Consider the following 55,317-nt stretch of genomic DNA (forward strand, 5'->3'; position numbering starts at 1 on the left):
TCGGGGTATCAACATATCTGGCGTTGACTTTTGGCACGCTGTTGAGTTCTCAAGGAACGGACGCTTCCTTCGTACTCACCCTCTCGGGCTTTCCTCCGGGCGCTTCCCTTCGGTCTTGCTGTCTTGCTTTTCCGACTCTATCAGATCTTTCCGATCCGATTCCCTGTCGGTGGGATTTGTCGTCGGCTTCGGGCCTTCGCCCCTCGGCCTTTCGACATTCACTACGTTAGCCGATTCTTCCTTGGACTCATAATCGCGTCCCGCGAGTCCGAATTCAGGCATGCGGACATGCCGAAATCGCTCCCGCTGAGGGAAGTCGTAGGTAGTGGGTTGGCCGCTTCCGGCTGCAGGCGATTGCCGTACCCGGGTCAAGCGGCTCGGGCTACCTTACGCGTCTCCCAAAGGTGAGTCAACTTCGGCGCTTCCTCGGGACATGCGCCCGATACGGGCTGACCGTCGGGTCGTCGGCGACCCAGTAGCGCCAGGGGTGCACGCCGCCTTCGCCGGCCACGCCGGTCCGGGGTCCGTTGCGTACCTGGTCACCGGGTACGGGGGCACCCGTCAGGATGCGCAGCGGGGTCTCCTCGGAGGCGCACGCGTCCGTGCCGTTCAGCGCGCGGTCCACGCCCAGGGCGGTGGCGAGGCGGGCCGGGCCTTTGGCCAGTTCCTTGTCGTTGCGGGCGGAGAGTCGACGGGTCCGGGCCAGTTCGGCGCCCTCGATGATCTCGCCGGCCCGGAGCAGGACCGCGCTCGCCCTGCCCTCGGGGCCGCACACCAGGTTCATGCAGAACCACATGCCGTAGGTGAAGTAGACGTACACGTGCCCGGGGGGACCGAACATCACGTCGTTGCGGGGGGTGCGACCGCGGTAGGCGTGGGAGCCGGGGTCGTTCTGACCGTCGTAGGCCTCCACCTCCGTCAGACGGAGGGCGATCGGACCGTCGGGGGTGCTGCGCACCAGGATCCGGCCCAGGAGGTCGGGGGCCACCTCGAGAATGGGGCGGTCGAAGAAATGCCTGGGCAGGGGCGTACGGTCGGGGCTCGCGATCATGCCGTCCGAGCGTAACGCAGCCGGGGCCGTGCGCGGGGCGGCCAGGGAGCGGCCGCCTTGCCGGGTGTGGGCGCGGAACCGGTCACGACCGGATCGCGTTTGTATGGATCGAGGATCCACACGTAAGCCTGGAGAGGGAGAGACATGGCGTTCAAGAAGCTGCTCGCGAGCCTGGGGGCCGGCGGGGCCTCGGTCGAGACCGAGCTGCATGAGGTCAACGTCGTACCGGGGGGTGTCGTCCAGGGCGAGGTGCGGATCCAGGGAGGGTCCGTCGACCAGGAGATCGAGGGGCTGTCGGTCGGACTCCAGGCCAAGGTCGAGGTGGAGAGCGGCGACCAGGAGTACAAGCAGGACATCGAGTTCACCAAGGTTCGGCTCGGCGGTGCCTTCCAGCTGAAGGCCGGTGCGGTGCACGCGGTGCCGTTCGGGCTCGAGATTCCGTGGGAGACGCCGATCACCACGATCGACGGGCAGTCGCTGCGCGGGATGCACATCGGTGTCACCACGGAGCTGGAGATCGCGCGCGCCGTGGACTCCGGCGACCTGGACCCGATCAACGTGCACCCGCTGCCGGCGCAGAAGGCGATCCTGGACGCGTTCATCCAGCTGGGCTTCCGCTTCAAGAGCGCGGACATGGAGCGCGGCCACATCCGGGGCACGCGGCAGCAGCTCCCCTTCTACCAGGAGATCGAGTTCTTCCCGCCTCAGCAGTACCGCGGGCTGAACCAGGTCGAGCTGAGCTTCGTGGCCGACGCGCAGGCGATGGACGTCGTGCTGGAGATGGACAAGAAGCCCGGGCTGTTCAGCGAGGGCAGCGACACGTTCCGTTCCTTCAAGGTGGGGCTGAACGACTACCAGGGCACCGACTGGACGGCGTACCTCAACCAGTGGCTGTCGGAGGTCGGCAGCAAGCGCAACTGGTTCTGACGGATCCGGCGGTGAAGCCCGTAGGCTCGGTCGCCTCTGCACCAGAACATCAGGAGGTACCGAGGTGACCGAGCTGAAGCGGCGTCCGCTCCCCCATGACTTCCACCCGCCCGTGCCGTCGTTCACCGTGACGAGTGAGGACGTGCGGGAAGGCGGGACGCTCAAGGACGCTCAGGTCTACGCGGCCGGGAACACCTCTCCGCATCTGCGGTGGGAGGGCTTCCCCGCCGACACCAAGAGCTTCGCCGTGACCTGCTACGACCCGGACGCCCCGACGGGCAGCGGGTTCTGGCACTGGGTGGTGTTCGACATCCCGGCCTCGGTGACCGAGCTGCCGGCGGGTGCGGGCAGCGGCGCGTTCGAGGGGCTGCCCGCGGGCGCCGTACAGGCGCGCAACGACTACGGCGGCAAGGAGTTCGGCGGTGCCGCGCCGCCGGCCGGGGACGGCCCGCACCGGTATGTGTTCACGGTGTACGCAGTGGACCAGGAGAAGCTCGGTCCGGACGCGGACGGCACCCCCGCCTTCGTCGGCTTCAACCTGCGCTTCCACACGATCGCGCGCGCCCAGCTGATCGGCGAGTACGAGGTGCCCGCGGACAGCTGACCCAGCCGAGCGTTCATGGAACGTTTGCCCGCCCCTGGTCTTGGAATGGATCAGGGGCGGGCATCTTTATATTGCGTTGTCCATCTCGGCGTGCCCGGCCAGAGTTGATCCCAGCCCGCCAGGGGGTGGGCCGGTGCGCACGGGAGGTGGGCTGGTATGCGGGACACGCTGGTGCTGAACGCTAGCTTCGAGCCGTTGTCGACGGTGACGTTGAATCGAGCCGTCGTTCTGGTGCTCCAGGACAAGGCCGTCGTCGAACGGGCCCACCCCTCGCTGCGGATGCGCGGAGCCGCGCTCGACATACCCGCGCCGCGGGTGATCAGGCTGTGCCAGTACGTACGGGTGCCGTTCCGAAGACGTGCGCCGTGGTCGAGGCGGGGGGTGCTGGTCAGGGACCGGCACCGGTGCGCGTACTGCGGGCGGCGGGCGACGACCGTCGACCACGTGGTGCCGCGGTCGCACGGCGGTCAGGACACGTGGCTGAACACGGTGGCCTCGTGTGCGCAGGACAATCACCGCAAGGCGAACCGGACGCCGGAGCAGGCGGGGATGCCGTTGCTTCGGGAGCCGTTCGAGCCGACTCCGGCCGATGCGATGTTGCTGGCGCTGGCCCGGGACGACTTCGCTGCGCTGCCGGAGTGGTTGGTGTTGGACGCGGCGTGACGGCTGCGCCGTCGGGGCTGGGGTTCTGACGCCGGGCGCGGGCTGTCCGTGGCTGGTCGCGCAGTTCCCCGCGCCCCTGGGGGCGTGACACCGCCCGGCGTTCACAAGAACCGTCAGTCGATCGACGGCTTCTCCCGGCGTTCCTGGGCGGGGACGCTTGCGCCGCCGTTGCCGCTGCCCGAACCGCCGCCCAGGCCGCCGATGTTGCCCATGGCGCCCGAGAGGCCCTTGAGGGCGTCGCCGATTTCGCTGGGGACGATCCAGAGCTTGTTGGCGTCGCCCTCGGCGATCTTCGGGAGCATCTGGAGGTACTGGTAGGAGAGCAGCTTCTGGTCCGGGTCGCCGGCGTGGATGGCCTCGAAGACGGTGCGGACGGCCTGGGCCTCGCCCTCGGCGCGCAGGGCCGCGGCCTTGGCCTCACCTTCGGCGCGCAGGATCTGGGACTGCTTCTCACCTTCGGCGCGCAGGATCTCGGACTGGCGGACACCTTCGGCCTGGAGGATCGCGGCGCGCTTGTCCCGGTCGGCGCGCATCTGCTTCTCCATCGAGTCCTGGATGGAGGTGGGCGGTTCGATGGCCTTGAGCTCGACGCGGTTGACGCGGATGCCCCACTTGCCGGTGGCCTCGTCGAGGACGCCGCGCAGGGCCGCGTTGATCTCCTCGCGGGAGGTCAGGGTCCGCTCCAGGTCCATGCCGCCGATGATGTTGCGGAGCGTCGTGACCGTGAGTTGCTCGATGGCCTGGATGTAGCTGGCGACCTCGTAGGTCGCGGCGCGGGCGTCGGTCACCTGGTAGTAGATGACGGTGTCGATGTTGACGACCAGGTTGTCCTGGGTGATGACCGGCTGCGGCGGGAAGGGGACGACCTGTTCGCGCAGGTCGATGCGGTTGCGGATGGTGTCGATGAACGGGACCACGATGTTGAGGCCCGCGTTGAGGGTCCGCGTGTAGCGGCCGAAGCGCTCGACGATGGCGGCACTGGCCTGTGGAATGACCTGGATGGTCTTGATCAGGGCGATGAAGACCAACACCACCAGGATGATCAGGACGATGATGACCGGTTCCATCGTGGGTGTCCGTCCCCTTCTCCGCCTCGGCGCTCCGGCAGATCCTATTGACGACCAGATCTCGTTGAGCAGGTCTTGTTGCGCAGATCCTGTTGACGCAGAACCTGTTGAACTGTCTGGCCCTGACTACTGCTGATCCTACGGCTGTTGAGGATCTTGCTGGTCGAGTCTGACAGACGGTCGCACGACTCGGGGGTCGTTCGGGCCACTTGCGGCAGGGCGGGTCACATGATGACGGCCGTGGCTCCGTCGATCTCCACGACGTCCACTTCCTCACCGGGCTCGAAGGCGCGTCCGGTGTCCAGGGCGCGTGCCGACCAGATCTCCCCCGCGAGTTTGATCCGGCCGCCGGAGCCGTCGACCCGCTCCGTGACGACGGCCTGTCTGCCTTTCAGCGCGTCCACACCTGAGGCCATTTGGGGCTGTTGGGCACGGTGTCGGGCGGCGACGGGCCGTACGACCGCGATGAGGGCGACCGAGACGATGACGAAGACGATGACCTGGACGACCAGGTCCGCGCCCAGCCCGGAGGCGACGGCGGCGGCTACGGCGCCGACGGCGAACATCCCGAACTCCGGCATCGCGGTCACGACGAGCGGGATTCCGAGCGCTGCCGCGGCGACGAGCCACCACACCCATGCGTCGATGTCGTTCACGCTGTCATGGTAGGTCCGTTGGGGATGTCAGGGACAGGGCGCACGCGGGGCGGGTCAGGACAGCGGGAGCCCCTTCGCGGTCCAGCGGTCCCCGGCCTGCTCGACGACGAGCGGGAGCCCGAAGCAGAGGGACAGGTTGCGGGAGGTGAGTTCGAGCTCCAGCGGCCCGGCGGCCAGCACCTTGCCCTGACGGATCATCAGGACGTGGGTGAAGCCTGGGGCGATCTCCTCGACGTGGTGGGTGACCATGATCATGGAGGGGGCGATGGGGTCGCGGGCCAGTCGACCGAGGCGGCGGACGAGGTCCTCGCGGCCGCCGAGGTCGAGGCCGGCGGCCGGCTCGTCGAGCAGGAGCAGTTCGGGGTCGGTCATCAGGGCGCGGGCGATCAGGGTGCGCTTGCGCTCTCCCTCGGAGAGGGTGCCGAACCTGCGCTCCAGGTACTCGGTCATGCCGAGGCGGTCGAGGAAGGCGCGGGCGCGCTGCTCGTCGATGTCCTCGTACTCCTCCTGCCAGCCGGCGGTCATGCCGTACGCGGCGGTCAGGACGGTCTGCAGGACGGTCTGGCGCTTGGGAAGCTTGTCGGCCATGGCGATGCCGGCCACGCCGATGCGCGGGCGCAGCTCGAAGACGTCGGTGCCGGGCTTGCCGAGCGTCTCGCCGAGGATGGTGGCGGTGCCGCTGCTGGGGTAGAGGTAGCTGGACGCGACATTGAGGAGGGTGGTCTTGCCGGCGCCGTTGGGGCCGAGGATGACCCAGCGCTCGCCCTCCTTGACCGACCAGGAGACCTGGTCCACCAGAGCCCGGCCCTCGCGGACCACGGATACGTCCTGAAGCTCCAGAACATCGCTCATGAGCGCGTTGTCTCCCCTTGCATTGTGGCCGGTCTCGGCTGTCGCGTACACCTGTGACTCGGGCCGCGGCGCCGGTGGGCGCAGGCCCCTCCAGGAAATCTACGCCACCGGTCGGGCTCACCGTTCCATCGGTCCGGTCCTTAGGGTGGGGGCATGCTCTCGGAACCACGCGCAGGGCGCCTTGCCGCCTGGGGAAATGCCCTGATTGCCCACATGGTCTCGCCGGACGACGCCGCGGTCGCGATCGTGGGCGAGGACGCGGTCCACCGGGTGGAGGGCCTGCCGGGTGAGGACGCCCCGGTCGGTCTCACGCTGGCGCTGGGGCGGCTGCGGGCGCTCGGGGCGAGTGGGCTGCGGGTCGCGCTGCCCGCGCCGGGGCATCCGCTGGGGCTCAGCGGGCCGCCGGAGTTCAACGCGCGGGCGTTGGACGCCGAGGAGGCGGTGATCTGTGAGGGGGCGGCGCTGGGGCTGGTGCCGGAGGTGTACGAGGCGGGGCCCGAGGGCGACGTGCACGTCGAGGTGGTGTGGCACTGTCTGCCGGTGCGGGAGGCGCCGCCTGCGGACGTGCCCTCGCTCGGGGAGGCGGAGCGGGAGCTGGCGGAGGCGCTGCGGGACGCGACGGAGGTGCTGACGCGGCTGGACGTCGCCGGGTCGGGGCCGGTGGCGGAGGCGGCGGTCTCGGCGTACCGGGCCCGGGCGGAGCGGTCCTCCGGGCGGGAGGTGCTGGCGCCGGGGTATCCGCCGCGGGCGGTGCGGGTGCTGGAGTTGGCGCAGCGGGTGGGGATGCTGGTGTCGCTGGCGTCCGAGAACGGGCACGGGGGTGCGGTGAGCGCGTCGGAGATGGCGGCGCGGGGGGAGGCGCTCAGGCCGGTGGAGCGGGTGGCTCGGCGGGCGCAGGTCGCGGCGTACAACTCCGTTGTGGTGGAGCCGGGGCGGTGACGGCGCCGTGTCTCGGCGGGCGCCCGGCGTGAGTGCGGGCGTGGGGCCGGAGTGCGCTGCTCGGCGCTGACGAGGTGCCGCAGCGCCCACCCGTGCCGCCCCAGCGGCACGACTGCCCGCTGCTGGGGGCGCATACGACTGCCTGTCGCTGGGACGGCATGGGAGGCGGCCTGTGTCAGTGGTTGATGCCCAGGTTGCCGAAGGCCGGGTTCAGGACGCCGATGACGTTGACGCTGTTGCCGACGGCGTTGACCGGGATGTGGACCGGCGCCTGGACCAGGTTGCCGGAGGCGACGCCCGGGGAGCCGACGGCCTTGCCGTGGGCGTGGGAGCCCCCGTCGGTGGCGGAGGCCATGCCCGCACCGGCGGCGATCAGCCCGCCGGCCACCATCGTCACGGCCGCTGCCTTCTTCAGGTTCTTCACTTACAAGCCCTCCTTGCGATCACCGGGGCAGTCGCCGCGGTGCGCACTGGAGAACGGCCGGGCCCCTCGAAGGATGCGCCATATGGGGGACATTCCCACGACGGTATGAATCTCCGACCGGAGGGGAACCCTCCGCCGCGGTGCCGCGTACCGGGTCAGCCCGTCACACCATGGCGTACGGCCCACAGGGCGGCCTGGGTGCGGTCCGCGAGGTCGAGTTTCATCAGGATGTTCGAGACGTGGGTCTTCACGGTCTTCTCGGAGAGCACCAGCGCGCGGGCGATCTCCCGGTTGGAGCGGCCGTCCGCGATCAGCCCGAGCACCTCGCGCTCCCGGTCCGTGAGGGAACCCGCTCTGCCCGGCCCGGAGCTGCTCTCCTCCTGGCTCAGCAGGGCGCCCGCGACCTCGGGCTGGAGCAGGATGTGCCCGGCGTGGACGGAGCGGATGGCGCCGGCCAGCGCGTCCGGGTCGACGTCCTTGTAGACGTACCCGGCCGCGCCCGCGCGCAGGGCCGGGACCACGGTGCGCTGCTCGGTGAAGCTGGTGACGACGAGCACGCGCGCGTGGTTGTCCAGCTCGCGGAGCCTGCGCAGCGCGTCGACGCCGTCCATGCCCGGCATCTTGACGTCCATGAGGATCACGTCGGGCTTCAGCTCCTGGGCGCGGTCGACGCCCTCGGCGCCGTCCGCGGCCTCGCCGACCACCTCGATGTCGTCCTGCACCTCCAGGAAGGTGCGCAGTCCCCGGCGGACCACCTGGTGGTCGTCGACGAGCAGCACCTTGATTGCCTCAGCCACCGGGAACCTCCATCTCGATCGTGGTGCCCTCGCCGGGCGCGGACCGCACGGTCAGCCGGCCGCCTGTGCCGTTCGTCCGGTCGCGCATCGAGACCAGGCCGAGGTGGCGTCCGGCGCGGCGGACCGTGCGCGGGTCGAAGCCGCTTCCGTCGTCGGTGATCCGCAGGACGGTTCCGGTGCCCCGCCGGTGCAGGGTCACGTCGACGTGTTCCGCCCCGGAGTGGCGCAGGGCGTTGTGCAGTGCCTCCTGTGCCACGCGCAGCATCGCCTCCTCCTGGGCGGCCGGCAGGGCCTTGACTCCGTGGCCGGTGAAGGTGACGCGGGCGGCGTGAGCGCGGTCGAGGACCTGGATCTGGGTGCGCAGGGTGGCGACGAGGCCGTCCTCCTCCAGGGCGGCGGGGCGCAGCTCGACGACGGCGGCGCGCAGTTCGTCGGCGGCTTCGGCGGCCAGGGTGGCGACCTGGTGCAGCTCGCCCTTGGCGCGCGCGGGGTCGCGGTCGACCAGGGCGGTGGCGGCCTGGGCGGTCAGGCGCAGCGAGAACAGCTTCTGGCTGACCGCGTCGTGCAGTTCGTGGGCGAGGCGGGAGCGCTCCTCGGCGATGGTCAGCTCGCGGCTGCGCTCGTACAGGCGCGCGTTGGTGAGGGCGATCGCGGCGTGCTGGGCGAGGATGCCGAGCAGTTCCTCGTCGTCCTGCGTGAAGCCGCAGCCGCCCGCGGGCTTCGGGCAGTTCTTGTTGGCCAGGAACAGCGCCCCGAGCACCTCGTCGCCGTCGCGGATCGGCAGGCCCAGGAAGTCGACCAGGTCGGGGTGGGCGGAGGGCCAGCCGCCGAAGCGGGGGTCCGTGCGGACGTCGGCGAGTCGCTCGGGGGTGGCCTCGTGGAGCATCGCGGCGAGGATGCCGTGCTGGCGCGGCAGGGGGCCGATGGCCTTCCACTGCTCGTCGCTGACGCCGTCGACCACGAACTGGGCGAAGCCGCCGTGGTCGTCGGGGACGCCGAGGGCGGCGTACTGCGCGTCGAGCAGCTCGCGGGCCGAGGCGACGATCGTCTTGAGGACGTCGCGCACCTCGAGGTGCCTGCTCATGGCCAGCAGCGCGGAGCTCACCGCGGTGAGGCCGGACCGGGGGCCGTGACTCATGTCCTCACGGTACCCGCGGGGGGTGGGGGCGGGATCGGCCCGGTGACGGGCGTCGCCTAGGGCGGTGGGCCTAGGTCCGGGGTCCTGCCCGTCGGGCCTAGGGCGAAGGGCCCTCCCCGGTCGGGACCGGTGCCCGAGGTGACCGGTGGGGCCGGGTTCCTACGTTGAGATCACGCCGTCCGGACGGACGGCGGGGACGACGAAGGGGACGTGTGTCATGCCGGTTGCGATCATCACGGGAGCGTCCAAGGGACTGGGCCGGGCGCTCGCCGAGGCCCTTGCGGCACGGGGGTGGGACCTGGTGCTGGACGCCAGGAACCCCGAGCCGCTCAAGGAGACGGCGACGGCGCTGGAGGCGTACGGCACGCGCGTGACGGCGTTGCCCGGCGACGTCACCGACTCCTGGCACCGTACGGCGCTGGTCACGGAGGCCCGGCAGCTGGGCGGCGTGGATCTGCTGGTCAGCAACGCGAGCGCGCTGGGCGCGGAGCCGCTGGTGCGGTTGGAGGGGCTGCCTCTGGACGGGCTGCGGCGGGCCCTGGAGGTGAACGTCGTGGCCGCGCTCGGCCTGGTGCGGGAGGCACTGCCGGCACTGCGGGCGGCTCCCGCGGGCGCGATGGTGACGGTCAGCTCGGACGCGGCCGCCGAGGCGTACGAGACGTGGGGCGGCTACGGGGCGTCCAAGGCGGCCCTGGACCAGCTGGCGGCGGTGCTGGGCGCCGAGGAGCCGGGGCTGCGGGTGTGGGCGGTGGATCCGGGGGACATGGCCACGGACCTGTACGCCGCGGCGGTGCCGGACGACGACGGCCTGCGGCCGGACCCGGCGAGTGTCGTGCCGGCGCTGCTGCGGCTGCTGGACGAGCGGCCGGCGAGCGGGCGCTACGGTGCCCCGGCGTTGCTGGAGGCGCGGTGATGCCGGCGTCGGTCGTGCGGGTGCCGGAGGAGTTGTCGGCCCGGGTGCCGGTGGAGCAGCGGGGGCCGGGCCTGGACCGGGACGGTGTCCGGCTGCTGGTGTCGCGCGGCACCGAGGTGTCGCACCACGTGTTCGGGGAGCTGCCGGGGCTGCTGCGGGCCGGTGATCTGCTGGTGGTCAACACGTCTCCCACGCTGGCCGCAGCCGTGGACGGCCGGGTCGGGCACGCGCGCGTGGTGGTGCACTTCTCCACGCGCGGGGACGACGGCCGGTGGGCGGTGGAGCTGCGGGAACCGGACGGAAGGGGCACCACGCGCGCGCGTGCGGACGTGTCGGGCGCTACGCGCGCGCGTGCGGACGTAGTGGAGGGGCGCGGGTGCGGTGGTGCGGCGGGGACGAAGGTGCGGCTGCCGGGTGGTGCGCGGCTGGTGCTGGAGGAGCCGCTGAGCGCACGCGGGGAGCGCTTGTGGTGGGCGCGGGTGTCGCGGGCGGAGGTGCCCGCGCTGCTGCGCGAGCACGGGCGGCCCATTCGTTACTCCTACACGGAGCGGGACCAGCCGCTGTCCGTCTACCAGACGGTGTTCGCGCTGCCGTACGGGAACGGGACGGGCAGTGCGGAGATGCCGAGCGCGGCACGGCCCTTCACGGCGCGGCTGGTGGCGGAGCTGGTGAGCCGTGGGGTGCAGTTCGCGCCGGTGACGCTGCACACGGGGGTGGCGTCGGCGGAGTCGCACGAGCCGCCGTATCCGGAGCGCTTCGCGGTGCCGGAGGCGTCGGCGCGGCTGATCAACGCCGTGCGCGCCGGTGACGGGCGGGTGGTGGCGGTGGGGACGACGGCCGTACGGGCGGTGGAGTCGGCGGCCGGTGCCGACGGGGTCGTACGGGCGCGGGCCGGGTGGACCGATCTGGTGGTGACTCCGGAGCGCGGGGTGCGGGTGGTGGAGGGGCTGCTGACGGGGCTGCACGAGCCGGAGGCCTCGCATCTGCTGATGCTGGAGGCGGTGGCGGGGCGGGCGGCGATCAACCGCGGGTACGAGGCGGCGGTGCGGGGGCGCTACCTGTGGCACGAGTTCGGGGACGTCCATCTCCTCCTGCCGTAGGAGAGCGTCGCCGAACCACTCACACATCGCATTGCTTCAGCAACCAACAGTGAGAACGGCGGGGGGTCGATGTGAGCCCGCGCATAGGGCGCACGTCACGTACGAAGGGGAGTAGGAGAACGACTCGTCCGTTTTGAGCGGGGCAGATGGTCCAATCTGCCCCGCTTTGTCGTTCCCTGATCCACTATCCCGGATCGTACGTCACACCTTTGCCTCCGGATTTTGCGGTCGCTAAGAATTGCTCTCGTCGCTCAGCGCCGTGGGTTCTCCCCCGCGGCGTTTGTGCCGGAAGCACCAACTGTCCCCACCGGACGAGAGCGACCTCCGCGCTATTCGAAGAGGTCTATCCCGCCATGCTCAAGAACATCCTTTCCCGTGGTCGCAGTCGTTCCCTGAACCGCACGCAGAAGGCCGCCATCGCCGGTGTCGGCGCGCTCGGCGCCGCCGCCGTCGCCCTCACCGCCGTCCCGGCCAGCGGCCAGACGACGACCACGAGCGAGGCCGCTCCGACGGCCAAGGTGGCGTACAGCACCAAGCAGATCCAGGACGTGCACGCCGGTGTCACCGGCCAGCTCGCCGGCGCCAGCCAGAAGGTCGCCGCCATCGAGGCCAAGAAGGAGGCGGCCGCCAAGAAGTCGACCGCCGAGAAGAAGGCCGCCGCCGAGAAGGCCGCCGCCAAGCGTGAGGCGAAGGAGTCCACCAGCCGCTCCGCCAAGCGCACCGAGGTCAAGAAGGCCGCGCCGAAGTCCTACCCGAACAACCTCGACGGCTGGATCCGCGAGGCCCGGGCCATCATGAAGAAGCACAACATCCCCGGTACCTACGAGGGCATCCACCGCAACATCATGCGGGAGTCCTCCGGCAACCCGAAGGCCATCAACGACTGGGACATCAACGCCATCAACGGCATCCCGTCGAAGGGCCTGCTCCAGGTCATCCCGCCGACGTTCAAGGCCTACCACGTGGCCGGCACCTCGAAGAACATCTACGACCCGGTCGCCAACATCGTCGCCGCGTGCAACTACGCCGCGGACAAGTACGGCACCATGGACAACGTCGACAGCGCGTACTGAGGTCGGCGCGGACCTCTTCTCGACGTCGCCGACGCCGCACCGTACGCCGAAGGGCGGCACCCTCCTGACGGGGTGCCGCCCTTCGGGGCGTGCGGGCGGGTCTTCCCGCCCGCAGGGCCTCGGCCTACTTGCGCATGACCTCGGGCTCGTGCCGGCGCAGGAACCGGGCGACGAAGAAGCCGCAGATCACGCCGAGGACGATCAGCGCGGCCATGTCCAGGCCCCAGGCGCCCACGGTGTGCTCCCACAGCGGGTCGGCCTCGGCGCCCTTCTCGGGCGGGCTGATCTTGTTGAAGTCCAGCGTGGCACCGGCCGCGGCGACCGCCCAGCGCGAGGGCATCAGGTACGAGAACTGGTTGACGCCGACCGCCTCGTTCAGGGCGAAGAGACAGCCGGTGAAGACGACCTGGATGATCGCGAACATGACCAGCAGCGGCATGGTCTTCTCGGCGGTCTTCACCAGTGACGAGATGATCAGGCCGAACATCATCGAGGTGAAGCCCAGCGCCATGATCGGCAGGGACAGCTCGACGAGCGTCGCGCCGCCCAGGATCAGTCCCTCGTCGGGGATCTCGCGGGTGGCGAAGCCGATCACACCGACCAGCAGGCCCTGGAACACCGTGATCAGGCCGAGCACGAAGACCTTGGACATCAGGTACGCGGACCGGGACAGGCCGGTCGCGCGTTCCCGCTCGTAGATCACCCGTTCCTTGATGAGCTCACGGACCGAGTTCGCGGCGCCGGCGAAGCACGCGCCGACCGCGAGGATCAGCAGGACCGTGGTGGCGGTGCCGTTGGGGATGATCCGGCCGGTCTGCGGGTTGGCGGGGTTGGGCAGCAGGCCCTTGTCCGCGTCGATGAGCAGGCTCACCGCGCCCAGCACGGCCGGCAGGATCACCATCAGGGCCAGGAAGCCCTTGTCGGAGGCGATCACCGACACGTAGCGCCGCACCAGGGTGACGAACTGCGACATCCAGCCCTGCGGCTTCGGCGGCTTCATCGCCTGCATCGGCGGCACCTGTACGGACTGCGGCGCGACCGCGTCGAGGTCCGCGGCGTACATCTGGTAGTGCTGCGAGCCCTTCCAGCGGCCCGCCCAGTCGTAGTCGCGGTAGTTCTCGAAGGCGGAGAAGACGTCGGCCCAGGTGTCGTAGCCGAAGAAGTTCAGCGCCTCCTCGGGCGGGCCGAAGTAGGCCACGGAACCGCCCGGCGCCATCACCAGCAGCTTGTCGCAGGTCGCCAGCTCGGCCACCGAGTGGGTGACGACGAGGACGGTGCGGCCGTCGTCGGCGAGACCGCGCAGCAGCTGCATGACGTCGCGGTCCATGCCCGGGTCGAGACCGGACGTCGGCTCGTCCAGGAAGATCAGCGACGGCTTGGTGAGCAGCTCCAGGGCGACGGAGACGCGCTTGCGCTGGCCGCCGGACAGGGACGTGACCTTCTTGTCCTTGTGGATGTCCAGCTTCAGCTCGCGCAGCACCTCGTCTATGCGGGCGTCGCGCTCGGCGGCCGTGGTGTCGGCCGGGAAGCGGAGCTTCGCCGCGTACTTGAGCGCCTTCTTGACGGTCAGCTCCTTGTGCAGGATGTCGTCCTGCGGGACCAGACCGATGCGCTGACGCAGCTCGGCGAACTGCTTGTACAGGTTCCGGTTGTCGTAGAGGACCTCGCCCTGGTCGGCGGGCCGGTAGCCGGTGAGCGCCTTGAGCAGGGTCGACTTGCCGGATCCCGACGGGCCGATGACCGCGATCAGCGACTTCTCGGGTACGCCGAAGGAGACGTCCTTGAGGATCTGCTTGCCGCCGTCGACCGTGACGGTCAGGTGCCGGGCGGAGAAGGAGACCTCACCGGTGTCGACGAACTCCTCGAGCCGGTCGCCGACGATCTGGAACGTCGAGTGGCCGACACCGACGATGTCGGTCGGGCCGAGCAGCTGGGTGCCGCCCTTGGGGATCGGCTGGCCGTTGACGTACGTGCCGTTGTGCGAGCCGAGGTCGCGGATCTCCATGCGCCCGTCGGGCGTGGCGTGGAACTCCGCGTGGTTGCGGGAGACCTGCAGGTCGGAGACGACCAGGTCGTTCTCCAGGGCACGGCCGATGCGCATCACGCGGCCGAGCGAGAACTGGTGGAACGTGGTCGGGCTGCGGTCCCCGTAGACCGGTGGCGCCCCCGCCGCGCCGCCTGGTCCCTGCTGCTGGGGGAAGTGCGGAGCGGCCTGCTGCGGCTGCTGCGCGGCCTGCTGCGGTGGCTGTTGCTGCTGCCAGCCGGCCTGCTGGCCCTGATGCGGCTGCCCGTGCTGCGGGGCCTGCTGGGGCGGCGCCTGCTGCTGGAGCGGCTGCTGCGCGGGCGGCGCCTGCTGGGCCCAGCCCGCGTTCGCGCCCTGCGCGGCGTACGGCTGCTGCTGCGGCTGTTGTTGCGGCTGGGCCTGCGGCGCGCCGGCCGGGGCCTGCGCACCGGTCAGGCTGACGCGCGGCCCGTCGGTCGCGTTGCCCAGGTTCAGCACCGTGCCGGCGCCGAGCTCCATCTGCTGGACCCGCTGGCCGTGCACGAACGTGCCGTTGGTGCTGCCGTGATCCTCGACCACCCAACTGCGGCCGTTGAAACTGATCGTGGCATGCCGCCAGGAGACCCTGGCGTCGTCGAAGACAAGCTCCCCCTGCGGATCGCGTCCTAGCGCATATGACCGGGACGGATCGAGCGTCCAGGTCCGTCCATTGGATTCCAGTACGAGTTCCGGCACTCCATGCCCCACTGAGTTGTCCCCCGATGTGCTCCCGTCGCGGGGAGTCTAGGGATGTCGAACATCGGGGGGAACTATTTCAGGCTCGCCCCCCTGACCGAAAGTCGGGCCTTGTGAAAACTGCGTAGGCACCCGTCGGCCGTTCCCGTTGACGGGGTTGAAACCTGCCCGGAGAGTGGTATTCCACGCGAGGGGGACATGCGCGGCAAGCCGGCCGCGCAGCGGATCGGGGGGTCTGCCATGAGCGCGTCCACGAGCGTCGGGACCGAGGGCCACGGCACCCGTGTGCCGTGGGGCGACGTACTGCTGTCCGCGATCGCCTCCGTGAGCTGGGCGTTGATCGGGATGGCGGGAGCGGCGGCGCTCGGCCTGCGGCTGCTGGGGGCGGACGCGGTGGGCTCGCTGGGGCCGATGACCGCGGCGGTCGTGGCTCTGGGGGCGGGTGGTTCGGTCACACCGGCCGGTGATGTGTCCGCGTTCGGACTGAAAGGGGCTCAGACGCACACGGCCATCGAGATCACGCCACTGGGAGTGAGCCTGGTCGGTGCGCTGTTCCTGTCGTTCTTCTTCCTGCGGTCCCTGCGTGCGGCGGGCGTCGTCGTCGCGCCCGCCGAACTCCTCGCGCGCGGGGGCTCGGTGATCGCCCTGTTCGTGGCGATGACGGGCGGGCTGGCGTGGGCGGGTCACGACGTCATCACGATCGACGGCTCCTCGCTCGGACTCGACGGCCTGCCCGGCGACGGCACCGGCGGCGGTGGGCTGGAGATTCCGGGGCTCGGTGACGTGGGCGGCGACATCGGCGGCCTGCTGCCCGGCCGGATCAGTGACCTCGTCGGCGCCCGGGCCGCGGTCGGCTTCACGGTCGACACCGCGCCGACGTTGCTGGGCGGTCTGGTCTTCTCCGCCGGGGTGCTGCTGATCGCGTTGTCGGCCTCGCGCCGCACTCCGCTGCCGCGGGGGTGGGAGGCCGTGCACCGGGTGGTGCGGCCGGCCGTGTCCGCCCTGGTCACGGTGGCGCTGACGGCGGTGGTGGCCGGTCTCGCGGCGGCGGCCTGGGCGGCGATCGGCGACGACCATCCCCGGCGGATCGCGGGGGCCGCCCTCCTGGGCGCGCCGAACGGGGTCTGGCTCGGCGTCCCGCTCGGCCTGTTCGTGCCGTGGGACGGACAGGCCACCGGTGCACTGGCCGGGGTGCTCCCGGCGCCCCTGGACGACCTGCTCGGCTCCGGCGCCGAGCACCCGGTCACGCTGGCGCGGCTCGCGGAGCTGGACGGGCGGGCGTGGCTGCTGGGAGTGGCCGCGGCGTTGATGATGCTGCTGGCCGGGGTGCTGACGGCGGTACGGACGCCGGTGGGGCCCGGCGACGTACGGTCCCTGCCAGGGCACTGTGCGCTGCGGCTGGGCGCCGCCACCGCGCTGATGCTGGCGCTGCTGTCCTGGCTCACGGAGGTGTCCGTGGACGCTTCCCTGTCGGTGCTCGGCATCGACGCCTTCGGCGCGGGCGTCGACCTGCGCGGACATCTCGGGGCGGCCCTGCTGCTGGGCGCCGGGTGGGGCACGGGGGCGGGGGCCGCCGGGGCGCTGCTGGCGCGGGTGAGCGGGGCGGCCGGGACGCGGGCGACGGGCGTGGCACGGAGTGCCGGGGCGGTGACGGAGGGCGTCGGTGCGGGCGGCGCGGTGTACACGGGGCCGCCTTCGGGACCGTACCGGCCGGGTACGCCGCACCGGCCGCCCGACCCGGGTACCAATCCGTACCTGCGGGCGCGGGAGGGGGCGGGGGCGGGCCCGGCGCGAGGAGCGGGAGAGCCCGAAGACGCACGGCCGGGCGACGCGGCGCCCGGTGGCCCGGGGCAAGCGGGCCCGGCGTGGCAGGACGGGGACGGCACGGGCCGCCGGGGCGGCCGCTCTGCTCAGTACGGCGACGAGGCGGGCCGGGCGGACGACGGGCCGGATCCGCCGGCCGACGAGGACGTGTACGGCGCCCCCACGATCGCCGGACCGCCGCCGGGAACGCCACGACGCCCGCCCCGGCCGGCGCGACCGGAGGAACGGCCCACGTCCCGACCCTGGGGCGAGTGCCCTCCGCCTCCTCCGCCCACGCCGCCGGGGTCGCCGCGGCGCCCCGGGGAGGGGCAGTGAAGGGCTGCCCCTCCCCTCCCCGCGGAGCAGGTCCCTGCCGCGCGCCCGCAGCCCGCACGCCGACGTCGCCCCGCGCGGGCGCGCAGAGACACCATGTCTCCCACGGCGTACGCCCCCGAGCGGGACGGCGCCCGCGCATCCGAGCGCCCGTCACCCGTCACCGCGGCCCGCACACCGCCTCCGCCTCCGCCTCGCACCGGCTGCCCGCCGGACGACCCCCGGAGGCGAGCGGCACCAGGGGCGGACACGCGGACGCCGCACCACCTGGGCGCACGGCGAGACCAGACGGCGGGCTCCGATCGGACCCGTGAGACAACGACCACCGGCGGAACGGCCACCCCGCCCACTCGACGGCGCCCACACACCCGCCCACCACCCGTCAGTGCGGCCCCCGCACACCGACCCCGCACCTCCCCCGCACCGGCTGTCCGTCAGGCGGACCTCGGAGGCGGGCGGCACCGGGTGCCGGATACGGTGGGAACACCATGAGCGCTACGCAGACCTCTGACGTTCCCACGCTTCTCGTCAAGATCTTCGGCAAGGACCGGCCGGGCATCACGGCCGGCCTGTTCGACACCCTCGCCGCCTACTCCGTCGATGTCGTCGACATCGAGCAGGTCGTCACCCGTGGCCGGATCGTGCTGTGCGCGCTCGTGACCGAGCCGCCCCGTGGCCTGGAGGGCGACCTCCGGGCGACCGTCCACAGCTGGGCGGAGTCGCTGAAGCTGCAGGCGGAGATCATCTCCGGTATCGGCGACAACCGGCCGCGCGGCCTCGGCCGCTCCCTGGTCACGGTGCTGGGGCACCCGCTCACCGCGGAGGCGACCGCCGCCATAGCAGCCCGGATCACCGAGTCGGGCAGCAACATCGACCGTGTTTTCCGGCTGGCCAAGTACCCGGTGACGGCCGTCGAGTTCGCGGTGTCCGGTGTGGAGACCGAACCGCTGCGCACCGCACTGGCCACCGAGGCCGCGGCGCTGGGCGTGGACATCGCGGTCGTCGCGGCGGGGCTGCACCGGCGGGCACAGCGCCTGGTCGTGATGGACGTGGACTCCACGCTGATCCAGGACGAGGTCATCGAGCTGTTCGCCGCGCACGCCGGGTGCGAGGACAAGGTCGCCGAGGTGACGGCGGCCGCGATGCGCGGGGAGCTGGACTTCGAGCAGTCGCTGCACGCGCGCGTGGCCCTGCTGGCGGGGCTGGACGCGTCGGTGGTGGAGAAGGTGCGCGCCGAAGTGCGGCTGACGCCGGGCGCGCGCACCCTGATCCGAACCCTGAAGCGGCTCGGCTACCAGGTGGGCGTCGTCTCCGGCGGCTTCACACAGGTCACCGACGCCTTGAAGGAGCGGCTGGGGCTCGACTTCGCCCAGGCCAACACGCTGGAGATCGTCGACGGCAGGCTGACCGGCCGGGTCACCGGGGAGATCGTGGACCGGGCGGGCAAGGCGCGGCTGCTGCGCCGGTTCGCCGCCGAGGCGGGGGTGCCGCTGTCCCAGACCGTGGCGATCGGCGACGGCGCCAACGACCTGGACATGCTGAACGCGGCCGGGCTCGGCGTCGCCTTCAACGCCAAGCCGGTGGTGCGCGAGGCGGCGCACACGGCGGTGAACGTGCCCTTCCTGGACACGGTGCTGTATCTGCTGGGCATCACCCGCGAGGAGGTCGAGGCCGCGGACACAGTGGACGAGGGCCTCGGCGAGGGCCTCGCTCCGCCCCCCGCGCGGGTCTGACCCGGCGCAGGGGGCGAGCGGAGGAACGGGCGGGCGCCCGGCCGTACGAGGGCCCGGACCACGCGGACACCGGGCCCGTGACGCGGGTGCGGTCAGTCGGTCGGTGCCCAGTAGTCGACCAGGGCGGCCTTGCCGGGCTCCACGTCCTTCCAGGAGCCCGTGAAGGTCAGGACGGCGAAGGCGGCGGTCGGGAAGCCCCGGCGGTTGATCCGCTGACGGGCCTCGTCCTCGGCCGAGCCGGCCAGGATCTCGGTCAGTGCCTCCATGCCCGGGTTGTGGCCGATCACCAGCACGTTCCGCAGGTCGTCGGGGGTCTCGTTGAGCACGGCGATCAGCTCGCCGGGCGAGGCCTCGTAGATCCGCTCCTCGTAGACGGTTTTCGGCCGGTGCGGGAACTCCTGGACGGCGAGCTTCCAGGTCTCCCTGGTCCGGACCGAGGTGGAGCACAGGGCCTGGTCGAAGGGCATACCGGTGTCCGCCAGCCGACGTCCGGCCTCCGCGGCGTCCATGCGGCCCCGGTCGGCGAGCGGCCGCTCGTGGTCGCTCACCTGTGGCCAGTCGGCTTTCGCATGCCGGAAGAGAACAATCCTGCGGGGTTCTGCGACGCTCATGGCATCCAGCTTCGCACGAAACAGGCCACGGGGCTCTGGGAGTTGACATGCGGATTCGCGGCTGGACGCGGGTGGGAGAACGCGGTCGGCGCTCAGCGCGCGGTCAGCTGCTCCACCCGCTCCAGCAGGTGGGCTATCGCGGGCTGCTCCGCGGCGGCGTGGGCGTCGGCGGGATTGAGGATGAGCAGGAGCAGCGCGACGAAGGCGAGCACGGGCAGGGCCAGGGCCCACCAGGGCAGCCGGATGTCAACGCCGCCCCGGGTCGCCTGGGGAGGCCGGGTGTGGGTAGGGGCCGACATGAGTGCCTCCGCTGGTCTTCGGGCGTGGTCCGTGCTCCGCGGCCCGCCTGTCGCGGGCACATCTCGAAGTTACGGAATCCGCGGGGCCCGGCCCATCCGGAGGTCCACCCACTCGACCCTGACCCTCGCCCCCTAGGGGGTGGGGGGTTAACCCCACCATCCGGCCGGCGGGAGCGGCGTCACGGCGAGGCGATCGTCGCGATGACGCCGATGATCACGAAGATCGCGAGGAAGGAGCCGAAGACGATCAGCATCTTCTTCTGGCCGTGCTGGGGATTCGGATCGAGGACTGGCATACGGCAAGTCTCGCATCCCCGGCACGAACCGCTCCCGGCGGCCCACCGGCTGGATGGGCGGACCGGCCGGACCGGCCGGACCGGCGAGCGGGCCACCGGGGCCGGCCCACCGCCCGCCGGGGCCGGCGCGGCGCCCACCAGGACCGACACGCCGCCCGCCGGGGTTCAGCGCGCCGCCTCGTCCTCCACCGTGCGGTCGCGTCCCGCCAGGACGCCCACCACGATCTGCGGCACCATCAGCGCGCTCATCAGGGCGATCGGCAGCCCCCAGCCGCCGCTGTGCTGGTAGAGCACGCCCACCAGGAGCGGACCCGGAATGGAGATCAGGTAGCCGGTGCTCTGCGCGAAGGCGGACAGCTGCGCGACGCCCGCGCCCGTCCTGGCCCGCATGCCGACCATGGTCAGCGCGAGCGGGAAGGCGCAGTTGGAGACGCCGAGCAGCAGGGCCCAGGCCCAGGCGCCGCCGACGGGGGCGAAGTACAGACCGGCGTATCCGGCGAGCCCGCACACGCCCAGGACGGCCACGATCGGGCCCTGGTGGGGCAGCCTGGTCGCCACGCGCGGGATGACGAAGGCGAGCGGCACCCCCATCACCATGATGACGGCGAGCAGCAGCCCGGCGGTGCCGGCGGAGACGCCCGAGTCACGGAAGATCTGCGCCATCCAGCCCATCGTGATGTAGGCGGCGGTGGCCTGGAGCCCGAAGAAGACGGCGAGCGCCCAGGCCGTACGGCTGCGGGTGATCCGCAGCGGGGCCTGTTCCCTGGCCGGCGCGGTGGGCGTCGGCACGGTGGACGCAGGCACGGTGGAGGCAGGCGCCTCGCGGTTGCGTACGAAGGGGATCCACGGCACGACCGCCAGCGCCGGCAGCACGGCCCAGACCGCGAGACCGGACTGCCAGTGACCGCCCAGCGCGTTCGTCACGGGCACCGTCGCCGCGGCGGCGATGGAGGTGCCGAAGGCCAGGGCCATCGAGTACAGGCCGGTCATGGAACCGACGCGGTCGGGGAAGTAGCGCTTGACGATGACCGGCATCAGGACGTTGCTGACGGCGATGCCCATGAGCGCCAGGGCGGTGGCGGCCAGGAAGCCGCCCGTGCCGCCGGCGTACGGGCGTATCAGCAGGCCGGCGGTGATGGCGGCCATGCCGGCGCAGACCACCGCGCCGGGCCCGAAGCGGCGGGCCAGCCGGGGCGCGGTGACCCCGAAGACGGCGAAGCAGAGCGGAGGCACCGAGGTGAGCAGTCCGGCGATGCTGCCGCTCATGCCGAGCCCGTCGCGGACCTCTTCCAGGAGCGCGCCGAGGCTGGTGATGGCGGGGCGCAGGTTCACCGCGGCCAGGACGATGCCGAGGACGAGGAGCCGGGTCGTCCACGTGGTCCACGCGCGCGTGGCGGGCGCCTCGCCGGATGTCTCGCGCACACCGTCGTCCACGCGCGCGTGGGTACGCGTCTCGGCGGGCGCCTCCGCGCCGGTCTCCCTCGGGGGCTCCGTCCGGGTTTCCGTCCGGGTTTCGTCACTAGCCATGAGACCCATCATAGAATCATGGGATGATTGATGGTCCAGTCGTGTGCGGAGTCGTGTGCGAAGGTGAGCCATGCCACTGAGTCATCCCCGTCGTTCGGCACTGTCCGAACAGGTCATCGCGGCACTGCGGCAGCAGATCGCCTCGGGCGAGTGGCCGGTCGGCTCCCGCATCCCCACGGAGCCGGAACTGGTCGAGCAGCTCGGCGTCGCGCGCAACACGGTCCGTGAGGCGGTACGCGCGCTCGCGCACAACGGGCTGCTGGACATCCGCCAGGGCTCGGGCACGTACGTCGTGGCCACCAGCGAACTGGCCGGCGTCATGCAGCGCCGCTTCGCCGACGCCGAACCCCGGCACATCGCCGAGCTTCGTTCCACGCTGGAGTCGGCCGCCGCACGCCTGGCCGCCGAGCGGCGCACGGAGAAGGACCTCAAGCAGATCGACGGCCTGCTGCTGCGCCGGGAGGAGGCCTGGGAGTCGGGTGAGTCGGAGGCGTTCGTGGCGGCGGACGCCACATTCCACCTGGCGGTCGTGGCCGCCTCGCACAACGACGTGATGACCGCGATGTACGCGGACCTGAGCGAGGTGCTGCGGGACTGGCTGCGCGGCGACGTGGGCGAGGGCATGTCCCCGGCGATGCACATGGACCACGCCCGGCTGGTGGACGCGATCCGCGCGGGCGACGCTGCGACGGCGGCCGAGGAGGCCGCCGCCTACCCGTTCGTGTGCCGTCCGGGGCTGTTCGGCCCGCCCTCGGAGGACTGACCAGCGCCGCCCCGGTGACGCGCCCGGCGCAACGCCGAGGGCCCGCACCCCGTACGGGACGCGGGCCCTCGGCGAGGTGTCCGGGTCAGGCGCCGATGGCGTGCAGACCGCCGTCGACGTGGACGATCTCGCCCGTGGTCTTCGGGAACCAGTCGCTGAGCAGCGCGACGATGCCGCGGCCGGCCGGCTCCGGGTCCTTCAGGTCCCACTCCAGCGGGGAACGGGTGTCCCACACGGAGGCCAGTTCACTGAAGCCCGGGATGGACTTGGCGGCCATGGAACCGATCGGGCCCGCCGCGACCAGGTTGCAGCGGATGTTCTGCTTGCCGAGGTCACGCGCCATGTAGCGGCTGGTGGCCTCCAGCGCGGCCTTGGCCGGGCCCATCCAGTCGTACTGCGGCCAGGCGTACTGCGCGTCGAAGGTGAGGCCGACGACGGAACCGCCGTTCTGCATCAGCGGCAGGCAGGCCATGGTCAGCGACTTCAGGGAGTACGCCGAGACGTGCATGGCGGTGGCGACCGACTCGAACGGCGTGTTCAGGAAGTTGCCGCCGAGCGCGTCCTGCGGCGCGAAGCCGATGGAGTGGACGACGCCGTCGAGCCCGCCCAGCTCCTCGCCCACGACGTCGGCGAGCCGGGCGAGGTGCTCGTCGTTGGTGACGTCCAGCTCGATGACCTTGGTGGGCTTGGGCAGCTTCCTGGCGATGCGCTCGGTCAGCGTGGGCCTCGGGAAGGCGGTCAGGATGATCTCGGCACCCTGCTCCTGGGCCAGCTTCGCGGTGTGGAAGGCGATGGAGGACTCCATCAGCACACCGGTGATCAGGACGCGCTTGCCCTCGAGAATTCCGCTCATGGTGATCAGTGACCCATTCCCAGTCCGCCGTCAACGGGAATGACGGCTCCAGTGATGTACGAAGCGTCGTCCGAGGCGAGGAACCGCACCGTCGCGGCGATCTCCTCCGGGCGCGCGTACCGCCCCATCGGCACCTGCGACACGATGTTCGCCCGCTGCTCGTCGGTGAGCACCTTGGTCATGTCGGTGTCCACGAAGCCGGGCGCGACGACGTTGAAAGTGATGTTGCGCGACCCCAGCTCACGGGCGAGGGAGCGCGCGAAGCCGACCAGGCCGGCCTTGGAGGCGGCGTAGTTCGCCTGCCCCGCGGAGCCGAGGAGCCCGACCACCGACGAGATGAGGACGACGCGGCCCTTCTTGGCGCGCAGCATCGCGCGGTTGGCACGCTTGACGACGCGGAAGGTGCCGGTGAGGTTGGTCTCGACGACGGAGGTGAAGTCCTCCTCCGACATGCGCATCAGGAGCTGGTCCTTGGTGACGCCGGCGTTGGCGATCAGGACCTCGACGGGACCGTGGGTTTCCTCGATCTCCTTGTAGGCCTGCTCCACCTGCTCACTGTCGGTGATGTCGCACTTGACGGCCAGGAACCCCTCCGGGGGCTCGCCCGAGCGGTACGTGATCGCGACCTTGTCGCCGGCGTCGGCGAAAGCGCGGGCGATGGCGAGGCCGATGCCCCGGTTTCCTCCGGTGACGAGAACCGAGCGGCTCAACGGATCACCCTTTCCCTATCGTTCGTCCACCCGTCCGGACACCCGTACGGCGGGCGGCGACGGCAGGCGGCTTCCTCGAAAATCTATCGGTCCCCGGTCCACGTCAGAGACTCGGGCACCCACAGTGGCTTACGGGGCTGTCTGTCGGGTCCCTACAGAACCGGTACCGGGCGCGGCCGGAAAGGTGTGGTCGACGGACCGCCGACGCGACATGATGCGGCGCAGCCCCCGGTGTCGCGGCAGACGACCGGTCACGTCGACAGAAAGAGACGCAGGTGCCTCACCGCATCGACGAAGCCTTCACGGCACTCCCCCTACGCGCCCTCGCCGACGCCGCCCTCGCCCGTGCGCGTTCCCTCGGTGCGGAGCACGCCGACTTCCGCCTGGAGCGGGTGCGCAACGCCTCCTGGCGGCTCAGGGACGCCAGGCCCGCCGGGTCCTCGGACACCACCGACCTCGGGTACGCGGTGCGGGTGGTGCACGGCGGCACGTGGGGCTTCGCGTCCGGCGTGGACCTCACCCTGGACGCCGCCGCCAAGGTCGCCTCGCAGGCGGTGGCGATGGCGAAGCTGTCGGCGCGGGTGCTCAGCGCCGCCGGGTCGGACGAGAGGGTCGAGCTGGCCGCCGAGCCCGTGCACGCCGACCGGACCTGGATCTCGGCGTACGAGATCGACCCCTTCACCGTGCCCGACGCGGAGAAGTCGGCGCTGCTGGCCGACTGGAGCGCGCGGCTGCTGGCGGCCGACGGGGTCGACCACGTGGACGCATCGCTGCTGACCGTGCACGAGAACAAGTTCTACGCCGACACCGCGGGGACGGTGACGACGCAGCAGCGGGTGCGGCTGCACCCGGTGCTCACCGCCGTGTCGGTGGACGACTCCAGCGGCGAGTTCGACTCCATGCGCACGCTGGCGCCGCCGGCCGGGCGGGGCTGGGAGTACCTGACCGGGACCGGCTGGGACTGGGACGCGGAGCTGGCCGGGATCCCGGAGCTGCTGGCGGAGAAGATGCGCGCGCCGAGCGTCGAGGCGGGTCTGTACGACCTGGTCGTGGACCCGTCGAACCTGTGGCTGACCATCCACGAGTCCATCGGGCACGCCACCGAGCTGGACCGGGCGCTCGGTTACGAGGCCGCCTACGCCGGCACCTCCTTCGCCACCTTCGACCAGCTCGGCAAGCTGCGCTACGGCTCCGAGCTGATGAACGTCACCGGCGATCGCACCGCCGAGCACGGGCTGGCGACCGTCGGGTTCGACGACGAGGGTGTCGAGGGCCAGTCCTGGGACCTGGTGAAGGACGGCACGCTGGTGGGCTACCAGCTCGACCGGCGGATCGCGAGGCTCACCGGCTTCGAGCGGTCCAACGGGTGCGCCTACGCCGACTCCCCCGCGCACGTGCCGGTGCAGCGCATGGCCAACGTGTCGCTGCGGCCGGATCCGGGCGGGCTGTCCACCGAGGACCTGATCGGCGGCGTCGACCGCGGGATCTACGTCGTCGGTGACCGGTCCTGGTCCATCGACATGCAGCGCTACAACTTCCAGTTCACCGGTCAGCGGTTCTTCCGGATCGAGAACGGGCGGCTAGCCGGACAGCTGCGGGACGTGGCGTACCAGGCGACGACCACCGACTTCTGGGGGTCCATGGCGGCCGTCGGCGGCCCGCAGACGTATGTCCTGGGCGGCGCCTTCAACTGCGGCAAGGCCCAGCCGGGGCAGGTCGCGGCCGTGTCGCACGGCTGCCCGTCCGCCCTCTTCAAGGGAGTCAACATTCTGAACACCACCCAGGAGGCGGGCCGATGAGCGCCGGGACCAACAAGCCGCACGAGATCGTCGAGCGGGCGCTGGAGCTGTCCCGGGCCGACGGGTGCGTCGTCATCGCCGACGAGGAGTCCACCGCCAACCTGCGCTGGGCGGGCAACGCCCTGACCACCAACGGCGTCACTCGGGGGCGCACGCTGACGGTCGTCGCCACCGTCGACGGGCAACAGGGCACGGCGTCCGGGGTCGTGTCGCGTTCGGCGGTGACCGCGGACGAGCTGGAGCCCCTGGTCCGCGCCGCCGAGGCCGCCGCGCGGGGTGCCGGTCCGGCCGAGGACGCCCAGCCGCTGGTCCCGGGCGGGCCGGCGTCACCGGACTTCACCGACGCGCCCGCCGAGACCTCGTCGGCGGTCTTCGCCGACTTCGCGCCCGCGCTCGGGGAGGCGTTCGCACGCGCGCGTGCCGGTGGCCGGGAGCTGTACGGGTTCGCCAACCACGAGATGACCTCGACGTACGTGGGCACGTCTACGGGGCTCAGGCTGCGGCACGACCAGCCGAACGGGACGCTGGAGCTGAACGCCAAGTCGCCGGACCGGAGCCGGTCGGCGTGGGCGGGGCGGGCCACGCGGGACTTCGAGGACGTCGACCCGGCGGCGCTCGACGCCGAGCTGGCCGTACGCCTGGGCTGGGCCGAGCGGCGGGTGGAGCTGCCCGCGGGACGGTACGAGACGCTGCTGCCGCCCACCGCGGTCGCGGACCTGCTGATCTACCAGTACTGGTCGGCCTCCGGGCGGGACGCGGTCGAGGGGCGCACGGTGTTCTCCGAGCCGGGCGGCGGCACCCGGCTCGGCGAGCGGATCGGCGCGCTGCCGCTGACCCTGCGCAGTGATCCGCACGAGCCCGGTCTGGAGAGCGCGCCGTTCGTGGTCGCGCACTCGTCGGGCGGCGACCAGTCGGTGTTCGACAACGGGCTGCCGGTGACGGCGACGGACTGGATCCGGGACGGCGAGCTGCACCGGCTGACGACCACCCGGCACAGCGCGGATCTGACCGGGCTGCCGGTGGCCCCGGCGAGCGGCAACCTGATCCTGGACGGCGGCGACCCCGACCGGTCCCTGGACGAGATGGTCGCGGGCACCGGGCGCGGGCTGCTGCTGACCTGCCTCTGGTACATCCGCGAGGTCGACCCGGCGACGCTGCTGCTGACCGGGCTGACCCGGGACGGCGTCTACCTCGTCGAGAACGGCGAGGTCGTCGGCGAGGTGAACAACTTCCGGTTCAACGAGTCGCCGGTGGATCTGCTGGGGCGGGCCTCGGAGGCGGGGCGGACCGAGAAGACGCTGCCCAGGGAGTGGGGCGACTGGTTCACCAGGGCCGCGATGCCTGCGCTGCGGGTCCCCGATTTCAACATGAGCTCTGTCAGTCAGGGCGTATAACCTCGTAGTCGGCCGTCACCCGACTGCCGACCGCCCGAAGATCATGAACATGTGGGAGACACGAGAACCGTGACGGACATCGTCGACGAGCTGAAGTGGCGCGGGCTGTTCGCCCAGTCCACCGACGAGGACGCTTTGCGCAAGGCGCTCGCGGACGGTCCCGTCACGTTCTATTGCGGTTTCGACCCGACCGCACCATCCCTGCACGTGGGGCACCTGGTGCAGGTGCTCACCGTGCGCCGGCTCCAGCAGGCCGGGCACCGGCCGCTGGCGCTGGTCGGCGGCGCCACGGGTCAGATCGGCGACCCGCGTCCGACCGCGGAGCGCACGCTGAACTCGCCGGAGACCGTGGCGGGCTGGGTCCGGCGGCTGCGCGGCCAGATCGAGCCGTTCCTGTCCTTCGAGGGCGAGAACGCCGCGGTGATGGTCAACAACCTCGACTGGACCGAGGGCCTGTCGGCGATCGAGTTCCTGCGGGACATCGGCAAGCACTTCCGGGTCAACAAGATGCTGACCAAGGACTCCGTCGCCCGGCGCCTGGAGTCCTCCGAGGGCATCAGCTACACGGAGTTCAGCTACCAGCTGCTCCAGGCGATGGACTTCCTCCAGCTCCACCGGAGGTACGGCTGCACGATGCAGCAGGGCGGCAGCGACCAGTGGGGCAACCTCACGGCCGGCCTCGACCTGCTGCACCGACTGGAGCCGGACTCGACGGTCCACGCCTACGCGACGCCGCTGATGACCAAGGCGGACGGCACCAAGTTCGGCAAGACCGAGGGCGGCGCCGTCTGGCTCGACCCGGAGATGACGACGCCGTACGCGTTCTACCAGTTCTGGCTGAACGTGGACGACCGGGACATCTCGGCGTACATGCGCATCCTGTCCTTCCGCTCCCGCGAGGAGCTGGAGGAGCTGGAGCGGCAGACCGAGGAGCGTCCGCAGGCGCGGGCCGCGCAGCGTGCGCTGGCCGAGGAGCTGACGACGCTGGTGCACGGCGCCGGCCAGACGGCCGCCGTGATCGCCGCGTCCAAGGCCCTCTTCGGCCAGGGCGACCTGGCGGAGCTGGACGAGCGGACGCTGGCCGCGGCCCTCTCCGAGCTGCCGCACGTCCAGGTCACCGAGCCGGCCCCGGTCGTCGACCTGCTCGCCGAGGTCGGCCTGGTGGCCAGCAAGTCCGCCGCGCGCCGCACGGTCAAGGAGGGCGGCGCCTACGTGAACAACGCCAAGGTCGCCGGTGAGGACGCCGTCCCCGCCAAGGAGGACCTGCTGCACGGGCGCTGGCTGGTGCTGCGCCGGGGCAAGAAGAACCTGGCCGCGGTGGAGATCACCGGCGCCTGAGCGGGCACGCACGCGCGAGGGGCGCTTCCCGGCGCCGTACGGCTGCCGGGGAGCGCCCCTTCGCCTGCCCGGATGTCCGCCCGGTGCGGGTCAGGCCCGCTCGCGCCGCCGCTTGCCGCGTACCGCCGTGTAGGCCGCGTCACCGAGGCCGACCACGATGATCGCAGCCACCAGCTGGAACAGGTGCCGCCACCAGTCGATGCCGGAGGTCGCCTCGACGCCGGCCGCGCGGGCGATCGCGTTGCCGACGATCGCGCCGATCATGCCGCAGATGGTGGTCAGCCACAGCGGCATGTGCTGCTTGCCGGGAATGATCGCCTTGGCGATCAAGCCGAGCACGAATCCCACGATGATCGCCCACAACCAGCCCATGGCTGCCTCCTCGTCCGGCACTACGCGAGCATTGCCACCAGTGTTCGGCCGTACCGCGTACGGCGCATGCCGCATACGGCCGAACGGGTTACCGGTGCCTACGCCGTGCGGCGCACACGGTGCGGCCGGACCGCGGGCGCCCCGGTCTCGTGAGCGGCGCAGGCGCGGCGTAACGTGGTGAGTTGTCCGGGACCGGTGTCCCCGAGCGGCCGCGGACGAGAGCGGGGCGGGGAAGTCCGATGCGGGCGGATGGTGGAACCAGATGCGGAAGCAGAGTGCCGGCGGCAGTGCCGAGGTGTTCCGGATCACCGGGGCCCGGACGGGACTCCAGGAGGACGTGCGCGGGCGGCAGCGCCGGTACGTCATCTCGATGGCGATCCGTACGGTGTCGGTCGTCCTCGCGGTCTGCCTGTGGAACGTGGAACGGCACGTCGCGATCGCGGCCCTGGTCCTCGGGGCGGCGCTGCCGTACATCGCGGTCGTGATCGCCAACGCCGGGCGTGAGAACGCGCCATCCTTGCCGTCGACGTTCGTGACGGCGCCGACCCCGCCGATGATCACGCCGCCGCGGGCCGGGACCGGGGCGGCGGAATCCGTCCCGGAGGGCGCGGCGGCCGATCCCGGGCCGGCGGCGACCGGCGAGTCACGCGGTCGGCCGTGACCGCGGCACCCCCTTCGGGGCAGCGTCGATTCCACGCCAGGCCGAAGAAATGCTCAGATGAATTCGTGTTGTTCCGGGCCCGGCGAAGGGTGGGCCGTGACATACTTCGTACGCGCTCCGCATCCCCCGTCGGAGCGACGGACCGACGCCGGGCAGCTCCCCCCGTGGCTGCTCGGCGTCGCCTTGTGCGGGGACCTGTGAGAAGAAACCGTGAGTGACGAAACCACCCCGATCTGCTCCGCCAAGGGCTGCCGCACCGCCGCCGTGTGGGTGCTGGCGTGGAACAACCCGAAGATCCACACCCCGGAGCGCCGCAAGACGTGGATCGCGTGCGACGAGCACCGGGAGCACCTGTCCGAGTTCCTCGGGGTGCGGGGCTTCCTGAAGGACGTGGTCCCGCTCGCCGAGTGGGAGGCCCCGGAGGCATCCGGCGGGTCGGGCGGGTCCTAACCGCCGATCGCCGACATCGGGCGGTCCGGCTGCACGAACGTCGGGTCGTCCAGGCCCGCGCCCGCCTTCTTGCCCCACATGGCCAGGCGCCAGATGCGGGCGATCTCCTCGTCGGGGGCGTCGGAGCGCAGGGCCGCGCGCAGGTCGGTCTCCTCGGTGGCGAACAGACAGGTGCGGACCTGGCCGTCGGCGGTCAGGCGGGTGCGGTCGCAGGCCGCGCAGAACGGGCGGGTGACGGAGGCGATGACGCCGACGCGGTGCGGGCCGCCGTCCACGGTCCAGCGTTCGGCCGGGGCCGAGCCGCGCTCCCCGGCGCCCTCCGCGGTCAGCTCGAAGCGGGTGCGCAGGGAGGCGAGGATGTCACCCGCGGTGATCATGCCCTCGCGCTTCCAGCCGTGCTGGGCGTCCAGCGGCATCTGCTCGATGAAACGCAGCTCGTAGTCGTGCTCGACGGCCCAGGCGAGCAGGTCGGGGGCCTCGTCGTCGTTGAGACCCGGCATCAGGACGCTGTTGACCTTGACCGGGGTGAGTCCGGCCTCGCGGGCGGCTTCCAGGCCCTCCAGGACGTCCTTGTGGCGGTTCCGGCGGGTGAGGGTCTTGAAGACGTCCGGGCGCAGGGTGTCCAGTGAGACGTTGACCCGGTCCAGGCCCGCGGCCTTCAGGGCCGTCGCCGTGCGGCTGAGGCCGATGCCGTTGGTGGTGAGGGACATCTGGGGGCGCGGGGAGAGGGCGGCGACGCGCTCGACGATGCCGACCAGACCGGGGCGCAGCAGCGGCTCCCCGCCGGTGAAGCGGACCTCCTCGATGCCCAGGGAGGTGACCGCGATGTCGATGAGGCGGACGATCTCGTCGTCCGTGAGCAGGTCGGGCTTGGCGAGCCACTTCAGGCCCTCTTCGGGCATGCAGTAGGTGCAGCGCAGATTGCAGCGGTCGGTGAGCGAGACCCTCAGGTCGGTGGCCACTCGGCCGTAGGTGTCGATGAGCACGTGGGCCCCCTCCCTCGACGCGGATCGGTGGAGCACTTCTCTCCTCCGACACAGTCGAGCCTACGTGACCGGTGCGACATCGACAGCCGCCCGAACCCACGACGTGGGACGCGGCCGCGTCGTAGGGATCTACGAGCGGCCGCGTCCGTGCCGGTGGGGCGGGGCGTCAGTGCGCGCCGGTGCCGGTCAGGGACCTGACCTCCAGCTCCGCGTACTTCGCCTTGTCGGGCTCCTCCTTCGACAGGATCGTGCCGAGCCAGCCCATCAGGAAGCCGAACGGGATGGAGATGAGGCCCGGGTTCTTCAGCGGGAACCAGGCGAAGTCGACGTCCGGGAACATCGCCGTGGGGTCGCCGGAGACGACGGGCGAGAACAGCACCAGGCCGACGGCGACGATCAGGCCGCCGTAGATCGACCACAGGGCGCCCTGGGTGGTGAACCTCTTCCAGAACAGGCTGTACAGGATCGTCGGCAGGTTGGCGGAGGCGGCGACCGCGAAGGCCAGGGCGACCAGGCCGGCCACGTTCAGGTCGCGGGCGAGGGCACCGAGCGCGATGGAGACGATGCCGATGAAGACGGTCGCCCAGCGGGCCGCCCGCATCTCCTCCTTCTCGGTGGCCTGCCCCTTGCGGATGACGTTGGCGTAGATGTCGTGCGCGAAGGACGAGGACGAGGCGAGGGTGAGGCCCGCGACGACGGCGAGGATGGTCGCGAAGGCCACCGCCGAGATGGTGGCGAGCAGGATCGCGCCCCAGGCCGAGTCGACGCCGCCCACGTGCAGCGCGAGCAGCGGCGCGGCCGTGTTGCCGGACGGGTTGGACGCGACGATCTCGTCCTTGCCGATGAGTGCCGCCGCGCCGAAGCCGAGGGCGATGGTCATCAGGTAGAAGGCGCCGATGATGCCGATGGCCCAGTTCACGGACTTACGGGCGGCCTTGGCGTTGGGCACCGTGTAGAAGCGGATCAGGATGTGCGGCAGGCCGGCGGTGCCGAGCACCAGGGCGATGCCCAGCGAGATGAAGTCGAGCTTGGTGGTGCCGCTCCCGCCGTACTGGAGGCCGGGCTCCAGGAAGGCGGAGCCCGCGCCGCTGTTCTCGGCGGCCTTGCCCAGCAGGTCGGAGATGTTGAAGTCGAACTTCAGCAGCACCAGGAAGGTGATCAGGATGGTGCCGCCGATCAGCAGCACGGCCTTGACCATCTGGACCCAGGTGGTGCCCTTCATGCCGCCGATGGTGACGTACACGATCATCAGGACGCCGACGAGGGCGACGATGAGGATCTTGCCCGCGTCGGAGGTGATGCCGAGCAGCAGCGAGACGAGGATGCCCGCGCCCGCCATCTGGGCCAGCAGGTAGAAGATCGAGACGACGATCGTGGAGGTGCCGGCGGCGGTGCGCACCGGGCGCTGGCGCATGCGGTAGGCGAGGACGTCGCCCATCGTGTAGCGGCCGGAGTTCCGGAGCGGCTCGGCGACCAGGAGCAGGGCCACCAGCCAGGCGACCAGGAAGCCGATGGAGTAGAGGAAGCCGTCGTAACCGAAGAGGGCGATGGCGCCGGCGATGCCGAGGAAGGACGCGGCCGACATGTAGTCGCCGGAGACGGCGAGGCCGTTCTGGAAGGCGCTGAACTGGCGGCCGCCCGCGTAGAAGTCGGCGGCGTCCTTGGTCTGGCGGCCGGCCCAGACGGTGATGAACAGCGTCGCGGCGACGAAGACCGCGAAGAGCGTGATGATCAGCGGCCGGTGCTCGCTCGCCTCGTTGGCGGCGAGCTCGGCGGCGAATACGGACTGTGCGGGGCTCATGCGCCGCCCTCCATCCGGGACTTGATGGCCTCGGCCTTGGGGTCGAGCTTCGCGGCGGCGTGCCGCGAGTACCACCAGGCGATGAGGAACGTGGTGACGAACTGGGCGAGGCCGAAGACGAACGCGACGTTGATGTTGCCGAAGAGCTTGGTGCCCATGAAGCCGCCGGCGTAGTTCGACAGCAGCACGTAGAGCAGGTACCAGGCCACGAAGGCGACGGTCAGCGGGAACGCGAAGGAGCGGAAGGAGCGGCGCAGTTCGGCGAACTCGGCGCTCTGCTGCACTTCGGAGAACTCCTCGGCGGACGGAAGTGGGCGTTCCTCTTTCGAGGGGGGCGGTGCGTCGGTGGCCACGGAGTCTCCTCGTACGACGGACATGACGGCTTGGACCTCGGTGTTTCTCGCAGGGGCCGGTCGTGCTCGGGCTCCCTGTCCAACGACACGGCGCCCCGCGGGGACCGGTTCAACGCCCTTGGCACTTTCCGAAGTCGGCCCCGGCGGGTCATTGCTGGCCAGCGACTTCGGGGGATAGCTTCACCCTGCACCGCTACGTCATGTACCTGCCCGGACCGTCACCCGTGTTCCGGGCAGGTGCCGTCTGCCGATGATGTGGAGACCCCATGGATCATCTGCGTTCCCCGAGCGCTCCGCGCTCCAGACCCGGGCTCGCCCTCGCGGTGCCGGCCGCACCGGGTGTGCAGGGGTCGGAAGCAAGGTGAGCCACGTGACGCGGGCCTCTCGGCCCGCCCCGAAGGCGCCTCTGCCTCCCTGCCACGCACCGGCATCACGAGTTTCCCGAGCTTTCCCGACGGACTGGAGACACCACGCATGACCGCACCCCACCCGCGTCACCGCCGCGCCCTCGCGATCCCGGCCGGCCTGGCCGTGGCAGCGTCGCTGGCGTTCCTGCCGGGCACCCCGGCCACCGCGGCTCCCGCCGCCGGGGCCGCCCCCGCCGCGGCGACCGACGGGACCTCGCTCAGCTACGTCGTCAACGTCTCCCCCGGGCACGGCCCCTCGTCCACCGTGCGCCGCGCGATAGCCAAGGCGGGCGGCACGATCGTCACGTCGTACGACCGGATCGGCGTGATCGTCGTCCACTCCGCCGACCCGGACTTCGCCAAGAGCGTCCGCAAGGTGCGCGGCGTGCAGTCCGCCGGTGCCACCCGCACCGCGCCCCTGCCCTCGGCCGCCACGACCGACACGGGCGCGCCGAAGGTGCTCAGCGGTGCGGAGCTGGCCGCGGCCAAGGCGTCCGCCAAGGCCGAGGGCCAGGACCCGCTGGAGTCGCTCCAGTGGGACCTCCCGGCCATCAAGGCGGACAAGGCGCACAAGAAGTCACTGGGCAGCAAGAAGGTGACGGTCGCCGTCCTCGACACCGGCGTCGACGACACCCACCCGGACATCGCCCCGAACTTCGACCGCAAGGCGTCCGTCAACTGCGTCGCGGGCAAGCCGGACACCACCGACGGCGCCTGGCGGCCGAGCGCGTCCGAGAGCCCGCACGGCACCCACGTGGCCGGGGAGATAGCCGCCGCCAAGAACGGCATCGGCATGACCGGCGTGGCGCCCGGGGTCAAGGTGTCCGGCATCAAGGTCGGCAACCCCGACGGCTTCTTCTACACCGAGGCCGTGGTCTGCGGCTTCATGTGGGCGGCCGAGCACGGCGTCGACGTGACCAACAACAGCTACTACACCGACCCGTGGTACTTCAACTGCAAGGACGACCCGGACCAGAAGGCGCTCGTCGAGGCCGTCTCGCGGGCCACGCGGTACGCGGAGAAGAAGGGCGCGGTCAACGTCGCCGCGGCCGGCAACGAGAACTACGACCTCACCTCCGACGAGATCACCGACCCGTCCTCGCCGAACGACACCACGCCCGGCGACCGCACGGTCGACCCGTCGAAGTGCCTGGACATCCCGACCCAGCTGCCGGGTGTCGTGACGGTCGCGGCGACCGGCGCGAAGGGCCTCAAGTCGTCCTTCTCCAACTACGGTCGGGGCATCATCGACATCGCCGCACCCGGCGGCGACTCGACGGCCTACCAGACGCCCGAGCCGCCCGCCACCAGCGGACTGATCCTGGGCACGCTGCCCGGCGGCCAGTGGGGCTACATGGCCGGTACGTCGATGGCCTCGCCGCACGTCGCGGGCGTCGCCGCCCTCATCAAGTCGACGCACCCGCACGCCTCCCCCGCCGCGGTCAAGGCCCTGCTGTACGCCGAGGCCGACGCCAAGGCGTGCACCAAGCCGTACGACATCGACGGCGACGGCAAGGTCGACGCGGTCTGCGAGGGCCCCAAGAACCGCAACGGCTTCTACGGCTGGGGCATGGTCGACGCGCTGGACGCGGTGACCTGGTAACCGGTGCCGCGCCGACGAGCACGCGTGTGATCGGCACGCGCGCGTGAAGCGGGCCGGGCAGCCGCCCGGCCCGCTGCGGAACTTGCCCGGATCTGACGACTTCGTGAAGATCCTGGGGTGACCTCGATACGACCCCCTTCCCGGACCACCGGCACCGGACGCCACTCACGGCCCCCCGGCACCGGCCGGACCGTGGCCGTACTCGTACTGGTGGCACTCGGCGCGCTGATACCCGCGCTCGGCCCGTCCCCCGCGCTGCACGGCACCGGGGAGGCCGAGGCACCCGGCACCGGCGGCATCGCCCTGCTGCGCACGGTGCTCTTCGCCGCGCTGAGCGTGCCGCTCGGCGAACTCTTCGTCAACCGGCTGGCCCGGTCGCTGCCGGGCGCTCCCCCGCGGCGGCCGCGCAGCTGGTCGCCGTACGCGGGCGCCGCCGGATTCGTCGCCGCGCTGGGGCTGGCCTCGGTGGTGGCCACGGGCAACCTGGTGCCCGACTCCGCCGCCGACATCGACGTCGGCGGCCTCTACGCCACCCGCGACGGCAAGCTCGCGCTCCTGGAGGTCAACGGGTTCCTCGCCGCCTGGCTGTGCGCGACCTCGCGCCGGCCTGGGCTCCAGGTGTGGCCGCTGGCCGCCGTGATCGTCGCGGACGCGCTGCGCGCGCACCCCACGACCGAGTACAGCCCACTGCTCGGCTCCGGTCTGACCCTCGTCCATCTGACGTGCGCCTCGCTGTGGGTGGGCGGTCTGCTGTACGCGCTGCGGGTGCTGCGGCGTTGGCGGGGCGCGGAGGCGGGTCCCGCGCTGCTGGGGCTCTACGCGCGCGTGGCGGCCGTTCTGCTGGCCGCGCTCACGGCGACCGGCGTGTGCAGTTCGCTGCGCCGGATGCCTGCGGGCACGATCCTGGACCAGCTCACGGACACCGCCTACGGGCGTGTCCTGCTCGCCAAGGTGCTGCTGGTGGCCGCCGTCTCCGTCCTCGCGCTGTGGGCCAGGATCCGGCTCGGCCGCGCGGACGACCCGCTGGCCGCCTGCTCCCCCGCGCGCGCGGAGGTCGTCGCGCTGGGCGTGGTGGTCGCGGTGTCGGGGCTCCTGACGGCGCTTCCGGTGCCGATCCGCTGGTGAGCGCCGGGCCGCAGGAGGCGCCGGCCCGGCTGCGGGTGCGTGAGGGGTGCCGCAACGCTTCCCGGCGGGGCGGAACTTGACGGTGCGGGACCCCTGCGGGACCGGAGTGTCCGTCCCGGCCCGTATCCTCATTGACCATGCTCGAAGACCGCACGACCGCAGCGCCGTCCGCCACGGCGTGGCCGGCCGCGTATCCGCAGGGGTACGCGGTCGTCGACGTGGAGACCACCGGCCTGGCCCGCGACGACCGCATCATCTCGGCGGCCGTCTACCGGCTGGACTCCCGCGGCGAGGTCGAGGACCACTGGTACACCCTGGTCAATCCGCAGCGCGATCCGGGACCGGTGTGGATACACGGTCTGACGAACGACGTGCTGCGGGACGCGCCGCTCTTCCCGGACGTCGCCGAGGAGTTCGCGGCCCGGCTGGACGGGCGGGTCCTCGTCGCGCACAACGCCGTCTTCGACTGGCAGATGATCGCCCGCGAGTACGCACGCGCGCGGCGCGAGGCGCCGGTGCGGCAACGGCTGTGCACCATCGCCCTGTCCAAGGCGCTGGACCTGCCGCTGCCCAACCACAAGCTCGAGTCGCTGGCCGCGCACTTCGGCGTCGTACAGCAGCGGGCGCACCACGCACTGGACGACGCGCGGGTGCTGGCGGAGGCGTTCCGGCCGAGCCTGCTGGCCGCGGCGGCGGGGGACGTGCGGCTACCGCTGCACGAGTGCCGGCCGCTGACCGAGTGGTCCGACCCCGCGCCCCGGATCGGGCAGCAGGCGGGCTACGGGGGCTACCGGCCCGGCAGTTGGCGCCCCTCCCGCAAAAGGCCCGCATGCCCCTATCCCAACCCCGGCCGGTACGAAGAGGGCAAAAGACTCAAGCAGGGCATGCGGGTCGCCTTCTCGGGTGACACCTCCGTCGAGCGGGACCTGCTGGAGGACCGGGCCGTCGAGGCGGGGCTGCACGTGGCGACCAGTCTGTCCCGGCTGACCAGCCTGCTGGTCACCAACGACCCGGACTCGGGCACCTCCAAGGTGGTCAAGGCCCGGCAGTTCGGCACGCCGGTGGTGGACGAGGCGGCGTTCGGGCAGCTGCTCGCGGACGTGGAGCCCGCGGACGGCGGGTCCTGAGGCGCGCGGCCCCGCGGAGCCGTACGGACGGGTGATTCCGGGCGACTCGCCCGGCGCCCGCTCGCCCGCGTTCGCGGGGACGCCCCAACCTGTGGCGCATGGCGACATGCGAAGTCTGCGGCAACAACTACGGAATGACCTTCGAGGTCCACGCCCAGGGAGCGGTGCACGTCTTCGACTGCTTCTCCTGCGCCATCCACCGGATGGCCCCGATCTGCGAGCACTGCCGGGTGCAGATCATCGGCCAGGGCGTCGAGGTCGACGGCCACTGGTTCTGCGGCGCCCACTGCGCCCGCGCGGAGGGGAGGGCGGGGATCGTCGACAAGGTCTGAGCGCTTCGCACGACCGTCGGCAGAAGCCCCCGTCGAACCCACGCCGCGGCACTGCTGTCGGACATGTTCCCCGCAGACGCGGGGATGGCCCGCGGTAGACCCCATGCCCGTACAAGCGGGGCATGTGCTCCCCGCAGAAGCGGGGCTACGGCCCTCGCGGGGACCTCCTCGCGAGGGCCGATCCCGGTCAAGGTACCGTCGATGCGTGTACCGCTTCCTGTTGTCCCGCCAGTGGGTGATCCTCACACTGGTCGCCGCGCTGCTCATCCCCACGATGATCCGGCTGGGCTTCTGGCAGATGCACCGCTACGAGGAACGCACCGCCCGGAACGACCTGGTCGCGCGCGCTCTCGGGGCGTCGCCGGTGCCCGTGGAGTCGCTGACCGCGCCCGGCAGGAAGATCACCACGCGTGAGCGGTACCGGACCGTCACCGCCACGGGCCGCTTCGACACGGACCGCGAGGTCGTCGTCCGGCGCCGCACCGACGCCGACGACAACATCGGCTACCACGTGCTGACCCCGTTCGTGCTGGACGACGGCAGCATCATGCTGGTCAACCGGGGCTGGATCCCCGCCGACGGCCCGAGCCAGACGGAGTTCCCCGAGGTCCCCGCGCCGCCCCGGGGAGAGATCACCGTCACCGGGCGGCTGATGCCCGACGAGACGACCGAGGCGAGCGGCATCAAGGACCTCGAGGGCCTGCCGGACCGGCAGATCATGCTCATCAACAGCGAGCAGCAGGCCGAGCGCCTGGACGCCCGGGTGCTCGGCGGATACGTCGTCCTGAAGACGCCGGAGCCGAAGAACGACACCCCGGAGCCGATCGGCAGGCCGGGCAACGAGAACGCGGCGCTGAACTTCGCCTACGCGATCCAGTGGTGGCTGTTCGCCGCGGCCGTACCGGTCGGCTGGTGGTTCCTGGTCCGCCGCGAGAAGCACGAGCGCGAGGCCGCCGAGGAGGCGGAGCCGGCACAGGCGGAACCCGCGGCGGTGTAGCCGCGCGGCGGGAGCGCCCGGGCGGATCCGATTGCTCCGGCTCCGGCCGGGAAGGGGTCAACCCGTGCACCCCCACATCGAGGACTACGCGCTCATCGGCGACCAGCAGACCGCGGCCCTGGTCGGCACGGACGGCTCCGTGGACTGGCTCTGCCTGCCCCGCTTCGACTCGGCCGCCTGCTTCGCCAAGCTGCTCGGCGACGAGGACAACGGCCACTGGCGCATCGCCCCCAAGGGTGCCGAGCGCTGCACGCGGCGCGCCTACCGGCCCGACACGCTCGTCCTGGACACCGAGTGGGAGACCGAGGACGGTGCGGTCCGCGTCACCGACCTGATGCCCCAGCGCGACCGCGCCCCCGACCTCGTGCGCATCGTGGAGGGCCTGAGCGGCGAGGTCACCGTGCACAGCGTGCTCCGGCTGCGCTTCGACCACGGCTCGATCGTCCCGTGGGTGCGCAGGTCCGACGGTCACCGGGTGGCCGTCGCCGGGCCGGACTCGGCGTGGCTGCGCAGCGAGCCCGAGGTGCACAGCTGGGGGCGGGACTTCGGGACGCACGCGGAGTTCACCGTCGCCGCGGGCGAGAAGGTCGCGTTCGTGCTGACCTGGCACCCCTCGCACGAGCCCAGGCCGCCGCTGATCGACCCGTACGTCTCGCTGGAGCACAGCGTCGAGGACTGGCGCGCGTGGGCGGCGCGGTGCCGCTACGGGGGTCCGCACCGGGACGCCGTGGTGCGCTCCCTGATTACCCTGAAGGCGCTCACGTACAAGCCGACCGGCGGCATCGTGGCCGCCCCCACCACCTCGCTGCCCGAGGAGCCGGGCGGGGTGCGCAACTGGGACTACCGCTTCTGCTGGCTGCGCGACTCCACCCTCACCCTGGGCGCCCTGCTGTCGGCCGGGTACCTGGAGGAGGCCGAGGCCTGGCGCGACTGGCTGCTGCGCGCGGTCGCGGGCAACCCGGCGGACCTGCAGATCATGTACGGCGTCGCGGGCGAGCGGCGGCTGCCCGAGTTCGAGCTGCCGTGGCTGTCCGGCTTCGCCGGGTCCACGCCCGTCCGCATCGGCAACGACGCGGTGAACCAGCTCCAGCTGGACGTCTACGGCGAGGTCATGGACTCCCTGTCGCTGGCCCGGCTGGCGGGGATGCGCCCCCGGCCGCAGATGTGGGAGCTGCAGTGCGCCCTGATGGACTACCTGGCCACGGCGTGGCGGGAGCCCGACGAGGGGCTGTGGGAGGTGCGGGGCGGGCGCCGGCAGTTCGTGCATTCCAAGGTGATGACGTGGGTCGCCCTGGACCGGGCGGTGCGCACGCTGGAGCACCGTCCCGAACTGGGCGGCGGTGACCTCGACGCGTGGCGCGCGCTGCGCGACGAGGTGCACCGCGAGGTGTGCGAGAAGGGCTACGACCCGGTGCGCCACACCTTCACCCAGTACTACGGCTCGCGGGAGCTGGACGCCTCCCTGCTGCTCATCCCGCGCGTGGGCTTCCTGCCGCCCGACGACCCGCGCGTCGTCGGTACGGTCGACGCGATCGGCGCCGAGCTGACCCGGGACGGCCTGGTGCGCCGCTACAGCACCGAGGGCCGCCGGGTCGACGGCCTGCCGGGCGGCGAGGGGACGTTCCTGGTGTGCTCGTTCTGGTACGCGGACGCGCTGCACGCGACCGGCCGGACGAAGGAGGCCCGGGAGCTGTTCGAGCGGCTGGTGGGGCTCGCCAACGACGTGGGACTGCTGGCCGAGGAGTACGACCCGGTGGCCGGGCACCAGCTCGGCAACTTCCCGCAGGCCTTCAGCCACGTCGGCCTGGTGAACACGGCCCTCGCCCTGTTCGGGGACGAGGAGGCAGGATAGGGCCATGGATCTTGGACTGAAGGACCGGGTGTACGTCGTCACGGGAGCCACCCGGGGCCTGGGCAACGCCGCCGCGCGCGAACTGGTCGCCGACGGGGCGAAGGTCGTCGTCACGGGGCGGGACGAGAAGAGCGTCGCGGAGGCGGCCTCGGCTCTGGGACCGGACGCGGTCGGGGTGGCCGCCGACAACGCCGACCCGGAGGCCGCCGGGCGGCTGATCGCCACCGCCCGTGAGCGCTTCGGCCGCTTCGACGGCGTACTGATCAGTGTGGGCGGGCCGCCGCCCGGGTTCGTCGCCGACAACACGGACGAGCAGTGGCAGGCGTCGTTCGAGTCGGTGTTCCTCGGGGCGGTGCGCCTCGCCCGGACGGCGGCGGCCGAGCTGGCGGACGGCGGGGTGATCGGCTTCGTGCTGTCGGGTTCGGTGCACGAGCCGATCCCGGGCCTGACCATCTCCAACGGCCTGCGCCCGGGTCTCGCGGGCCTCGCCAAGTCCCTGGCCGACGAGCTGGGCCCGCGCGGCATCCGCGTCGTCGGCCTGCTGCCGGGCCGCATCGACACCGACCGGGTGCGCGAGCTGGACGGCATGTCGGCCGACCCGGAGGCGACCAGGGCGGCCGCCGAGTCCCGCGTCCCGCTGCGCCGCTACGGCGCCCCGGAGGAGTTCGGCCGCGTGTCCGCGTTCCTGCTCTCCCCCGCGGCGTCGTACCTCACGGGCGTCATGGTCCCGGTGGACGGCGGCGTGCGGCACGGGTTCTAGGCGGGCCGCGCCCCTCAGCTGACCCGCTCGGCCCCGTGCTTGACGCCCCGGAGCTGGACCTCCGCCGGGAGGGACGGCAGGTTCGCCGAGTCGCGGGCGTGGGTCAGGGCCCGGGTGGTGAGGTCGTGCAGGGCGGTGCCGGGGTCCACGTGGGGGGCCAGGAGCAGCCGGACGCGGGCCGCCGGGGCGTCTCGGCGGCCGGTCAGCCGGACGCCGGTCCGTTCCACCCCGTCCATCCGGTCCGCCTCACCGGCGAGGACGTCCTCGAGCGCCCGCCCGCGCAGGGTGGCGCCCTCGCCGTCCCCGGTGTCGACGAGGACCTCGGTGAGCCTGCGGCGGCGTACCACCGCGACCAGCCACCACAGGGCGAACAGCAGCAGGACGGCGAGCGCCGCGATGACGACCGGCCACCACCAGCCGGCGTCCCGCCAGCGGGTCCGTTCGGCGTTGCTCAGCAGCACGTCGTGCGGGCCCTGGTGGACCCACCAGGAGGGCGCGGGGGCGTCGAATCCCACGGCCAGCACCGCGCCGCCGACGGCCAGCAGGACCAGGCCCACCAGTGCGGTCAGTACCCGGTTCACGGTTCTGAGCACCGTGCTCACCCCTTCCGTCCGGGGCGCGCGACCCGCAGCGACACGGCGGGCGGCCGGGCCAGGCCGAGGCCGCGTACCGCGTCGTCGAGCACGCCGTCCAGATCGGCCCGTACGTCGTCCAGTTCCCGGAAGTGCGACAGCGCCCGTACCCGGGCCCTGCGGCGGCGCATCCGCACGCGTGCCGCCTGCACCCCGGAGACCTCCATGGCCCGGTCGCGCAGCACCGTGGCGGCGGCGTCCCGGTGCAGCCCGGCGCGTACGTCGGGGTGCGTGCGCCGCATCGGCAGCACCCGGCGCAGTCCGGGGGTGAGGGCCAGCACGAGCAGCCAGAGCCCGAGGGCCGCGGCGACTCCGGCGCCGACCAGCACCCAGGTGTCGTCGACGGGCCGTTCGGCGAGCTGCCGGGCCAGGTCGCGGCGCCAGCCGAGCGCGGACCGGCCGGCGCGCACGGCGACGACGTCGTAGAGGAAGGCCCCGGCGAGGAGCAGGAGCACGAGCGCCACGATCCCGGCGGGGACGCGGCGCACGGACCAGAAGCGGCCGGCCCGGCCGGTGCCGGACGCGTCCGGGGGGCCGGGTGCGCGCTGGTCCGGCGGCGGTGCCGTGCCCGGCTCCGTGCCGCGTTCCACGACGGGCAGGCGCTGGGTGCTGCCCTCTCCCGTCCCGGCGCCCTGGGGCTCGCTCATCGCGTCCTCCCGTGCCTCGCGCCGTACTCCGCCGCCAGGTGCAGCCGCTCCACCCGGACGGCGACCTCCGGCACCGCCATACCCACCAACGCGCGTACCCGCTGGACGACTTGGTGACGCACCCGGCCGCAGCGGGCGCCGATGTCGCACGGGTAGTCGAGTTCGAGATGGACCCGGACGTGGGCGCTGTCGTGGTGGACGACGACGGTGGCGTACGGCCGTGCGGCATTCGGGTGCAGCGGGCCGAGTGCCTCGCGCGCCGCCCGGGCGGCGACCTTGGCGACGACCCGGTCGGCGATCCGCGTGGCACCGCGCTCGCCCGGCGCCACGCGGGCCAGGGGTTGGAGGAGCTCGCCGGCCCCGTCGCTCACGCCGGTCACCGCCGTCGGTCGTCGCGGCTGCGGAAGAAGTCACCGAGGTCCATGTCCCCCTCCAGGAGGCGGCCGACGACGAACCCGACGGCCCCCAGGGCCGCCACCAGCAGGAAGGCGCCGAACCCGCCGAAATACCCGGCGAAGCCCAGTGCCATGCCGGCGATCATGCCGACCACGGCCATGCTCATGGTGCGCTCCCCTCGATCACCGCTCGGTCCTCTTCCCTCTTCGTGTCACGGTCCGCGTCATTTGATCCGGGGCTCCGGTTCCTCGTCCTCCTCGTCGGGCAGCTTCACGTCGCTCACCGCGATGTTGACCTCGACGACCTCGAGACCGGTCATCCGCTCCACCGCCGCGACCACGTTCTCCCGTACGTCCCGGGCCACCTCCTCGATCGACACGCCGTACTCGACGACGATCTCCAGGTCGAGGGCGGTCTGCTTCTCGCCGACCTCGGCCTTCACCCCGCGTGTCACCCCGGACCTGGTCCCGCCGGGGACCCGGTCGCGCACGGCGCCGAAGGTCCGCGACATTCCGCTGCCCATCGCGTGCACACCGGCGACGTCGCGGGCCGCCATTCCGGTGATCTTCTCCACGACGCCGTCGGCGATGGTGGTCCGTCCCCGGGTGCCGGGGTCTCCGCCGCCGCGACGGCCGGTCTGCGCCCTGACCGCTCCGGGGCTGTCGATCGTGTCCTGTCCGCTGCGGTGGCTCTCCGTGTCGCTCATCGTCGTACGTCCCTTCCGGTCGTAGTCCTGTGACCACGTTAGGCGGGGTCGGGCGGGCGCGCGCCATGGAAGGGGCGGGCCGGAGGAACGACGGCGGCGGCTGCGCGCACCGGGCGCGGAGCCGCCGCCATGGGGCCGGAGGGCCGACCCCTGGTGAGCGCCCTTACTCTCCGAGGCCGGCCAGGTCGCGCAGCCGGCGTCCCTGCGCGGCGCGTTCGGCGGTGCGCTGGGCTTCGTAGTCCCGCGTCCGGGCGCCCTGGAGCAGCGCCTTGGTCTCGACGACCGCGTCGCGCGGTGCGGCCAGGATCGCGGACACCAGGTCGTGCGCCGCGCCGTCGAGCTGGTCCGCGGGCACGGCGAGGTTGGCCAGGCCGGTGCTCACGGCCTCCTCGGCCGCGACGAAGCGCCCGGTCGCGCAGATCTCCAGCGCGCGGGCGTATCCGACGAGGGACACCAGGGGATGCGTGCCCGTCAGGTCCGGTACGAGGCCCAGGCTGGTCTCGCGCATGGCGAACTGCACGTCGTCCGCGACGACCCGCAGGTCACAGGCGAGGGCCAGCTGGAAGCCCGCCCCGATGGCGTGCCCCTGCACGGCGGCGACCGACACGAGGTCGCTGCGCCGCCACCAGGTGAACGCCTCCTGGTACTCGGCGATGGTCGCGTCCAGCTCGGCGTCGCCGCCCCGCGCGAGGTCGATGAACGACGGTTCGCCGTCGAAGCCCTCGGGCGTGAACGCCTGCCGGTCGAGCCCGGCCGAGAAGGACTTGCCCTCGGCACGCAGCACCACGACGCGGACGGAGCCGGGCAGCAGCCGGCCGGCCTCGGCGAGCGCCCGCCACAGAGCGGGGCTCTGCGCGTTGCGCTTGGCCGGGTTGGTCAGCGTCACCGTGGCGATCGCGTCGTCGACGGTGAGCCGCACGCCGTCCTGGTCGAGTGCGGGACCGGGGTCGTGGGCGGGCGAAGCCATGGGGCGCCTCCGAAAGGTGCGGTCGTCGTCCCCGCCGCGCGACGGACGCTGCGCCGTGCGACAGCAGGGCTAAGTGACTGCACAGTAACCACCCGAGCGGTCGGACGACCGACCGGGTGGCCACCATCACTTTCGGAACACCTTGGGAGCCGGGGGCCGCCCGGGACGTCAGGCCGATGTGGCCTTTTTGCCCCGGGTAGCCCCGCCACGCCCTCGGAGCGTGACGCCCGACTCACTGAGCATGCGGTGCACAAAGCCATACGAGCGGCCGGTTTCCTCGGCCAACGCCCGGATGCTCGCACCGGCGTCGTACTTCTTCTTCAGGTCTGCCGCGAGCTTGTCGCGCGCGGCGCCGGTAACCCGGCTGCCCTTCTTCAGAGTCTCGGCCACCCGTGCCTCCTCATGGGAAGTGCGCTCTGGTCTTCTCATGATCACCCCTCCCGGCGCTCATGGCCACCCATTCGGCAAGGTCGATGAGACAAGGTTGTGACGACAGGAGCGGGTCCCCACATGCGGAATCTGCGATTCCAAAGAATCGGGCCCGTTCGGCCGAACGGGTTTTCCCGCGAATTTCCTGGTCAGAAAGGCGATGCGGCCGGAGCCCCCCGACAAGGGGCCCGGCCGCGAAATCGATGTAGGACACACCTCTTGATGAGGAGATCTCACACAGATGGTGGATCACGTATCGGCCGAATGATCCATCACCGGTGGATCATCCATTCGATCAAGCGGGGGCGACGCTCACGCGAGGGCGACGAGGTCCGCGTAGTCGGCGCCCCACAGGTCCTCGACGCCGTCCGGAAGCAGGATGATCCGCTCCGGCTGGAGCGCCTCGACGGCGCCCTCGTCGTGGGTGACGAGGACGACGGCGCCCTTGTAGGTGCGCAGCGCGCCGAGGATCTCCTCGCGGCTGGCCGGGTCGAGGTTGTTGGTGGGCTCGTCGAGGAGCAGCACGTTCGCCGAGGACACCACGAGGGTGGCCAGGGCGAGACGGGTCTTCTCGCCGCCGGAGAGGACCCCGGCGGGCTTGTCGACGTCGTCGCCGGAGAACAGGAAGGAGCCCAGCGTCTTGCGGACGTCGACGAGGTCGAGGTCCGGGTTGGCCGAGCGCATGTTCTCCAGGACGGTGCGCTCGGGGTCGAGGGTCTCGTGCTCCTGCGCGTAGTAGCCGAGCTTGAGGCCGTGGCCCTCGATCACCCGGCCGGTGTCTGGCTTCTCGACGCCGCCGAGCAGGCGCAGCAGGGTGGTCTTGCCGGCGCCGTTGAGGCCGAGGATGACGACCCGGGAGCCCTTGTCGATGGCCAGGCCGACGTCGGTGAAGATCTCCAGGGAGCCGTACGACTTGGACAGGCTCTCGGCGGTCAGCGGGGTCCTGCCGCAGGGCGCGGGCTCCGGGAAGCGGAGCTTGGCGACCTTGTCGGACTGGCGGACCGCCTCCAGGCCGCTGAGCAGCTTGTCGGCGCGGCGGGCCATGTTCTGCGCGGCGACCGTCTTGGTGGCCTTGGCGCGCATCTTGTCGGCCTGCGAGTGCAGGGCGGCGGCCTTCTTCTCGGCGTTGGAGCGCTCGCGCTTGCGGCGCTTCTCGTCGGCCTCGCGCTGCTGCTGGTAGAGCTTCCAGCCCATGTTGTAGACGTCGATCTGGGAGCGGTTGGCGTCCAGGTAGAACACCTTGTTGACGACCGTCTCGACCAGGTCCTCGTCGTGGGAGATCACGATGAAGCCGCCGCGGTAGGTCTTCAGGTAGTCGCGCAGCCAGACGATCGAGTCGGCGTCGAGGTGGTTGGTCGGCTCGTCGAGCAGCAGGGTGTCCGCGTCCGAGAACAGGATCCGGGCCAGCTCGATACGGCGGCGCTGACCGCCGGAGAGCGTGTGCAGGGGCTGGCCGAGCACCCGGTCGGGCAGGTTGAGCGCGGCGGCGATGGTGGCGGCCTCGGCCTCGGCGGCGTACCCGCCCTTGGTGAGGAACTCGGTCTCCTGGCGCTCGTACTGCCTGAGCGCCTTGTCGCGGGTGGCGCCCTGGCCGTTCGCGATGCGCTGCTCGTTCTCGCGCATCTTGCGGATCAGGGTGTCCAGGCCGCGGGCGGACAGGATGCGGTCGCGGGCGAGCACGTCGAGGTCGCCGGTGCGCGGGTCCTGCGGGAGGTAGCCGACCTCGCCCGAGCGGGTGACGGCGCCCGCGGCGGGCTGGCCCTGGCCGGCCAGGACCTTGGTGAGAGTGGTCTTGCCGGCGCCGTTGCGGCCGACCAGGCCGATGCGGTCGCCCTTGGCGACGCGGAAGGTGGCGCTCTCGATGAGGACACGGGCACCGGCGCGCAGCTCGATGCCGGAGGCGGAGATCACGGTCAGACTCCTGGGCGGGTGGATTGGCGGGGTGGGCGGCTGTGGAGGATCCCGCCGTCTAGTGCACGAGGAGAATGGCCATGGGGGCCAGTCTAACGGGGCGGTGCAACCACTTTTCCCGCGAGCGCCGCCAGGGCCCGGCCGGCGGACGGTCCGAGCGTCGCCGGGGCGTTGTCAGTGGCCGGTGCAAGACTGGGCGAACGAGTCCAAAGCGGCCTGCGGGCCACGGGCTCGGTCAGTCACGACGGACCACCGGCTCACAGGGAAGTGATCGGCATGGCAGGCAACGAGGACGGGCGTCCGAGCGTCTACCCGACGCTCCAGTACGCGGACGCCAAGGCGGCGATCCGGCAGCTCACCGAGGCCTTCGGCTTCACCGGACTCGCGGTGTACGAGGACGAGGACGGCTCGGTGGCCCACGCCGAGCTGGTCCAGGGCAACGGCGCGGTCATGCTCGGCTCGAAGGGCAAGGGCGGCCGCTTCGACGAGGCGATGAAGAACGGCGGCCCCTCGGGGGTGTACGTCGTGGTGACGGACGTCGACGCCCATCACCGGCGGGCCGTGGAGCACGGCGCGGAGATCCTGATGCCCCCGACCGACCAGGACTACGGCTCGCGGGACTACATGGCCCGAGACCTGGAGGGCAACATCTGGAGCTTCGGGACGTACGCGCCGGAGGTACGCGGGTAGCCTCCGGCGCCGCGCCCATGACGGGACGGCTCAGCTGCTCCCGGTGTGGACCTGGAAGGCCGCCCTTCGGACGGCCTTGGCCAGGGCGGGGTCGGGGTGCGCCGCGGCGAGGGCGACCAGGACCTGCACGGTGCGGGGGTGGCCGACCGCGCGGACCTCGTCGAGCAGGGCCGGGACGGTGGCCTGCACCGCCGACTCCAGGTGCCGTACGAGCAGGGGGGCCTCCCCGTGGTCGGCGACGGCCGCCGCGGTGTCGACCCACAGCCAGGTGGCCTCCGGGCGGGTGAGGACCTCGTGGGCGTCCTCGGGATCGGCGCCGTCGTGCTCGGCCAGCCACAGCAGCGCGTACGGGCGCAGCGTCGGCTCGTCGAGGACGCCGCGGACGTCGGGCTCGGCGGGGGCGCCGACGACCCGCAGCGCGTCGAAGGCGAGGCCGCGCAGCAGGGCGTCCTCGCCGCGGGCGGCGCCGAGCAGTTCGGCGACGGCGCTGCCGACGGGGCGGGCGGCGAGCCAGGCGCGGTACTCGTCGCGGGCGGCGTTGGGGCGGAGCCGGCCGCAGCCGCGGAGCATGCCCTCGGCCGACTGCTCGATGTTGCCGGCCGGGCTCTGCGCGGCGACGCAGATCTGCTCCAGCTTGACCCAGACCGCCCAGTTGCCGAGCGGGGTGAGCGTGGCGTGTCCGTCGCCGCAGGTGAGGGCGCCGACGGAGACCAGGGCGTGCAGGGCCCAGTCGAGGAGGGGGGCGAGGAGGGTGTCGTCGGCGGGGTCCGGGGCGGGCGGGACCGCTCCCGCGGTGCCGGGCTCCAGCCGGGGACCGTAGGGCACCTCGCAGCGTTCGGTGCGCAGTTCGGTGACGCGCTGCTCCAGCAGGTCCAGGAGCTGCGCCACGGGGACGGGTCCGGCGGACAGCTGGAGGAAGGAGAGCACCTGGGGCATCGCGGAGACGACCTCGGCGACGACCGCGGGCCCCTCCGCGGGCTCGGGGTGGGCGAGCGACCAGGCGTCGAAGAGGGCGACCCAGCCGCGCAGCACGGCGCTGTCGTCGCGGTTCCAGGCGCGCAGCCGCCAGCCGGGGCGGGCGGTGTCTCCGTGCACCTCGATCAGCCCGGCGAGGCGGGCGGTGTCCCAGTCGGCGCGCACCTTGGCCACGGTGAGGCCCAGTTCGCTGGCCGCGTGGTCGGCGGTGGTGTCGGACAGGGTGGCCTTGCCGTCGGCGGTCGCGCTGCCGCGGCCGGGGCCGAGGGCGGAGTCGGCCCAGCGGGCGATACGGGCCGCGTCGGCGAGACCGGAGCGTGCCATTCTGGCCAGCTCCGACCGGGCCGGTGTGCCCTCCGGGGGACGCGGCGCGGGGCGGCGCGGACGCCGCTGGTTCATCGCTTGGGGGGCGGCGGCCAGGGGTCGGTGGCGGACGAGTCGAAGCCTGGAGTCGCGCGGGATACGGGACGTCACGGGTGCAGTCTTCCGGTTGACGGTCCGAAAACCCAAACGGAATGCCCCGGCGGCCTCCTGGGGCGACGGATACGGGCCTCGGGCACGCTGTCCGGGCGCCGGATCAGGCCAGTGGTACGGCGCTAAACGGAACCGAAGCGACGTCCGCCGGGCGGGGGCCCCGACAAGGGCGTGGCGGGGTCGCACCGGCGGGGTGCGGGGTCACACCAGCGGGGTCATGAAGCGGCGCAGGGTCTCCTCGTAGTCCGCGGGGTCGGCGTTCCACATGGCACCGTGCGGGGCGTCGGGGACGGTGTGCAGGGAGACCAGACGCGAGTGGGTGTCGGCGAGACGGCGGGAGAGGCGCCAGGGCGCCACCGCGTCGCCCGGGCCGTGGAAGATCAGGGTGGGGACGGCCGGGCGGTGCAGGCCGGCGGTGCCGGTGTCCCGGTCGGCGCGCAGTCCGGCGCGGCCCTGCGCGGCACGGACGGCGAGCGGCAGGAGCGCGGCGGGGGTGCGGCGGGCGGCGGCCAGGGCGCGCAGGGTGGTCTCCCAGCTGAGCACCGGGGAGTCCAGGACGAGCCCCGCGATGCGCTCGCGCACTCCGGAGAGCGCGGCGGTGCGCAGCGCCATGGTGGCGCCGGTGGACCAGCCGAGCAGGACGACCTGGCGGGCGCCGTGGTCGACGGCGTAGCGGACGGCCGCGTCCACGTCTCGCCACTCGGTCTCGCCGAAGTGGTGCAGGCCGTCGGGCGAGGGCGGCGCGCCGACGTCGCCGCGATACGCGAGGGCGAGGACCGGGACGCTCCTGCGGTGCAGGGGGACCATCAGGTTCAGGGCGTGCTCGCGGGTGGCGGCCAGACCGTGCACGGCGACGATCCAGGTCGGGCGGGCCCCGGGCACGAACCAGGCCGGGAGCGGACCGAGTTCCCCGGGGACCTCCACGTCGGCGTACTCCAGGCCCAGGGCCGTGCCGGGGTTCCCGACGTACAGGTTCGGGGTGAGCCACGCCTTGTCGCCGGTCTCCAGGGTGCCGTGCGTGACGCGTTCGAGGCGGCGTACGACGGTGTCGGCGCCGTGCTCGACGGTGCCGAGGACCGGTCCGACGACCGCGTGCGACCCGTCGCCGGCGAGCCCGTACCGGCCGGGACGCAGCGCGGCGAGATCCCGGGTGAGGGTGATCTGCCCGGCGGCGGTGCCGTGCACGGTGAGCCGGGGCTCGGTGGGCAGGGGCCGGCCGGGGGGCGCCTTGAGCGCGGCGTCGCTGGCGAGCCGGCCGGCGGCGACGCTCGCCGCCCCGGTCGCCAGGGCTGCGGTGACGGCGGCTGCCGTTGCGGTGACAGTGCGCATGGGGCCAGTCTCCTGGTGGAGTCCTCGGGCGGCCAGTGGACGCGTGACAGCGGGTGACGGGGTGCTCGTGTCCCGTAGCCGGTACCCGCTGAGCCGCCCGGCACGCGTCAGCTCCGCTGTCCGTATCCCCGCAGGCGCTGCGTCACCTCCGCCAGCTGGGCCGGCGTCAGCAGCGAGGGCGAGTGGCCCGGCACCGAGGAGGCCGTCAGCCAGAGGCGGCACATCCACTCGAGCTGGGCGGTCCGGTCGTAGGCCTGGTCGAGGGAGCCTCCGTAGGTGATCGTGCCGTGGTTGCGCAGCAGGCAGCCGGTGCGGTCGGCGAGGGCGTCGAGCATGCCGCGGGCGAGTTCGTCGGTGCCGTAGGCCGCGTACGGGGCGACCCGGACGGGGCCGCCGAGCGCGGCGGTCATGTAGTGCACCGGCGGGAGTTCGGGGACGAGCAGCGAGACCGCCGTGGCGTGCACGGCGTGGGTGTGGACGACGGCACGGGCGGCGGGGTCGGCGCGGTACACGGCCAGGTGCATGGGGAGTTCGCTGGTGGGGACCAGCGTGCCGAGCACCTGCCGTCCGTCCAGGTCGACGCCGGTCGCGTCGGCCGCGGTCAGCCGGTCGTAGGGCACGCCCGACGGGGTGACCAGGACCGTGTCGCCGACGCGCACCGAGACGTTGCCGGAGGTGCCGACCACCAGTCCGTCGGCGACCGACCGCCGGGCCGTCCCGACGAGCTCCGCCCAGGCCGATTCCCTGGCCGATTCCCCGGCCGGTTTTCCGGCGGACTCTCCCGCCCCGGCCCACGAACGCGTCACAGTCACCGTCTCCTCCCGGGCATTCCGCACGCCCCTCGCGTCCCGCCGCCGAACGGCCTTGCGGTGATCCTGCCAGGGGCGTCTCCGGAGAGCACCGGAGCGGGCACGCAGAGGGAGGCTCCGGCACCGCTTCCGGTCACCGTGACGCCCTGCTCAGTTCATCTTCCGTTCACCCTGGTTACCTACGTTCGTCGCGCCAACGACCTCGAACGATTGCCTGGGTAAATGGAAAGCTTCTCGCTGATCCTCGCGATTGTGGTGGTAACCGCACTCGCGTTTGATTTCACGAACGGTTTCCACGACACCGCGAACGCGATGGCAACGACCATTTCGACCGGTGCGCTCAAGCCCAAGGTGGCGGTGGCGATGTCCGCCGTCCTCAACCTTGTAGGCGCCTTCCTCTCGGTGGAGGTCGCCAACACGATCTCCAAGGGTCTCGTCGACGAGACCGGCATCCGTCCCGAGGTCATCTTCGCCGCACTGGTCGGCGCGATCCTCTGGAACCTGCTGACCTGGCTGGTCGGGCTCCCGTCCAGTTCCTCCCACGCCCTGATGGGCGGCCTGATCGGTGCCGCCGTCGCCTCGGCCGGCATCGGCGCGGTCAACGGCGACGTGCTCGTCACCAAGGTGCTCCTCCCGGCGGTCGCCGCCCCGATCGTGGCCGGTGTCGCGGCGATGCTCGCGACCCGGATGACGTACTCGCTGGGCCGCAGGGCCGACGGCCGGGCCGCCGCGAAGGGCTACCGCACCGGCCAGATCGCCTCCGCCGGTCTGGTCTCGCTGGCCCACGGCACCAACGACGCCCAGAAGACGATGGGCATCATCACCCTCGCGCTGATCGCGGGCGGCGCGCTCGCCCCCGACTCCGACCCGCCCGTGTGGGTCATCCTGAGCGCGGGTCTGGCCATCGCGCTCGGCACCTACCTGGGCGGCTGGCGCATCATCCGCACGATGGGCAAGGGCCTGACCGACCTCCAGCCGCAGCAGGGCTTCGCCGCCCAGACCAGCGCCGCAACGGTCATCCTGGCCTCCTCCCACCTCGGCTTCTCCCTGTCCACCACGCACTCGGTCTCCGGTGCGGTGATGGGCGCGGGCCTCGGCCGCAAGGGCGGCGTGGTCCGCTGGTCCACGGCCACCCGGATGTTCGTCGCCTGGGGCCTGACGCTGCCGGCCGCGGCCCTGGTCGCCGCGCTCGCCGAGTGGGTCTGCCGTCTCGGCGACTGGGGCACGGCGGTGGTCGCGGTGTTCCTGATCGCGTCCAGCTTCGCGATCTGGCGGATCTCCCGCCGCGAGGTCGTCGACCACACCAACGTCGTCGACGCCGGGGAGCCCGGGGCCGCCGAGCCGGCCCGGCCGTCCGAGCCGGCCGGTGTGGTCACCACGGCGATGGCCGCCGTGTCGCCGCCCCCGGCGGGCCTGACCGAGGAGCTGGCGGCCACCGTCCCGGCCCCGGCCGTCACCGCCGATCCCAAGGCCCCGTCGGCCGCCACCACCGTCTGAGCCCGCGACCCGGGTACGAAGGAAGCGAACCTCCATGAGCATCGACTGGGCAGCCCTCGGCTCCGTCTTCGGCGTCAGCCTCGTGGTCACGGTGGCCCTGGTGAGCCTGTTCACCCTCGGCATCGCCGGCCTCTCGCGCCAGGAGCGGGCCGCCGCCGAGGGGGGCTCCGCGGCCCTCGCGGTCACCGGCGCGTACGCGTGCTTCGCGGCCTGCACGGCGGCGGTGGCGTACGGGATCTATCTGATCGTCGCCTGAGCGCCCTCAGCACCACCGCGCACGCCCCGGGGCGGGGCGCGGAACGGACTCGAACCGTTCCGCGCCCCGCCTCTTCATGTGCCGGCGCACACCCTTCGGGTGTGGGCCTTCGCACACTCCCCCGTCGCAGGTCAACGCCAGGTTGACGGGTGTTCGCGGGGCGTGGTGGACTTCCGGGGCCATCTACGGCGGCAGGAGAGGAAGCCCGGTGCGAATCCGGCGCGGTCCCGCCACTGTGACCGGGGATCAGGACCCCCGGGAGCCAGGAACTCTCACCGCCGGACTCTTCGAACCAGGGCGTGGACACCCTGAGTGAGGACATGACGCGATGCCCGGCTGCCGCCACCGCTCGACGCCCAGTGCCAGGTGCTTCCCTGCCCGTGTGACCGGCTGAACCCGTGCGTGCCGGACGCGTCTTCGCGTACGGCGCCGCCGCCGGCCTCCTCGGTGACCTCCTCCTCGGCGATCCGCGCCGCGGACACCCGGTCGCCGCGTTCGGCCGTGCCGCGGGCGCCGTGGAACGGGTGCTGTGGCGGGACCACCGGGGCCGGGGCGCCCTGCACACCGCCGTGTGCGCCGGTGGCGCCGCCGCCCTCGGGCTGGCCGCCTCCCGTGCCGTACGCCGCTCCCCCGCCGCCTCCGTCGTCCTGACCGGCGCGGCCACCTGGGCCGTGGTCGGCGGCACGTCGCTCGCCCGTGAGGCCGGTGCGATCGGCCGTGCCCTGGAGGCGGGTGACGTCGAGGCGGCGCGGGCCCGGCTGCCGCACCTGTGCGGGCGGGACCCCGAGGCGCTGGACGCCGACGGGATCGCCCGGGCCGTCGTGGAGTCCGTCGCCGAGAACACCTCCGACGCGGTGGTGGGCGCCCTGGTGTGGGGCGCCGTGGCCGGGGTCCCCGGCCTGCTCGGCTTCCGGGCCGTGAACACCCTGGACGCGATGGTCGGCCACAAGTCGCCGAGGTACCGCCGCTACGGCTGGGCCTCCGCCCGCCTCGACGACCTCGCGGGCTGGCCGGGCGCCCGCCTCACCGCCGTCCTGACCACCGTCGCCGGCGGCGATCCGGGGGGCGCGGTACGGGCCTGGCGCTCGGACGCCGCACAGCACCCGAGCCCCAACGCCGGGCCGGTGGAGGCCTCGTTCGCGGGCGCCCTTGGCGTGCGGCTCGGCGGGACGCTCTCCTACGGCGGACGGGTCGAGCACCGGCCCGTCCTCAACGGCGCCGCGGGACGCGCCGTACGGGCCGGTTCCGGTGACATCGACCGGGCCGTGCGCCTGTCCCGGCGCGTGGGCTGGCTGGCGCTGGGCGTGTGCGCGGGCGCGCGGCTCCTCGCGCGCGGCATCGCCGGGAAGGGACGTACGTCATGAACGGTGGTCTGCTCGTCGCCGGCACCACCTCCGACGCCGGCAAGAGCGTCGTCACCGCCGGGATCTGCCGCTGGCTGGCGCGCCAGGGCGTGAAGGTGGCGCCGTTCAAGGCGCAGAACATGTCCCTGAACTCCTTCGTGACGCGCGACGGCGCGGAGATCGGGCGGGCGCAGGCCATGCAGGCCCAGGCCTGCCGCGTGGAGCCGACCGCGCACATGAACCCCGTGCTGCTCAAGCCCGGCGGGGAGCGCAGCAGCCAGGTCGTGCTGCTCGGCAGGCCGGTCGGCGAGATGAGCGCCCGCGGCTACCACGGCGGGCGACAGGAGCGGCTGCTCGGCACGGTGCTCGACTCCCTGGCCGAGCTGCGGAGTTCCTACGACGCGGTGATCTGCGAGGGCGCGGGCAGCCCGGCCGAGATCAACCTGCGCCGCACCGACATCGTCAACATGGGCATCGCCCGGGGTGCCCGACTGCCCGTCCTCGTCGTCGGCGACATCGACCGCGGGGGCGTCTTCGCCTCCTTCTTCGGCACGGTGGCGCTGCTCTCCCCCGAGGACCAGGCGCTGGTCGCCGGGTTCCTCGTGAACAAGTTCCGGGGCGATGTGTCGTTGCTGGAACCGGGGCTGGACATGCTGCACGGCCTCACCGGGCGGCGGACGTACGGCGTACTGCCCTTCCGGCACGGGCTCGGCATCGACGAGGAGGACGGACTCAGGGTCTCCCTGCGCGGGACGGTGCGGGAGTCGGTCGTCGCGCCGCCGGTCGGCGAGGACGTGCTGCGGATCGCCGTGTGCGCGGTCCCACTGATGTCCAACTTCACGGACGTGGACGCGCTGGCCGCCGAACCGGGCGTCGTGGTGCGGTTCGTGGACCGGCCGGAGGAACTGGCGGACGCCGACCTGGTGATCGTGCCGGGGACGCGCGGGACGGTGCGGGCACTGGAGTGGCTGCGGGAGCGGGGGCTCGCGGACGCGATCGCCCGCAGGGCCGCCGAGGGGCGCCCGGTGCT

The 55,317-nt window shown here is 72.3% G+C and carries 56 protein-coding genes and 1 riboswitch (1 of these 57 only partly in view); of the genes, 27 read left to right on the forward strand and 29 right to left on the reverse strand.

Annotation, left to right across the window (positions count from 1 at the left end; genetic code table 11):
• Positions 1–409: 409 nt before the first annotated feature.
• A complete protein-coding gene (locus ACIQFU_RS31705) occupies positions 410–1,051 on the reverse strand; it encodes a DNA-3-methyladenine glycosylase (protein ID WP_402556132.1) in 642 nt (213 codons plus the stop codon).
• Between the two features lie 144 nt (positions 1,052–1,195).
• Here ACIQFU_RS31705 and ACIQFU_RS31710 point away from each other — a divergent pair, with 144 nt between their 5' ends.
• The 3 genes from ACIQFU_RS31710 (at position 1,196) to ACIQFU_RS31720 (ending at position 3,245) form a co-directional block, all read left to right on the forward strand.
• Positions 1,196–1,978 (forward strand): sporulation protein, encoded by a 783-nt coding sequence (locus ACIQFU_RS31710; RefSeq protein ID WP_402556133.1) that lies wholly within the window; start codon positions 1,196–1,198, stop codon positions 1,976–1,978.
• Between the two features lie 64 nt (positions 1,979–2,042).
• Positions 2,043–2,582 carry a YbhB/YbcL family Raf kinase inhibitor-like protein gene (locus tag ACIQFU_RS31715; protein ID WP_402556135.1) on the forward strand — a complete coding sequence of 180 codons (540 nt, stop codon included), beginning with the start codon at positions 2,043–2,045 and terminating at the stop codon, positions 2,580–2,582.
• A 156-nt stretch (positions 2,583–2,738) separates the two neighbouring features.
• Positions 2,739–3,245, forward strand: a complete 507-nt coding sequence (locus ACIQFU_RS31720; protein ID WP_402556136.1) for an HNH endonuclease — start codon at positions 2,739–2,741, stop codon at positions 3,243–3,245.
• 113 nt (positions 3,246–3,358) lie between these two features.
• Here ACIQFU_RS31720 and ACIQFU_RS31725 read toward each other — a convergent pair whose 3' ends face one another.
• The 3 genes from ACIQFU_RS31725 to ACIQFU_RS31735 all read right to left on the reverse strand — a co-directional run bounded on the left by ACIQFU_RS31725 (position 3,359) and on the right by ACIQFU_RS31735 (position 5,820).
• Positions 3,359–4,312, reverse strand: a complete 954-nt coding sequence (locus ACIQFU_RS31725; protein ID WP_191888582.1) for an SPFH domain-containing protein — start codon at positions 4,310–4,312, stop codon at positions 3,359–3,361.
• A 224-nt stretch (positions 4,313–4,536) separates the two neighbouring features.
• Positions 4,537–4,968, reverse strand: coding sequence for an NfeD family protein (locus ACIQFU_RS31730; protein ID WP_402556137.1), 432 nt, complete (start codon positions 4,966–4,968; stop codon positions 4,537–4,539).
• 54 nt (positions 4,969–5,022) lie between these two features.
• On the reverse strand, positions 5,023–5,820 hold the full coding sequence (locus tag ACIQFU_RS31735) for an ABC transporter ATP-binding protein (RefSeq protein WP_402556139.1): 798 nt from the start codon (positions 5,818–5,820) through the stop codon (positions 5,023–5,025).
• 153 nt (positions 5,821–5,973) lie between these two features.
• On the opposite strand from ACIQFU_RS31735, the gene ACIQFU_RS31740 reads away from it, so the two are divergent.
• Positions 5,974–6,759, forward strand: coding sequence for a hypothetical protein (locus ACIQFU_RS31740; RefSeq protein WP_402556141.1), 786 nt, complete (start codon positions 5,974–5,976; stop codon positions 6,757–6,759).
• 175 nt (positions 6,760–6,934) lie between these two features.
• On the opposite strand, the gene chpE is transcribed toward ACIQFU_RS31740, so the two are convergent.
• From chpE to ACIQFU_RS31755, 3 genes are all read right to left on the reverse strand, one after another.
• The gene (chpE, locus tag ACIQFU_RS31745) at positions 6,935–7,183 is read right to left on the reverse strand and encodes a chaplin ChpE (RefSeq protein WP_402556142.1); all 249 of its coding nucleotides are present in this window, start codon (positions 7,181–7,183) and stop codon (positions 6,935–6,937) included.
• A gap of 155 nt (positions 7,184–7,338) precedes the next feature.
• A complete protein-coding gene (locus tag ACIQFU_RS31750; protein ID WP_402556143.1) occupies positions 7,339–7,980 on the reverse strand; it encodes a response regulator in 642 nt (213 codons plus the stop codon).
• Entirely contained in the window at positions 7,973–9,118 is a 1,146-nt protein-coding gene (locus ACIQFU_RS31755) for a GAF domain-containing sensor histidine kinase (protein WP_402556144.1), read from the reverse strand. The genes ACIQFU_RS31750 and ACIQFU_RS31755 overlap by 8 nt, the downstream gene beginning before the upstream one ends.
• A 217-nt stretch (positions 9,119–9,335) precedes the next feature.
• Between ACIQFU_RS31755 and ACIQFU_RS31760 the strand changes: the two genes are divergently transcribed.
• From ACIQFU_RS31760 to ACIQFU_RS31770, 3 genes are all read left to right on the forward strand, one after another.
• Positions 9,336–10,031, forward strand: a complete 696-nt coding sequence (locus ACIQFU_RS31760; protein ID WP_402556145.1) for an SDR family NAD(P)-dependent oxidoreductase — start codon at positions 9,336–9,338, stop codon at positions 10,029–10,031.
• On the forward strand, positions 10,031–11,131 hold the full coding sequence (locus ACIQFU_RS31765; protein WP_402556147.1) for an S-adenosylmethionine:tRNA ribosyltransferase-isomerase: 1,101 nt from the start codon (positions 10,031–10,033) through the stop codon (positions 11,129–11,131). The genes ACIQFU_RS31760 and ACIQFU_RS31765 overlap by 1 nt, the downstream gene beginning before the upstream one ends.
• Positions 11,132–11,484: 353 nt before the next feature.
• Positions 11,485–12,204 (forward strand): transglycosylase SLT domain-containing protein, encoded by a 720-nt coding sequence (locus ACIQFU_RS31770; protein ID WP_402556148.1) that lies wholly within the window; start codon positions 11,485–11,487, stop codon positions 12,202–12,204.
• Positions 12,205–12,328: 124 nt separating this feature from the next.
• On the opposite strand, the gene ACIQFU_RS31775 is transcribed toward ACIQFU_RS31770, so the two are convergent.
• A complete protein-coding gene (locus tag ACIQFU_RS31775) occupies positions 12,329–14,941 on the reverse strand; it encodes an FHA domain-containing protein (RefSeq protein WP_402556150.1) in 2,613 nt (870 codons plus the stop codon).
• A gap of 240 nt (positions 14,942–15,181) precedes the next feature.
• On the opposite strand from ACIQFU_RS31775, the gene ACIQFU_RS31780 reads away from it, so the two are divergent.
• Positions 15,182–17,080 (forward strand): streptophobe family protein, encoded by a 1,899-nt coding sequence (locus tag ACIQFU_RS31780; RefSeq protein WP_402556151.1) that lies wholly within the window; start codon positions 15,182–15,184, stop codon positions 17,078–17,080.
• A 485-nt stretch (positions 17,081–17,565) separates the two neighbouring features.
• Entirely contained in the window at positions 17,566–18,810 is a 1,245-nt protein-coding gene (gene serB, locus ACIQFU_RS31785) for a phosphoserine phosphatase SerB (protein ID WP_402556153.1), read from the forward strand.
• A 92-nt stretch (positions 18,811–18,902) separates the two neighbouring features.
• On the opposite strand, the gene ACIQFU_RS31790 is transcribed toward serB, so the two are convergent.
• The 4 genes from ACIQFU_RS31790 to ACIQFU_RS31805 form a co-directional block, all read right to left on the reverse strand.
• Positions 18,903–19,421, reverse strand: coding sequence for a SixA phosphatase family protein (locus ACIQFU_RS31790; protein ID WP_402556155.1), 519 nt, complete (start codon positions 19,419–19,421; stop codon positions 18,903–18,905).
• A 92-nt stretch (positions 19,422–19,513) separates the two neighbouring features.
• A complete protein-coding gene (locus ACIQFU_RS31795; protein ID WP_402556156.1) occupies positions 19,514–19,720 on the reverse strand; it encodes a hypothetical protein in 207 nt (68 codons plus the stop codon).
• A 179-nt stretch (positions 19,721–19,899) separates the two neighbouring features.
• Complete coding sequence (locus ACIQFU_RS31800) at positions 19,900–20,016, reverse strand: SGM_5486 family transporter-associated protein (protein WP_037836969.1); 117 nt, start codon at positions 20,014–20,016, stop codon at positions 19,900–19,902.
• A 165-nt stretch (positions 20,017–20,181) separates the two neighbouring features.
• Complete coding sequence (locus ACIQFU_RS31805; RefSeq protein WP_402556158.1) at positions 20,182–21,555, reverse strand: CynX/NimT family MFS transporter; 1,374 nt, start codon at positions 21,553–21,555, stop codon at positions 20,182–20,184.
• A gap of 58 nt (positions 21,556–21,613) precedes the next feature.
• Here ACIQFU_RS31805 and ACIQFU_RS31810 point away from each other — a divergent pair, with 58 nt between their 5' ends.
• Entirely contained in the window at positions 21,614–22,306 is a 693-nt protein-coding gene (locus ACIQFU_RS31810; RefSeq protein ID WP_402556160.1) for a FadR/GntR family transcriptional regulator, read from the forward strand.
• 85 nt (positions 22,307–22,391) lie between these two features.
• Here ACIQFU_RS31810 and fabI read toward each other — a convergent pair whose 3' ends face one another.
• Positions 22,392–23,159, reverse strand: coding sequence for an enoyl-ACP reductase FabI (fabI, locus tag ACIQFU_RS31815; protein ID WP_402556162.1), 768 nt, complete (start codon positions 23,157–23,159; stop codon positions 22,392–22,394).
• A 5-nt stretch (positions 23,160–23,164) separates the two neighbouring features.
• Positions 23,165–23,869 carry a 3-oxoacyl-[acyl-carrier-protein] reductase gene (fabG, locus tag ACIQFU_RS31820; protein WP_402556164.1) on the reverse strand — a complete coding sequence of 235 codons (705 nt, stop codon included), beginning with the start codon at positions 23,867–23,869 and terminating at the stop codon, positions 23,165–23,167.
• A gap of 275 nt (positions 23,870–24,144) precedes the next feature.
• On the opposite strand from fabG, the gene ACIQFU_RS31825 reads away from it, so the two are divergent.
• The 3 genes from ACIQFU_RS31825 to tyrS all read left to right on the forward strand — a co-directional run bounded on the left by ACIQFU_RS31825 (position 24,145) and on the right by tyrS (position 28,400).
• Positions 24,145–25,668, forward strand: a complete 1,524-nt coding sequence (locus tag ACIQFU_RS31825) for a TldD/PmbA family protein (RefSeq protein WP_402556165.1) — start codon at positions 24,145–24,147, stop codon at positions 25,666–25,668.
• The gene (locus ACIQFU_RS31830) at positions 25,665–27,062 is read left to right on the forward strand and encodes a metallopeptidase TldD-related protein (RefSeq protein WP_402556167.1); all 1,398 of its coding nucleotides are present in this window, start codon (positions 25,665–25,667) and stop codon (positions 27,060–27,062) included. Before ACIQFU_RS31825 ends, ACIQFU_RS31830 begins: the two co-directional genes overlap by 4 nt.
• Positions 27,063–27,131: 69 nt before the next feature.
• Complete coding sequence (gene tyrS / locus ACIQFU_RS31835) at positions 27,132–28,400, forward strand: tyrosine--tRNA ligase (RefSeq protein WP_402556308.1); 1,269 nt, start codon at positions 27,132–27,134, stop codon at positions 28,398–28,400.
• Positions 28,401–28,490: 90 nt separating this feature from the next.
• Here the strand turns inward: tyrS and ACIQFU_RS31840 are convergent, their stop codons facing one another.
• Positions 28,491–28,772: a GlsB/YeaQ/YmgE family stress response membrane protein gene (locus ACIQFU_RS31840; protein ID WP_402556168.1), complete on the reverse strand. Its 282-nt coding sequence runs from the start codon at positions 28,770–28,772 to the stop codon at positions 28,491–28,493.
• A gap of 262 nt (positions 28,773–29,034) precedes the next feature.
• On the opposite strand from ACIQFU_RS31840, the gene ACIQFU_RS31845 reads away from it, so the two are divergent.
• A complete protein-coding gene (locus ACIQFU_RS31845; RefSeq protein ID WP_402556169.1) occupies positions 29,035–29,433 on the forward strand; it encodes a DUF3099 domain-containing protein in 399 nt (132 codons plus the stop codon).
• 210 nt (positions 29,434–29,643) lie between these two features.
• The gene (locus tag ACIQFU_RS31850) at positions 29,644–29,883 is read left to right on the forward strand and encodes a hypothetical protein (protein WP_402556171.1); all 240 of its coding nucleotides are present in this window, start codon (positions 29,644–29,646) and stop codon (positions 29,881–29,883) included.
• Here the strand turns inward: ACIQFU_RS31850 and moaA are convergent.
• From moaA to ACIQFU_RS31865, 3 genes are all read right to left on the reverse strand, one after another.
• Positions 29,880–30,869 (reverse strand): GTP 3',8-cyclase MoaA, encoded by a 990-nt coding sequence (moaA, locus tag ACIQFU_RS31855; RefSeq protein ID WP_402556173.1) that lies wholly within the window; start codon positions 30,867–30,869, stop codon positions 29,880–29,882. The genes ACIQFU_RS31850 and moaA overlap by 4 nt on opposite strands.
• Positions 30,870–31,035: 166 nt before the next feature.
• Positions 31,036–32,670, reverse strand: a complete 1,635-nt coding sequence (locus ACIQFU_RS31860) for a cation acetate symporter (protein WP_402556175.1) — start codon at positions 32,668–32,670, stop codon at positions 31,036–31,038.
• Complete coding sequence (locus ACIQFU_RS31865) at positions 32,667–33,023, reverse strand: DUF485 domain-containing protein (protein ID WP_402556177.1); 357 nt, start codon at positions 33,021–33,023, stop codon at positions 32,667–32,669. The genes ACIQFU_RS31860 and ACIQFU_RS31865 overlap by 4 nt, the downstream gene beginning before the upstream one ends.
• A 474-nt stretch (positions 33,024–33,497) precedes the next feature.
• Between ACIQFU_RS31865 and ACIQFU_RS31870 the strand changes: the two genes are divergently transcribed.
• The 7 genes from ACIQFU_RS31870 to ACIQFU_RS31900 all read left to right on the forward strand — a co-directional run bounded on the left by ACIQFU_RS31870 (position 33,498) and on the right by ACIQFU_RS31900 (position 41,226).
• On the forward strand, positions 33,498–35,033 hold the full coding sequence (locus tag ACIQFU_RS31870; RefSeq protein ID WP_402556179.1) for a S8 family peptidase: 1,536 nt from the start codon (positions 33,498–33,500) through the stop codon (positions 35,031–35,033).
• Positions 35,034–35,150: 117 nt separating this feature from the next.
• Entirely contained in the window at positions 35,151–36,158 is a 1,008-nt protein-coding gene (locus ACIQFU_RS31875; protein ID WP_402556181.1) for a CopD family protein, read from the forward strand.
• A 137-nt stretch (positions 36,159–36,295) separates the two neighbouring features.
• Complete coding sequence (locus ACIQFU_RS31880; RefSeq protein ID WP_402556183.1) at positions 36,296–37,285, forward strand: DEDDh family exonuclease; 990 nt, start codon at positions 36,296–36,298, stop codon at positions 37,283–37,285.
• A 98-nt stretch (positions 37,286–37,383) separates the two neighbouring features.
• Complete coding sequence (locus ACIQFU_RS31885; protein ID WP_003976994.1) at positions 37,384–37,617, forward strand: hypothetical protein; 234 nt, start codon at positions 37,384–37,386, stop codon at positions 37,615–37,617.
• Positions 37,618–37,822: 205 nt separating this feature from the next.
• Positions 37,823–38,614, forward strand: a complete 792-nt coding sequence (locus tag ACIQFU_RS31890; protein WP_402556184.1) for an SURF1 family protein — start codon at positions 37,823–37,825, stop codon at positions 38,612–38,614.
• A gap of 64 nt (positions 38,615–38,678) precedes the next feature.
• Entirely contained in the window at positions 38,679–40,466 is a 1,788-nt protein-coding gene (locus tag ACIQFU_RS31895; protein WP_402556185.1) for a glycoside hydrolase family 15 protein, read from the forward strand.
• Positions 40,467–40,470: 4 nt separating this feature from the next.
• Entirely contained in the window at positions 40,471–41,226 is a 756-nt protein-coding gene (locus ACIQFU_RS31900; RefSeq protein ID WP_402556186.1) for an SDR family oxidoreductase, read from the forward strand.
• A 14-nt stretch (positions 41,227–41,240) separates the two neighbouring features.
• Here the strand turns inward: ACIQFU_RS31900 and amaP are convergent, their stop codons facing one another.
• The 8 genes from amaP to abc-f form a co-directional block, all read right to left on the reverse strand.
• The gene (amaP, locus tag ACIQFU_RS31905) at positions 41,241–41,828 is read right to left on the reverse strand and encodes an alkaline shock response membrane anchor protein AmaP (RefSeq protein ID WP_402556187.1); all 588 of its coding nucleotides are present in this window, start codon (positions 41,826–41,828) and stop codon (positions 41,241–41,243) included.
• On the reverse strand, positions 41,825–42,505 hold the full coding sequence (locus ACIQFU_RS31910) for a DUF6286 domain-containing protein (protein WP_402556188.1): 681 nt from the start codon (positions 42,503–42,505) through the stop codon (positions 41,825–41,827). The genes amaP and ACIQFU_RS31910 overlap by 4 nt, the downstream gene beginning before the upstream one ends.
• Positions 42,502–42,885 carry a hypothetical protein gene (locus ACIQFU_RS31915; protein ID WP_402556189.1) on the reverse strand — a complete coding sequence of 128 codons (384 nt, stop codon included), beginning with the start codon at positions 42,883–42,885 and terminating at the stop codon, positions 42,502–42,504. Before ACIQFU_RS31915 ends, ACIQFU_RS31910 begins: the two co-directional genes overlap by 4 nt.
• Complete coding sequence (locus ACIQFU_RS31920) at positions 42,882–43,067, reverse strand: hypothetical protein (protein WP_031047637.1); 186 nt, start codon at positions 43,065–43,067, stop codon at positions 42,882–42,884. Before ACIQFU_RS31920 ends, ACIQFU_RS31915 begins: the two co-directional genes overlap by 4 nt.
• A gap of 57 nt (positions 43,068–43,124) precedes the next feature.
• Positions 43,125–43,607, reverse strand: a complete 483-nt coding sequence (locus tag ACIQFU_RS31925; protein WP_402556191.1) for an Asp23/Gls24 family envelope stress response protein — start codon at positions 43,605–43,607, stop codon at positions 43,125–43,127.
• Between the two features lie 163 nt (positions 43,608–43,770).
• Positions 43,771–44,574, reverse strand: a complete 804-nt coding sequence (locus tag ACIQFU_RS31930) for an enoyl-CoA hydratase/isomerase family protein (protein ID WP_402556193.1) — start codon at positions 44,572–44,574, stop codon at positions 43,771–43,773.
• A gap of 168 nt (positions 44,575–44,742) precedes the next feature.
• Positions 44,743–44,964, reverse strand: coding sequence for a helix-turn-helix domain-containing protein (locus ACIQFU_RS31935; RefSeq protein ID WP_003976983.1), 222 nt, complete (start codon positions 44,962–44,964; stop codon positions 44,743–44,745).
• A 351-nt stretch (positions 44,965–45,315) separates the two neighbouring features.
• On the reverse strand, positions 45,316–46,914 hold the full coding sequence (abc-f, locus tag ACIQFU_RS31940; RefSeq protein WP_402556195.1) for a ribosomal protection-like ABC-F family protein: 1,599 nt from the start codon (positions 46,912–46,914) through the stop codon (positions 45,316–45,318).
• Positions 46,915–47,190: 276 nt separating this feature from the next.
• Between abc-f and ACIQFU_RS31945 the strand changes: the two genes are divergently transcribed.
• Complete coding sequence (locus ACIQFU_RS31945; protein WP_402556196.1) at positions 47,191–47,604, forward strand: VOC family protein; 414 nt, start codon at positions 47,191–47,193, stop codon at positions 47,602–47,604.
• Positions 47,605–47,634: 30 nt separating this feature from the next.
• On the opposite strand, the gene ACIQFU_RS31950 is transcribed toward ACIQFU_RS31945, so the two are convergent.
• The 3 genes from ACIQFU_RS31950 to ACIQFU_RS31960 all read right to left on the reverse strand — a co-directional run bounded on the left by ACIQFU_RS31950 (position 47,635) and on the right by ACIQFU_RS31960 (position 51,188).
• Positions 47,635–49,053 (reverse strand): hypothetical protein, encoded by a 1,419-nt coding sequence (locus ACIQFU_RS31950; RefSeq protein WP_402556198.1) that lies wholly within the window; start codon positions 49,051–49,053, stop codon positions 47,635–47,637.
• 201 nt (positions 49,054–49,254) lie between these two features.
• Positions 49,255–50,382 (reverse strand): alpha/beta hydrolase family protein, encoded by a 1,128-nt coding sequence (locus ACIQFU_RS31955; RefSeq protein WP_402556199.1) that lies wholly within the window; start codon positions 50,380–50,382, stop codon positions 49,255–49,257.
• Positions 50,383–50,489: 107 nt separating this feature from the next.
• On the reverse strand, positions 50,490–51,188 hold the full coding sequence (locus ACIQFU_RS31960; protein ID WP_402556201.1) for a class II aldolase/adducin family protein: 699 nt from the start codon (positions 51,186–51,188) through the stop codon (positions 50,490–50,492).
• Between the two features lie 225 nt (positions 51,189–51,413).
• On the opposite strand from ACIQFU_RS31960, the gene pitH reads away from it, so the two are divergent.
• The 4 genes from pitH to ACIQFU_RS31980 all read left to right on the forward strand — a co-directional run.
• A complete protein-coding gene (pitH, locus tag ACIQFU_RS31965) occupies positions 51,414–52,688 on the forward strand; it encodes a low-affinity phosphate transporter PitH (RefSeq protein ID WP_402556203.1) in 1,275 nt (424 codons plus the stop codon).
• A gap of 34 nt (positions 52,689–52,722) precedes the next feature.
• On the forward strand, positions 52,723–52,944 hold the full coding sequence (locus ACIQFU_RS31970; protein WP_402556205.1) for a hypothetical protein: 222 nt from the start codon (positions 52,723–52,725) through the stop codon (positions 52,942–52,944).
• A gap of 196 nt (positions 52,945–53,140) precedes the next feature.
• A riboswitch (cobalamin riboswitch) is annotated at positions 53,141–53,216 on the forward strand.
• Positions 53,217–53,342: 126 nt separating this feature from the next.
• Positions 53,343–54,308, forward strand: a complete 966-nt coding sequence (locus ACIQFU_RS31975; protein ID WP_402556207.1) for a cobalamin biosynthesis protein — start codon at positions 53,343–53,345, stop codon at positions 54,306–54,308.
• Positions 54,305–55,317, forward strand: the 5' portion of a protein-coding gene (locus tag ACIQFU_RS31980; protein ID WP_402556209.1) for a cobyric acid synthase. 496 nt of this gene lie beyond the right edge of the window; 1,013 of the gene's 1,509 nt are visible here — the first part of the coding sequence; it begins with the start codon at positions 54,305–54,307; its stop codon lies beyond the right edge, outside the window. The genes ACIQFU_RS31975 and ACIQFU_RS31980 overlap by 4 nt, the downstream gene beginning before the upstream one ends.

Source organism: Streptomyces sp. NPDC093065, assembly GCF_044754585.1.
Classification (GTDB): Bacteria; Actinomycetota; Actinomycetes; order Streptomycetales; family Streptomycetaceae; genus Streptomyces.

Coding starts and splice junctions, on each gene's coding strand:
- ACIQFU_RS31705 (WP_402556132.1), bottom strand. CDS start 1,051: ATGATCGCGAGCCCCGACCGTACGCCCCTGCCCAGGCATTTCTTCGAC.
- ACIQFU_RS31710 (WP_402556133.1), top strand. CDS start 1,196: ATGGCGTTCAAGAAGCTGCTCGCGAGCCTGGGGGCCGGCGGGGCCTCG.
- ACIQFU_RS31720 (WP_402556136.1), top strand. CDS start 2,739: ATGCGGGACACGCTGGTGCTGAACGCTAGCTTCGAGCCGTTGTCGACG.
- ACIQFU_RS31725 (WP_191888582.1), bottom strand. CDS start 4,312: ATGGAACCGGTCATCATCGTCCTGATCATCCTGGTGGTGTTGGTCTTC.
- ACIQFU_RS31735 (WP_402556139.1), bottom strand. CDS start 5,820: ATGAGCGATGTTCTGGAGCTTCAGGACGTATCCGTGGTCCGCGAGGGC.
- ACIQFU_RS31740 (WP_402556141.1), top strand. CDS start 5,974: ATGCTCTCGGAACCACGCGCAGGGCGCCTTGCCGCCTGGGGAAATGCC.
- ACIQFU_RS31755 (WP_402556144.1), bottom strand. CDS start 9,118: ATGAGTCACGGCCCCCGGTCCGGCCTCACCGCGGTGAGCTCCGCGCTG.
- ACIQFU_RS31760 (WP_402556145.1), top strand. CDS start 9,336: ATGCCGGTTGCGATCATCACGGGAGCGTCCAAGGGACTGGGCCGGGCG.
- ACIQFU_RS31765 (WP_402556147.1), top strand. CDS start 10,031: ATGCCGGCGTCGGTCGTGCGGGTGCCGGAGGAGTTGTCGGCCCGGGTG.
- ACIQFU_RS31770 (WP_402556148.1), top strand. CDS start 11,485: ATGCTCAAGAACATCCTTTCCCGTGGTCGCAGTCGTTCCCTGAACCGC.
- ACIQFU_RS31780 (WP_402556151.1), top strand. CDS start 15,182: ATGAGCGCGTCCACGAGCGTCGGGACCGAGGGCCACGGCACCCGTGTG.
- serB (WP_402556153.1), top strand. CDS start 17,566: ATGAGCGCTACGCAGACCTCTGACGTTCCCACGCTTCTCGTCAAGATC.
- ACIQFU_RS31790 (WP_402556155.1), bottom strand. CDS start 19,421: ATGAGCGTCGCAGAACCCCGCAGGATTGTTCTCTTCCGGCATGCGAAA.
- ACIQFU_RS31795 (WP_402556156.1), bottom strand. CDS start 19,720: ATGTCGGCCCCTACCCACACCCGGCCTCCCCAGGCGACCCGGGGCGGC.
- ACIQFU_RS31800 (WP_037836969.1), bottom strand. CDS start 20,016: ATGCCAGTCCTCGATCCGAATCCCCAGCACGGCCAGAAGAAGATGCTG.
- ACIQFU_RS31805 (WP_402556158.1), bottom strand. CDS start 21,555: ATGATGGGTCTCATGGCTAGTGACGAAACCCGGACGGAAACCCGGACG.
- ACIQFU_RS31810 (WP_402556160.1), top strand. CDS start 21,614: ATGCCACTGAGTCATCCCCGTCGTTCGGCACTGTCCGAACAGGTCATC.
- fabI (WP_402556162.1), bottom strand. CDS start 23,159: ATGAGCGGAATTCTCGAGGGCAAGCGCGTCCTGATCACCGGTGTGCTG.
- ACIQFU_RS31830 (WP_402556167.1), top strand. CDS start 25,665: ATGAGCGCCGGGACCAACAAGCCGCACGAGATCGTCGAGCGGGCGCTG.
- ACIQFU_RS31840 (WP_402556168.1), bottom strand. CDS start 28,772: ATGGGCTGGTTGTGGGCGATCATCGTGGGATTCGTGCTCGGCTTGATC.
- ACIQFU_RS31845 (WP_402556169.1), top strand. CDS start 29,035: ATGCGGAAGCAGAGTGCCGGCGGCAGTGCCGAGGTGTTCCGGATCACC.
- ACIQFU_RS31860 (WP_402556175.1), bottom strand. CDS start 32,670: ATGAGCCCCGCACAGTCCGTATTCGCCGCCGAGCTCGCCGCCAACGAG.
- ACIQFU_RS31870 (WP_402556179.1), top strand. CDS start 33,498: ATGACCGCACCCCACCCGCGTCACCGCCGCGCCCTCGCGATCCCGGCC.
- ACIQFU_RS31880 (WP_402556183.1), top strand. CDS start 36,296: ATGCTCGAAGACCGCACGACCGCAGCGCCGTCCGCCACGGCGTGGCCG.
- ACIQFU_RS31885 (WP_003976994.1), top strand. CDS start 37,384: ATGGCGACATGCGAAGTCTGCGGCAACAACTACGGAATGACCTTCGAG.
- ACIQFU_RS31900 (WP_402556186.1), top strand. CDS start 40,471: ATGGATCTTGGACTGAAGGACCGGGTGTACGTCGTCACGGGAGCCACC.
- ACIQFU_RS31910 (WP_402556188.1), bottom strand. CDS start 42,505: ATGAGCGAGCCCCAGGGCGCCGGGACGGGAGAGGGCAGCACCCAGCGC.
- ACIQFU_RS31920 (WP_031047637.1), bottom strand. CDS start 43,067: ATGAGCATGGCCGTGGTCGGCATGATCGCCGGCATGGCACTGGGCTTC.
- ACIQFU_RS31925 (WP_402556191.1), bottom strand. CDS start 43,607: ATGAGCGACACGGAGAGCCACCGCAGCGGACAGGACACGATCGACAGC.
- ACIQFU_RS31930 (WP_402556193.1), bottom strand. CDS start 44,574: ATGGCTTCGCCCGCCCACGACCCCGGTCCCGCACTCGACCAGGACGGC.
- ACIQFU_RS31945 (WP_402556196.1), top strand. CDS start 47,191: ATGGCAGGCAACGAGGACGGGCGTCCGAGCGTCTACCCGACGCTCCAG.
- ACIQFU_RS31955 (WP_402556199.1), bottom strand. CDS start 50,382: ATGCGCACTGTCACCGCAACGGCAGCCGCCGTCACCGCAGCCCTGGCG.
- pitH (WP_402556203.1), top strand. CDS start 51,414: ATGGAAAGCTTCTCGCTGATCCTCGCGATTGTGGTGGTAACCGCACTC.
- ACIQFU_RS31970 (WP_402556205.1), top strand. CDS start 52,723: ATGAGCATCGACTGGGCAGCCCTCGGCTCCGTCTTCGGCGTCAGCCTC.